The following is a 57,671-nucleotide window of genomic DNA, read 5'->3' on the forward strand; positions in this document are numbered from 1 at the left end:
ATGTACCCGCTGTGACGCTCTGGCTGCCGGGATTGATGTCATGAGGGGCAAGCGCAGATCGGCCACAACCTATCCCGGTGCGAGTGGCAAGACGGAACTTCGCCATGCGGGCACGCCCTTGCCCAACGAACTCGCCACCCTGATAGAAAAAGACATCCTCGGCGGCAGCCTGGAGCCGGGAAGCAAGTTGCCGACGGAAGGCAGCCTGGCCAAACAGTTCGGAATCAGCCGCAATGCTGTTCGGGAGGCAATCGCGCAACTGCGTTCGGCGGAGCTGGTAGAAACGCGCCACGGGCTTGGCACCTTCGTCGTCGACAACCCGCTGGGGCGGCAACTGTTCTCGGTGCCGCGGTCAGGTATCGATCAGAGCGAGCTCTGCCAGCTCTTCGAGCTGCGTGCCGAGGTTGAGAGCGGGGCTGCTGCACTAGCGGCAAGATTCAGAACAAACGATGACATCAAGGCCATGCGCGACGCCCTGGATCGCCTGTCGGAATCCATCGCCGACGGTGCATTGGGCAAAGAGCATGACGTCGACTTCCACAATCGCATCGCGATGGCCTCCGGAAACCGGTTCTTCGGGGAGTTTCTGGACTTCTATGCCCGCCGTGTCAGCGATGCGGTTGCCATCGCCCGGTCCAATTCCGCCCGCGTTGAGGGTTGGTCGCGCATGGTGCAGTTCGAACATGAGGCCATCCACGCTGCAATCGCGGCCGGCTCCCCCGAGGAGGCCCGAGCGGCCATGTGGATGCACTTGCACAACGCGCGCCGCAGGCTCGGCCTGCGCCGACCTTCCGAGCAACAAGAGGACCAGCATGGCGACCAAGCCTGAACCCACGATTCCGGGCCCTGATCCGGACCCACGCCCTGCCAGGAAGCAGCTACCGCCTGGAAGTTGCGATGCCCACGCGCACCTCTTCGGCCCGGCGGAGCGCTATCCCTATCAGCCGGATCGCAGCTACACACCGCCGGATGCAGCCAGGGCTTCCTATGTTGCGCTGTTGAAGACCTTCGGTTTCGACAGGGCCGTGTTCGTGCAGCCCAGTGTCTATGGCACGGACAATCGGCTGATGCTCTACACCCTCGAGCGGGCAAGAGACACGGGGTGTGCCATCAGTTGGCGGGGTATCGCAGTGGTGGACCACACAGTGTCTGACGAGACACTGGAGACCATGGACGCACTTGGTGTGCGCGGCGTCCGCATCAACCTCCTGTTTCGCGGTGGTGTCGACTTCACCTTGGCCGAGGAACTCGCCCGACGGGTTGCATCGCTGGGATGGCACATGCAGTTCCTGGTGGATATCACTGAAACAGAGAGCTTTTCCCGAAACATTTCTGAGCTAGCCGTGCCAAGTGTGATCGATCACATGGGCCATTTCCCGGCGGTCCGGGGCCCGGGCGAACCCGCATTCCAGGACCTTTTGTCGGTCATGGAAGAAGGCCGGACCTGGGTCAAGCTCAGCGGGCCAAATCGTATCGATGACAGTCCGCGCCCGCCTTTTCCCAGGGCGGCAGCCCTGGCGCAGGCATTGCTCGAAAAGCACCCCGAACAACTCGTGTTCGGCACCGACTGGCCGCATGTCCAGCTACCCACCCCCATGCCTAACGATGGCGATCTCGTGAACGCGCTGTTTGACTGGACAGAGAACGACGAAGCGCTGCTGGCCCGGGTACTTGTGCATAACCCAGCGCGACTTTACGGATTTTGAGCATTCCGGAGTCGAGTCGGCGCACCGCGGGCCGCGCCGAGCTGGGAGGCGTCGATACGCCATTCCCGCCGCTGCGGCTGGCCTGGCTGATCTGGGGGCTGGCCGCAGCCCTCTACCTTGCCGGGTTTTTCCACCGGGTCGCGCCTGGCGTGATTACCTCGGAGTTAATGCGCGACTTTGGCATCGGCGCGACGGCACTGGGCAATCTGTCAGCCTTCTATTTCTACACCTACGTGGCCATGCAGGTGCCAACCGGCATTCTGGCCGATAGGCTCGGGGCACGTCCCCTCTTGCTGTGGGGAGCGGTTTTCGCCTCGCTGGGCGGGCTGCTTTTCGCATTCGCGCCAAGCTTCATGGTCGCCGCCGCAGGGCGGGCGCTCATTGGAGCCTCGGTCGCCGTTGCCTTCATCTGCATGCTCAAACTCGCCACATACTGGCTGGATGCCAGGCACTTCGCGATGGCCAGCGGCCTGGCGCTGTGTGTCGGCATGGTTGGCGCCATCGCGGCAGGTGCCCCTTTGCGCCTCGCGGTGGATGCTTTCGGCTGGCAGCCGGTCATGACGGTCATCGCCCTGTCCACTTTGGTGCTTGCGGTAGCCGTTGCCTGGGCTGTCTACGACAACCCGGCCGCCTACGGCTATCGCAGTCACGCCAGGCCACCATCACGACCGAAACGGGAGAGCGTATTCAGTTCGATTCGGCGTGTGCTCTCCTACCGGAACGGCTGGACGCTGGTGCTGATCCCCGGCGGCGTCGTCGGGCCGCTGATCACCTTCGCTGGTCTGTGGGGTGTGCCTTTCCTCACCACCCATCATGGAATGTCCACCCATGAGGCAGCCACCTACATGTCGGCCCTGCTGTTGTCCTGGGCCATCAGTGGACCCCTGGTCGGTGCCATGTCGGATCGAATCATGCAGCGCAAGAGCCTTTATCTGGGTGGCACCATCATTGCGCTGCTGGGCTGGGCGGTACTCATTGTCGTCGGCCCCATGCCAAAGGGCATTCTATTGCTCCTGCTCGTGGTTATCGGCCTTGCCTCCGGTGGCATGATTCTGTCATTCGCCATGGGCAAGGAAACTGTACCGACGCACCTGGCGGCTACGAATGCAGGGCTTATCAACATGGGCGTGATGTCCGGCCCGATGTTGTTGCAGCCGGCAGTCGGCTGGTTGTTGGATCGTCTTTGGGATGGCACAAGCCAGGACGGTAGCCCGCTCTACAGCCTTCAGGCTTTTCAGCTCGCCTTCGGGGCCATGCTGGTCTGGACAATCGTGTCCATCGGGTTGCTCCTGATTACCCGGGAGACACAACCGGAAGGCAGCGCTCGTGCCTAGTCCCCCAAGGAAGTGCTGCACGTTTCGGCGCCCCGAAGGCGCGGCCGGGAAAGTATCGACCGTGCTACTGTACCCCTTCCCAGTTCATGCCGAATTGCTATTGATTCCATGGCCTACCGACTAATTGTCGTCACATCGCTACTCCTGCTGCTGGCACCCATGCAACTCGCAGCGGACACCGCTGAGCTGCTTCGCGAAGTTCTGCCAGCGCTGTGCGAAGCCCGCGCCGACTCCCTGGATGCCATGGCCGACCGTATTCTGGTGGAATTATCAGCAACCGAAGAGGATCAAGTCAGCGGTCGTGGCATGGAGATTGGCTGGCAGCGCCGCTTTGCCATGGATACCGGTGACCAGTTACGGGCCGAGCACATTGCGCCCGGCGGCCGCACACAAAGATTCAGCGTGGAATACTGGGAACAGGTCCATGGCGAACTGAGGCCGGCGATGGTGGCGTTGGCAGATGGCTCATGCGCTGTCCGTGCAGCCCGTCGACTGAACTACGATGAAAACCTCGGGTTCGCCGTCAGCCTTGAACACCTGACACCGACACTTGAACCCACTGGTGAACAGGAACCTTTGAAGCCTCCTGTTCCCCCTGGCACTGATCCGGGTGGTGTCCGTGTCGCCATGGTGGATTCTGGGGTCAACTATTTGCTACCCGACATTGCCGAGCGGCTGGCGAGAGACGAGCACGGCAATGCACTCGGGTTCGACTTCTGGACCATGGATGCCCGACCGTTCGATGCGCATCCGGTCCCCTCGCCACTCTTCGTTCAACGGCATGGAACCCGGACGGCCTCTTTGCTGTTGCAGGAAGCACCCGAGGCAGTCCTGGTCCCCTACCGCTACCCGCGCACGGACATGACTCGTATGACACAGCTTGTCGCCCATGCAGCGGAAATCGGCGTGCAGGTCATGAGCCTGTCACTGGGCGGCGATGAACTTGCAGACTGGGAGGCCTTTGCGGAGGCGGCTGCGGCCCATCCGGACATCCTGTTCGTGATATCCGCCGGCAATAACGGGCGTGATATTGACCAGCAACCCGTCTACCCTGCAGCCCTGAAGCTCGACAACGCGCTGGTGGTAACCTCCGCCCTGCCCAATGGCAGCCTTGCCCGCGGCTCCAACTGGGGCGTTGAAACGGTGGATCTGCTGGTTCCCGCTGAGCGGCTGCGGGTGACGGATTTCACCGGCGATGCCGTTGCAGGCTCGGGATCCAGTTACGCCGCGCCGCGGGTGGCCGCCCTGGCAGCACGACTACTCAAAGCCCAACCGGACTGGCACGCGCCTGACCTGAAAGCTTCCATTCTCGATCGCGTGCTTCCCGCCTTCGCTGGTGACGCCGACCGTGTTCGATATGGCTTGCTCCCTCGCCCCGACATTGCCGAGGCTCTTCCAGCGATGGGTGCCAGTGAGGCTCCGCAAGAACGAGACCGGCGCAGGCTGGAAGGGGCGGATCTGCATGTCACTCCGGAAAGCGACGATGCCGGCTATCTGCTTGAACCTGCAATGGTGTACTTCAGCGGGACACCATGGACAGAAGATGCCATGAAAGAAAACTTGCAAGAGGCCGCCCATATCCTTGGCCAGTGTGGCATCCGGGTGTCCGCGGCAAACATTCACGAAATCGAAGCGCCACCGGTTTTCCACTACTTCCACGACGCTGTCGGAACCGAGTTGGCCGAGCATCTGACCTTCGACAAGCCCACCGCTTTCTTTGTGACTGACACCTTGCAGATGGAGCCCTATGAGGCCGAGGCCATTGGCCGGGGCAACAGCGGCCACCGGCCCGCCCTGCAGGATACCGTGTGGCTCACCCATACCGTGCGTGATCCGGGGATTGCGCTCGCCCACGAGTTGGTTCACGTACTCATGGATAGCGGTGAACATGTGCACCTGCCCAACAACCTGATGCGCGACGAGACAGCCCCGGAGAACACCAGACTCACGGACGAGCAGTGTGATGCCATCACCAGAACCGGCGAGCAACATGGTCTGTTGCAGGCCGTCCCCCACTGAGTAGCCCGCAATGCAGCAGACACAGACCAACCAGCGCGCTGGGGTGGCACGGCTTGCGTAACCTCCCCCTGGCAATCATTGTCATTGCCCAGCTTTTGGGGGCCTCCATCTGGTTCAGCGTGAACGGCGTTGCCCTGCCGTTGGCGGATGCCATTGACCTGGACGGAACCGGGCTGGGGTTACTCACCATCTCCGTGCAGTTGGGCTTTATTGTCGGCACCATCACCATAGCGACGACAGGCCTGGCAGACCGCTTTCTGGCAAGTCATGTGTTCTTTGTATCTGCCGTTCTGGGCGCTCTGATCAATGCAGCCTTCGTGCTGGTCGCAGACGTATTCTGGCTGGCGATGATGACCCGCTTTCTCACCGGGTTCTGCCTGGCGGGCATCTATCCGCTGGGCATGAAACTGGTGGTGAGCTGGACGCCGAAGTATGCCGGCGCGGCGCTGGCATGGCTGGTAGGCATGCTGACCCTCGGCACCGCACTGCCACATCTGCTGCGCGGTGTTACCTTTGCGCTGCCCTGGCAGTGGCCGGTGCTGATGGCGTCTGCGCTGGCCCTGATCGCCGGACTGATGATCCTGTGGCTTGGCACCGGGCCGCATTTGCCAGGGCCTGCGCGGGGCGGCCGTCCATGGGATGGGCTACTTGCATTTCGGTTCCGTAACTTTCGGGCGGCATCGCTAGCCTATTTCGGACATTGCTGGGAGCTTTATGCGCTCTGGACGCTAGTGCCCTTTCTTGTCGCGCGGGAACTCACCCGACTGGGTATGGACGGCCTCTGGCTGCCGTGGCTGGCATTCGCCATCATCGCACTGGGGATGCCGGGTTGCGTGATCGGTGGACGTCTCAGCCGACGCTGGACCAGCTTCAACGTGGCCCGTTGGTCCCTGATCATTTCCGGTAGCCTGTGCCTGGTGTATCCGTTACTCGGCGGCCTGTCTCCAGCTTTGCTCATGCTTCTGCTGATCATCTGGGGCCTGACCGTAGTCACTGACTCACCGCAGTTCTCGGCACTGGCCTCGGCAACAGCACCCCGTGAGCGTCTCGGCGGATCGCTGGCGATCATGAACGCCATCGGCTTTGCGATGACGCTACCCGCCATTGCCATCACCATGCATTTCTGGGAAGCACAGGGGCTCTATGTCCTCTGGTGGCTATTGCCGGGGCCGGTTCTGGGACTGATCGCCTTTCACCGGATGAATCGCGGGGAACTCAGGGAAATCTGACGCGAGCAGACGATTCGCAACACGAAACGATTGACTGGGGGGATAGTGGATGGAGTTGTTGCTGACTATCGGTTTGCTGATGGCCGTGGGCGGGATCGGCGGTGCCATAGCCGTTCGGCTTCGGCTGCCACGCATCACTGGCTACATCTTCGCCGGCATCCTGCTCAGCCCTTCCGTGCTGCCGTTGCTGACCTGGTCGCTGGTAGACGACCTGAACTGGATCGCCCTCGCCGCCCTGGGGGTCATCGGCTACGCCATCGGCACCAGCATTCGTCTGGACATGCTGCGCGGTCTGGGCCGCAGCATCGCCTGGATCACGCTGTCCCAGGGTTTCGCAGCCTGGTTGCTGACCATGATGCTGCTGGCGCCATTAGGCCCCTACCTCTACCCAGGTGTCGAGAATGCCACGCTGTTTGGCTTCTACCTGCCCATCGCCTTCCTTCTGGGCGCAATCGCGTGGCCAACCGCGCCCGCCGTGACCATCGCACTGATTCGGGAAGTCGGGGCCAAGGGCGTCATGACCACCGCCACGCTGACCATCGTTGCCCTGAGCGATGCCGCTGCCGTGATTGCCTTTGGATTGTCGCTGGAACTCACGCGCGCATTCATCGAGACCGGCGCATTCTCCTGGACCCAGGGAGTCGCCATTCCAGCGGCAAAACTGGCGGGTTCCATCGTGCTCGGCATCACCGCCGGCGCCGGAATCAATGGCCTCGCCCGGCTGCTGCCGGAAAAGAGCATCACTCTGATGACCGTGGTGCTGGGCGGGATTCTGCTCGCCATGTGGGCGGCCAGCGAACTCGGCCTGTCCACGATTCTGGCAACCCTGGTCATGGGCTTTACGGCCGTTAACCTGCCTCGCGGTGATCGGCTCGGAACCATCCTCCATCCCGTGGAAGGCCTGGTGTTCGTGGTGTTTTTCGTGATCTCCGGGGTCTACTTCGACCTGGCGGCACTGGAGACCGCCTGGCTACTTGCCATCATGATTACCGTGGCGCGATGCGTTGGGAAATATGCGGGTGCAAGCATCGGTGCAATCGTATCCGACTCGCCCCGAAACATGCGCAGGTACCTGGGGCTGATTCTGCTGCCCAAGGCCGGCCTGACCCTGGGGCTCGCATTCCTCGCCCGGGACGCGCTCGGTGACCCCATCGGCAACCTGCTATTCAACGGTCTGCTCGCCTCCACCATCCTCAACATGATCTTTACACCGCCATTGGCGAAGTGGGCACTCCTGCGCTCCGGGGAAGCCCGGCTAAACTAGACGTTGGCGCAACTGCGCCTAATAGAACGATAAAGAGGAGTAGCCCGCCATGAGTCGTTCACCACTCAGAACTGCAGCAATTTCGGTATCAACCGCCGCCCTGCTTGGCGGCGGTGTGTCCACGCAGGCGCTTGCCGATGATCCCCCCTGGGCGCAGGGACGCGCAGCAGAGTTGGCGGATTCCCCGCTGGCGCCACACGCAACCCCCTTGACCGTGACGCCGGTTGAAGACATCCCGATCGATCATCTTCAACTGCCGGATGGCTTCAGCGCGGAGATCTGGGCCCACGGCATGCCCGGTGCACGCATGATGGCTCGTGGTGACGAGGGAACCCTGTTCCTTGGCACCCGGGGCATCGGTCGCGTCTATGCAGTCATGGACAATGGTGATTCCCGAGACCACATGATCATTGCCGAGGGGCTGACGCAGCCCAATGGAATCGCCTACCGTGACGGCAGCCTTTATGTGGCGGCGATCAATCGCATCTTCCGCTACGACGATATCGAGGCAAGTCTCGCCAATGGAGAGGTTCCCGAACCCGAAGAACTCACCGATGCATTCGGTCTGCCGGATGACGTCCATCACGGCTGGAAATTCCTCGCCTTCGGCCCCGACGGCAGGCTCTACGTCCCGGTCGGAGCGCCCTGCAACGGCTGCGAGGTCGATCCCGATGTGCACGCCAACATTCGTAGTTTCGAACCCGACGGCTCGGACATGCAGGTTGTCGCCCGAGGCGTGCGCAACAGTGTTGGTTTCGACTTCCACCCGGATACCGGCGAGCTCTGGTTTACCGACAACGGTCAGGACTGGCTGGGCGAACATGGTCCGCACGATGAACTCAACCGGCTCAGCGAAGCTGGTGAGCACTTCGGCTTCCCGTACTGCCACGCCCACGGCCTGATCGACCCGGATCTGGGATCGGCTGATTCCTGCGACGGCATCACCATGCCGGCGGCTCTGCTGGGTGGGCACTCTGCGGCCCTGGGGATGCGCTTCTACACTGGCGACATGTTCCCGTCGGAATATCAGAACGCCATCTTCATTGCCCGTCGCGGCTCCTGGAACCGCACCTTGAGCGTGGGGTACGACATCCAGGTTGCGCACATCTCCGATGACGGCACCACGGCAGCCATCTCCCCGTTCATGGTGGGGTTGCTGGATCCACGGGCCAACGAATTCTCGGGCAGGCCAGTGGATGTGCTGCAGATGCCGGACGGCTCCCTGTTGGTAGCCGACGAGCAGAACGGTGCGGTCTACCGCATTACCTATGAAACCCCGGACTACGTGAGCGACTGAGCATGGGTCTATTCGAGAGCGTGTCCCGGCTGTGGTGGATGACCCCTGCGGCTGCCCTGTCGGTTGCCCTGCCCTTCGCCGTCATGGCGGAAGACGCCCCGGCGGTCGGCAAGTCACTGGAGGAACAGTTGCAGCTTTGTGGCGCATGTCACGGAGTCGACGGCAATTCCACCCAGCCCGGCACGCCTTCGTTGGCGGGGCAACCCGAACTCACCATCGTCAATCAGATGATCTATTTTCGTGAACGATTGCGTCGCAACGACGTGATGACCCCGCAGGCGCGGGGCCTCAGCGACAGCGACATCCAGGCACTGGCGGCATACTATGCCGAGCAACCGATCGCCGGGCCGGAGGGTGAACCGGACGATGATCTGATGCGCCGCGGTCAGGCATTATCCGATGCCCAACGCTGCGCCAGCTGCCATGGTTCGGGGTACGCGGGCCGGGCACAGATGCCACGATTGGCCGGACAGCGGGAGGACTATCTCGTGGATTCCATGCAGGCCTATCGTGACCGAACCCGCGGCGGCCCGGACTCCACCATGATCGACATCATGCGTGGCGCGTCCGATGAGGACATCGCGGCCATGGCTCACTATTTCGCCTACTACCAGTAACACATCCGGCCCAGGGGGTGTTCAGTCATCCGGCTCGAACAGCCCCTTGAGCCGCTCCACGTCTTGTTCGCTCCACCCTTCCGGTTCGGTCAGTGCCAGCCAGGCATCGATGTAATCCCGGGCGGCGATCTCATGGCCGTATCCCGGCGGTGCACCGCCAATGGCGATATCGGCAAGCAACTGCAGCGTGGTCACGATGGGATACCAACGCAGTTCGGGAGAGACATCCGGCCCACGGGGTTGCCGCATCCAGGCAGGTTCGCGATAAAGCGTCTGCGGGCTGAAGAACGTCACCGGATCGCTGGCGTACTGAACGAATGCGATGCGGAACGGACCCCAGTAGTCGCCCTGCTCTTCAAGGCCCTGCTCCTGGTTCATGAAGCGAACCACCGATCCGTTGCGGAACTGCGGCAACCAGGCCGGGGAACCGGCGTCACGACTCGCGGTAACCTGCCGCCAGGTGCGGCTACGGAACGGTGGGCCACTCCAGAGGGCGCCGTCGAACGGGTCATCGATAATGTCATACAGATCAAATGAGAGATCGGAATTCAGTGCGCCAAGACTCAGCCCGTGAAGATAGAGCCGGGGCCGCTCATCCTCGGGCAGACCAGTCCAGTAGCCGTAAATGGCCTCGAACAGTGCCCTTGCCGTGTCTGCCCCGTAATCCCCTTCCAGCATCAGGGAAAGCGGGCTCGGCAGGTAGGAATACTGCGCGGTTACGGTGACGATATCCCCCCGGTGCAGATACTCCACCGGATTCTGCGCTGCGCCATCCACCCAGCCTCGGCCCGTGGGCGTGGCAACCAGCAGCGTCGACCGTTCGAACCCGCCGACACGGATCAACTCCCGCAGAGCCAGTTCGGCGCGTTCTTCCGGCGTGTCTGCCGCGGTCAGGCCGACATAGACGCGAATCGGATTCGGCACATCTTCGCCGACAAAGTCGCCGATGTCCTCGCCGGTGGGGCCGGAGGTTACAAAGCGTCTGCCACGTCCGCCCAGACCCTCCCAGGTAATCAGGGAATCTGCGCTGCCGGTGCGCATCGGGTCCGTGGGTGGCTCGATATCATCCTGCATCAGCACATCCAGTTGCTGATAGGAGTTGTCGGCGGCCCGCAAGCCCCAGGTGAAGATCACACCGTCGATGACCGACCAGAACAGGGCCAACGCGGCAGCAACTCCGATCACGTTCGCCACCCGATGGGGAATATGGCGTTCCAAGCGCCTTTGCAGCAGGAAGAAGGTGATCCGGAAGAGCCGCGCCAGCAGCAGGATCACAGCGAAAACCGCGACGGCGATCAGGCCGATGGTGTAAGCACGGATGCCATCGAGTTCTTCAAGGCCCATCAGGCCACGGACTGAATTCTGCCAGCCTGCCGCCTGCCAGAGAAACACGGCCGCAAACACAACACAGAGCACGGTGGCAACGAGCTTCACCGCCAGATCGATACGCCCCCTGGGCAGTGGGAACCCCATGTAGGCCCACAGCCAGCGCCCACCATGGCCAAGGCCGTAGCCGGCGGCAAAGGACAACCCGGAAATCACGCCCTGAACGTAGAATGGACGCGGCAGCAGACTCGGCGTCAGGGAGAAGGCGAAAAAGAGCGTGCCTAACAGCAAGCCGACGGTGGAGAACTGGCGGAAGAAACGCAAGGCCGTAGTGTTGTAAAGCACGAAACTAGAAACCCCAGGTGGCAATGATCGCCAGCAGCGTCCAGAGGACCATGGCGAACGCCGCGGCGAAGGCCGATGGGATCCACTGGGTCCGGACGTGATCCATCACGTCGCAACCCGAGGCGGCGCTGCTGAGAATGGTTGTGTCGGACAGGGGCGAACACTGGTCGCCAAACACGCTTCCGTTCACCGACGCCGCAAGACAAAGCATAAGCAGAAACTGCGGGTGCGCCACCTCCGTGACAATGGCCACCGCCCATGCAAGAGGCATGGAGAACGGCAGAACCAGGGCGAATGTGCCCCAGCTGCTGCCAGTGCCGAAGGCCAGTACCCCGCTCAGCAGGAACAGGGTCGCGGGCAGGAACAGGGGGTGGATGGCGCCACTCAACTGACGACTCACGAAATGCCCGGCACCCAGCTCGCCGCTCAGGCTGCCCAGCATCACCGCCGCCACCAGCAGCAGGCAGATCGGCAACACGGAGGCCGTGCCATAGGCGAGGCCCCGGCCGAGGACATTCCACGCCAGGCCACGCTTCACAGACACCAGCATGGCGGGAACCAGACCGAGCCCCATGGTCAGGAATGCCCAGGCCGGGCCGAGGAAGCGGAACGCCACCACGAACATGACGATGATGCCCGCGATTCCCAGGTAGAACTCCGAGGGACGCGGCTCATAGCCCCTGGCAATAGCCGAATGGGAGAGTATCGGCGTGGACAGGGGCTGTGCGTGGGCGGAATCCAGCTTGCCGGTGTCACGGGCGCGGGTTACGGCCCGGCGGAAACGCTGCCCCATGAATGGGAGCCGGTCAATCGCCAGCAGGAACGTGAAGGTCACCGACAACATGGCGAAAAAGAACAGCGGTACCGACTGCACGTAGAAAAGAATGCGGTCATAGGCGGTGGTCAGGAAGGCAACACCCGACACTGCCAGAAGCCCCTGGACGTAGAATGGCCAGGCGTTCAGGGGAATCAACAGGGAAATAGGCGACGATGTGGCGTCGATCACGTACGAAAGTTCTTCGTGACTCACCCGGTGTCGATCGGCCAGGGGCTTGATGACACCGCCCACCAGGACGGCGCTGAACGCTCCGCCCTGGAAAAACAGGACGCCAAGACCCCATGCCGCAAGCTTGGCGGAGCGCGGCCCACGTACGAAACGGCGACTGATCGCCTCGGCAAAGGCAAGCGCAGCACCATTAGTGCGCCATAAGCCGAGCATGAGGCCGAAGGTGGCAATCAGGCCCAACAGGCCGATCATGGTGTCGTAGGGAAACCACTGGTAGAGCATGGACAGGTTGGTGGAAGGCTGCACGATCCACAGAACAAAGCCTACGACAGCACCCACCCAGATCGCCGGCAGCGGTCTGCGATAGCGAAAGCACAGCAGCAGTGCCAGGATTGCGGGAAACAGCGATAATATACCGAGGCGCAGCCCCTCCGGGGTCTCCGTGTCCTCAAGGCCAATCGCCGTTGCCAGCAGCGGTATGCGCCCGATGAATTCGAGAATTTCCCCGTTCACACCTGCATTCCGTGGTCTCCGTAAGTTGACCCGATCGACGGCGCGTCAATGTGCCAAGAATCGAACGGAACTGCAAAAAAGTGACACCTCCTGTCTACCAGGTCTTCAGTCTTCGTCGAGGTGTGTGAATGCCACCAGGAAGCGGTCCCGAAACGCGTCCATCCGCCAGACAGGGGCGTCTTCATCCGGCACCATACCCTCGGTCCAGCCCCAGTCGGCGATCCGCTCCACGAGATGCTGTGGCCCGATGATGTGGATGGGCACGTCGAACCCGTCGACCTGGCTCACGAACCGGGCTGGTTCATGGTCCCCAAGCACGATCATCAGCGGCGGATCCGCAGCGTGTCGCTCAGCGTAGGAACCCACCACTTCCAGACTGTAGTCCACCGCCAACCGGAATTTTTCGCGGACGCGGTCGTTGTCTCTCCAAACCACCTCTGGCGGGTCGCCGTCGTTGGCCCATTCATTGAAGACAGTGCCGTCGCCGATGACATTCCAATCGATCACGGGCGGCACCGGCAACCACGGCGCATGGGATGAGATCAGGGCAATCTGAGCAAACAACGGCGCGCGACCCTCCCCTGCCGGCAGGGCCCGCTCCAGTCGATCCATGGACTTCATGGTGAACTGATCCGGCATGGTCACCCAGTTGTAGCGTTCCCCGGCGTACTCCAGGTCCCGCGCCGCATGAATGACTTCGAAGCCGAAGAAATCGGCCTCAGGCCAGGACATGGTGATTGCCGGCATGATCGCCGCGGTGCGGAAGCCGGCCGCGCTGGCATAATGAAACAGTGTCCGCCGGGGGCTCGCCAGCAAAGCCCGATAGCGCCCCTGGTTATCGATCCACAAGCCAGAGGCAATGGTCGAGTGGGCAAGCCAGCTCTGACCGCCCACCATGGGCGCCGTCAGGTAGGCCGAGCGCATGGCAAGGCCTTGTTCATCCAGGCGGCGCTCGATATCCCACAAACGACCAACATGGGTATCGATGTAAAGCGGATTCTGGAAGCTGGACCGGCCGTAGCTCTCCACGTAGGTCAGCAACACGTCGTGATCGCCGATGGCGTTCAGCAACGCCCGACGATCGCTGCGGGTAAAGGGGTCTTCCCGGGCCGCGCGCCTGAAATCGGCGAGATCCTCAAGGGTTTGCCGGTAGGTCACCACCCGCTCCAGGGCCACTCTCGCCGTGAAGGCGGCGCCACGCGGTTCTACAGGCATGTTCCAGGCGCCTCTCGCCTGGCCGATCTCACCGATCATAAGGGCAAGGGCGGGCATCGCCATGGCACCAGCAGCTACTCGTGGTAGCGGCGGTGGTTGCAAGGCAGACCAGACCCCGGTTGCCCACCACAGCAACCAGGCCAGCACGGCCGATAACACGACCAGCACACCGACAACGCCCATCGCCAAAGGCACGCCGATGCTGCCGGACCCCAGCATCCATGCCGCATGGATCAGGCCCATATCCACCAGGGGATTGAACGCCCGGTTATAGGCCACAAAGGTTGCGTAATCGGCAGCCTTGCTGATCACAAGCAGCAACAGGATGCCGACCAGCAGCCCACGCAAGCCGCGCACCCACCAGACCCTTGCCGGCATTGCGATCAGCGCCAACAGGATAACGGGCAACTCGAGGGGAAAGAGCAACAGCGCTTGCGGTGTCATGGCCGCCGGGTGATTCGGCTGAATGAGCACCAGATGCAGCAGCCCGGCGGCCACAATCAGCCGCCATGCCATGGAGATGAGTGCTCTGCTATCGACCATTTCCCGCCGCCCGACGTCTGTTATCCATAAAGTTGACGCCGAGTTGAGACTCTATGGGCGCGCTCCGGTTCCCGGGCTGAAGGGCGGCGCCAGGACGACGGATGAGACCGTCAGCCCGTATAGTCGTAGAAGCCGCGTCCCGATTTGCGCCCAAGGTAACCCGCGTCGACCATTTGCCTGAGCAGTGGGCTGGGTCGGTATTTGGGGTCGCCGAAACCTTCGTGAAGCACATTCATGATGGACAGGCAGGTGTCCAGCCCGATCAGATCGGCCAGAGCCAGCGGTCCCATCGGGTGATTCATTCCAAGCTTCATGGCCTGGTCGATGTCCTCGGCGCTGGCCACGTTCTCGGATAGCACGAAGATCGCCTCGTTGATCATCGGCATGAGTATGCGGTTGCTCACGAAACCGAAGCTGTCATTGACGGCTACAGGCGTCTTTCCGATCTGGCGGGCGACATCGGTGACTTCTGCCGCAACCGCTGGGTCAGTCTGTCGCGCCGCGATCACCTCCACCAGGGCCATCATCGGCACGGGATTGAAGAAATGCATACCGACGACACGCTCCGGGCGTTTGGTTGCCGCAGCGATACGGGTCAGGGAAATCGACGAAGTGTTGCTGGCCAGAATGGCTTCCGGCGCGCAGGCCGCATCAAGGGCCTGGAAGATGCCGAGCTTGATATCGGTATTCTCCGTCGCTGCCTCGACGATGAGTTGCCGATTTGCAAGCCCCGCAATGTCCGTCTCGAGGCTTATGCGCTCAAGTGCTGCGGACTTTTCGCCGTCTTCGATCCTGCCCTTGCGAGCAAGCCGTTCAAGGCTCTGCTCGATGCTCTGCAGGCTGCGGTCCAACGCCGATTGATTGACATCCTGCATGCACACATCGAAGCCGGCTACCGCGAAGGTCTGGGCGATCCCACTGCCCATGATGCCTGCTCCCACCACCCCGATTTTCTCTGTCTTCATTACTGCTGCTCCTCGGTTCTGTCAGGGATACCCTGACTTATTCGATGGGCGAGTCTATCAGTTCCGTCCTCCCCGAATTCGATCCGTGCAACGGTGATATTGGCGAGGCCGCGGGCCTGGGTCAGTGGTAGCCATGGCACCACAGCCGAGCCCCCGGCCAGACCGAGCCGCACCGTGGCGAGTCCACGGCGACGCTGCCACCAGCTCTGCCGGATCTGGACCCCTTGGACTCTGTCCAGCGGGAAAACGAGGCTCCGACGACCGAGCAAACCGTTTCGAACCTCCGAAACGCCGCCCTCGATACGCCAACCAACCGCCAGCCAGCGCAGCCGACCGTAAAGGAGCGCTGGCAACGGCAATAGAACAAGACCGATAAGCCATCGCCAATCCAGAGTCAGCAGAGTCGCAAGGCCAAGCAACAGGGCACCGCCCAAGGCGAATCTAAACGCGCAGGCCCTGGCGAAACGCCGATCCACCTGTTGCAATGCCCCCACCAGCGGCGCGCACTCCCACAGAGTCGCAACCAGTTCGTCGGCGCGCCGGCGGGTCAATCCCGGTACCAGGAATGCTCTGGCGGAATGCTCCCCTCCCCTCGCCGGACTGCCGATCTGTCGGCAGATCAGATAGCGTCTGCGCAGCAACCGGCCCGGGAGGGTTTCCACCGACTCCACCACCTGCAGTCGGTCTGCCGACAGGATCTGCTCGTGCCGGTTCAGCAGGCCACTTCGCTGCACGTAGCGCCCCTTCTCGAATGTCAGGCGAAAACCGTGAAATCGAAGCCAGGCACCCACCACCGAGAGGGTAACGATGAGTGCCGGGAAAGCGACGACTAGCAAAATTGCCACAAGCCATGGCGAAACCAGCAGACCGGTCAGCCAGGTCGCCGATTCGCCGTCGGCGAGCGTGTGACGGGAGACCCGTTCCACGGCGGGAACCAGGGGAGCGAGCATGGCCAGGAAAACGTAGGCGGCATTACTGGTGAGGCCGTGCAGGGTGACCCCCTTCGCAGTGGCCATGTGGATAAGCTCGGGAGCCGCTTCAGCCGCCCCGCTCGCTGGGTCGAATGCCGGTTGCCCCTGCTCCTCGTCGCCGGACAGGCTCCGCCGCAGCGATTCGGCGAGATCGCGGCGGATACCAGGCAACTCCACCTCCGCCGAAACGCCCCCTGGCGTCTCTGCCACAAAGCGCACGATGCCCAGTGGTCGAAAATAGAAGGGTTGCTGCAGGCCGATCTGTTGTACGCGGCCAGCTGCCACCTTGAGTTCTGTACGCTGCAGCAGTCCACGCTGCACCAGCAGCACGTCCTCCTCCATTCGAAAACGAAAGCGGCGGTAATAGGCAAAGGCGAACAGCACTGAGGCGAGGACGAGCACAACGGCAAAGAGAGCGACTTCTCTGACTCCAACCCGCTCGAACAGGGCAACACCCGCCCCTGCGCCCAGCAGTATGGGTATGTTTTCCCGGGCGAACCTGCTGCCGCCGCGTATCAGCAGGAAGGCAACCGCCCATGGTGACAGGTAGTGCCAATGGGTGAGGTCGCTTTGCATCAGCGACCAAAGTCCGGGGCTTGCCCGTTCATTCGCTGGACAAGATGCTGGCGCAGACGATCGGCCGACTCTGTATCCAATCCGGCAATGACAAGATCGGCACTTGCACCACCTGCGGTAAAGCAGGTGAGGCGAACCAGCCCAAACAGCCGCTCAAGAGGGCCGGTCGCCGTCTCCACGTGCTGTATCCGGCACAGCGGAATGATTGTCGTGCGCTCGACGAGCAGGCCCTGGCGATGGATCAGGTCTTCCTCACGCAGTGCATAGGCTCGCCGACGTGCCTCGGCACGGGACAGAACCATCAACCCAAGCGCCAACATGACCGCAAAGACCAAGAGAGCCGCATGCCAGACCGTCTCAAGCCCCCACCCCACGGGCAGTGCGACGACCAGAAGCAGCGGAGGAATGGCCATGATCACTGCTGACCATGTCCTGTAACTTGCATAGCGGCTGGATACCGGCAGCAAAGCCACCTTCTCCACTGCCGGCAGCGCGTCCACCGGCACCTGGTCATTACGCATATCCACGACTCAAGCCGCTTTCCGCACAACAAGTGTACCGGCGATGAGGTCATGCAGGCCCTGCTTGCGGCGGGTAAAGGCCACCATGATGTAACCGATCAGGAACAGCACCGCAGAGAGGAATTCGGCAAGGTGGCGGCCGGTCGCCCGCAGGAAGCTGATCCTTTGCCCCTGAAGGTCAGTCACGCGCAGTCCCATGACAAGCTTTCCGGGGGTCGCCTGGTAGGCGGAACTGTGAAAACCGGCCCAGTACAGCCAACTCGCCAAAAGCGTCAGGGTATCCCAGGTTGTCCACCTGGTAGCCGTAGCAGGGTCGGCATTGCCGGCCAGTAGTGTGCTCTCGATCAGCATCAGCGGCACAAACAGCACGACGGAATCCATGAGCGCTGCTGCGACCCGCCTCCAGAAGCCGCCGTAGCCGGCGGCGCCCGTGGGCAATCCCGTGAAATGTCCCAGCTCTTCGGCAACCAGGCGACGGTCTTCGGCAGCCATCGGGGCACCACACTGCCGACAGAACCTGGCGGTGACGCCGTTAGCGGCACCGCACTGCGAGCAATCCATCCAATATCTCCATGCGAGCGTGCATCAGCGAAGGTCGGTGTTGGCGTACAGCTTACTGGGCTTGGACGATCACTGCATGGGGTGGTTCATTGCGCGGCAGGCAGCCCTGCGGTGTCAACGCCGGAGATGGAGTCGCGACCTGTTTTCGGGCGGGTGTAGCAGGCGGTCGGTTTCACGTTTGACTACGCCATAACATTCGCATGCAAGTCGCTCCAGACGCTGACGATCGAGGACACGGATCAGACCACGGGTGTAATGAATCACCCCTTCGCTCTGCAGGCGATGTGCGGCCTCCGTGACGCCCTCTCGCCGCACACCCAGAACGCTCGCGATCAGTTCGTGAGTCAGCGCGATACGGTTGTCAGGCAGGCAGTCATTGGCTAGCAGCAGAAGCCAGCAGAACTGTTGCCGAAGGGAGTGGTGGCGGTAACATGCGGCCAGTTGTGCCGTCTGGACGAAGCGAATCTGCACGTAACGAAGCATCAGGGCAAGTAGCTCGGGGCTCGCGTCCATTTCGCGGTGAAATGCCTTGATCGGCAAGCGGTAAGCCTTGCCCGGGGTCAGCACCACGGCCCGGCTGGGGCTGGCATCAACCCGCATGACCAGATTGATACCGACAAGACCGTCGTTACCCACCAGCGCCACCTCGGCAGAGGCGCCATCCTCCATGACGTACAGCGACGAAACAATGGTGTCCTCGGGGAAATAGACATTGCGCTGAGGCACACCCGCTTCGAAAAGTACTGCGCCACGCGGAAATTTCATCAACTCAAGTTCTGGCTGCAAACGCATCCACAACGCAGAGGGCATCGCGGCAAGCACTTGATTTCTGGGAGTAGGCGGCAATGCACCGCATGCTGCCTGTTCCAAGGCGGGTGGCACCGAGCTTAAGGAAACCATGGCGTCTCTTCCTTGTTGACCCGAACGCTTTCACCATTGTCTGCCCGCAGACCGACGGTTGGTCTGTGCGCTTGCGCACACACCGATGTCGATCTCCGGATACTTCGAGAATAGTCCTATTTTTATTCCCCGCCAGTATTATTTTTTGCCCTGCAACATAATACTAACTTTTTTGTAAATATTAACTTTTTTTGAAATCACACGGGGCATTGACACCTGTAGGCGACGGACCACGATTCACCAGTCGGCGGAGAATTGGCTTGGCCTTGATGTAGTATCCGGCCAGCACCCGACCGATGGCTCCCTTGTTGAATGCGATCAGCCGCATGGTCTCAATGGATTCATCAGCCCAACGCCGCTTGTTGTTCATGGCTCCACCAAAGAAATCGTATTTTTCGTAACTGCGCTCACCCATTAACAACTCCAACTCGAGTGCTTCCAGCAGGGTTCCCGGCGAGCAGTGATCGAAACGCTGATCGTGGGCGATCTGTGCCCCGTAGTAGGTATTCCCATCCATGACGGCGATTGCTCCGGCAACGGGCTCGCCACCGCACTCGAGCAAGAGCACGCGGGCGCGGCCTTGCCGCGCCAACAGGCCGATGAAACGGCGATAGTAGGCCCCGTAATTATTGGTCTGGGCGAAGGCGATGCCAGCACTCTGTTTCCAGCTCTTTGTAAAAAGATTGATGTAACATACTAGACTTTCTTCGATTTCTTCGGGTGTATTCGCTATTTGCAGTCGAACGGCACCATGCTTGGAAAGCTTTCGATGCCCTGCCTTCAAGTTCTTCGCAAGCCGCCTTCCACGGGAGGCAAGATAGGCCGTCCATTCCTGATTCAGATCCAGGTAGGGACAGGCATGCAGGGGAAACTGACGCCACTGCAAGCCCTGGACTTCAACCTGATACAAAAGGGCATTGAGCTGCGAGTCGTCGGGAACGACTTCATCGATCTGGAGTATGTCCCAGGCGGGGACGGCCCCTTCCTTGCCCACGCCACTGCCGGCGAGAACAGCGACTGCGTGTGCAAGGTGATGTACCTTGCATTCACCCAGGGCGAACTGTGGACGATTGATCTCATCCGGCATCCCGACGGGCTCGAGCACGCGGGCCGGCAGCCCGAGTTTGCGGCACCGCCTGATCTGCAAGGGCATGATGAGGACCGCCACACCCTGCTCTATCACGACAACCACGCATAACTGATGCGGAGCGCCCATCGCCGGCCACCAGGACGAGAACCACTCCCAACTCTGCCAGGGTGTGGCATTCGCCGTCAGGGCGTGTAATCGCTTCCAGTCGCCTGCCAGATCCTTCATGGCGGAATAGTCGCGAATGCATCGCACTTCAAGGGGTGCCGCGTCCACCGGCAGCACGCGACTCATGCGAACCTCCCCTGCTGTCCGAGCAGGCGTTTGATGCGGATTGCCGTATCCAGCAGGTCCAGTTGCACCAGGCAGCGACGGAGCCAGGGTCGACAGCGGAAATGATAGGCATGATAGGCAAGGCCGGCGACATCAGGGGGGTGCGCGAACAAAGCCCGGGTTTCCCGATAATGGGTTGCCCATCCGCGCTTGTTGCTGAGAAAGCCACCGAGATAATCGACACGCTCACACAGCCCCCGTGCGTGGATCTCCTCCAACTCCATGCCTGTCAAAACAAAGCCGGGAGAGTAATCTTCCCAGGCCCTGGAATGGGCGATATGCATGGAATACAGACAGCGTTGCCAGTAGAGACCCAGCGTCGCAGCGATGTCTTCTCCGTCAAGCACCAGCACACGGACCTGGAGCTGTGGGCGCGGATCTTCCATGCCCATCAAGGCATGCAGAAACCCGAGATGGGCAGAGCTCCGCGCGACGCCAACGGAAGAGCCAGCCTTCCAGCTCGCCTGTTCCACGGCAAGATAACGTGACAAACCTGCCGCCTCACCTGCATCGCTGTCGATCGTGTCCATGGTCAACGCTCCCCCCTGGCGCAATCGGTCACGATGACGGCGGTAACTCTTGCGTTGTGCCTTGCTCCGGGATGCGAGATAGGCATCGAATGTGCCCTGCACCTCCACCATGGGACAGACCGGCCCTTCCGGCGATTCCACCAGCATTCCCAGGCCGCTGAGCCGTGTGCGCATGGCCTGATAAAAGACACTGTCCGGGTTCTGTTCATAGAGGATGCTGGAGCGCCAACCGACGCCGTGATGGCCAACGAGATAGTCCGCGATCAGACTCGGGCTCAGCACGTCGCCCTCTGCAGCCAACACTGTGGGCCGATCGACTTCCGACGGCATGCCCATGAAGCCAAGACAGCGGGTATTCGCACCTGGACCAGGCCGGTGCATGATCTGCATTGGCGCGATTGCACGCACCGAGCCATCGGCATCCAGGGCGACCACCAGGTACGGCTCCGCAGCAAGGCCCAGTTGTTCCCACCAGGCTCTCAAGTAGGCATAGCTGCAGAATACCGTGGCGCCCGGCGTGCGGCTGCAGAGGCGCTCCCAATCGTCGCGCAGGCTGCTCCAGCCAGCGGCGGACCGGACCACGCCGACAGTGCATTCCCCGCTGGCCAGTTCATGAGTCACCGTGTCCCCCAGCAGCGATCTCACTCCCGGGGTGGCCAGCCGCCCTTCTCTTGTCGGCCTGCCACTGTCGAATCGCAGCCAGTAGACAGTCGCGCCGGTATCCGGATCACAGACCGGCGTTGCCTTGACCAGGCTGAAGCCGATGCGCCGCAGGGTGCGCCGCCGCGCCTGCCAGAACGGCAACAACGCCTGGGTGCACAACCCCTCCCGAGGGAGGTGCCTGAGGTCAGCGCGGCTTTCGATGACTGCCGCCGCCCGACGCAGTAGCTGCCAACTTTGGTCTCGGTGATCGGGATGCACCGCCACGTCCACCACATAGATGCCCGGGCCATGGAAATCGTTGTCGACAGGTGGGGGCAGACCTGTATACGCGCAAATCCGCCGGCGATCCTGCTCCACGAACATCATGCAGTAGCCGAGCAGGCGTCGACCACGGTACAGGCCAATGCTGAGGTTTTCTCCCGCGCGCTCGGCAACGGCCAGTTGCTCACGCAGATCGCGTGCGCCTGTGCGCTGTTCACGATCAAACAGGGCTGCCTCGAGCCGTGCCACAGCACGGGCGTCCCTGGGGCCCAGCCATTGCAGACGATATGCCGGCGTCATGGCGCCCTCACCTCGGTAGCGGCCAGTGCGGGTTGTGGACTTCGGCCCCGAAGGACTCCAAGAATCAGGCTGCGCTCCCAGGCATCCAGTCCGCCGAAATAAAGCGCAGGCAGATAGGCAGTCGCAATACAGGCTGCAATGAGCATGAAGTCAAAGAGTCCAAATGGCGCACGCATGATGCCGAGGGTCCCGCCAAGGACTGCCGCCGGCCCAACGGCCAGGATGACCCGGGCCACCCCACTGGCAAGCAGATCGACCAGGCCCAGGTTTGCGGCTCGGCAGGCCGCCGGCAGCAGAAAGAGTGAGCCGACCAGCAGCCCCGCAATCAGTACGGCCCAGGCCACGCCAAGCAACCCCAACCGCGGCACCAGGATCAGCATCAATGCCACGCTGAGGCCGATTTCGGCCAGTGTCAGGCATGCGACAAGGCGGATGCGATTGACCGCCATCAGCACCAGCGTTGGTGTCCAGCAGATTGCAGCCACGAAAAAGCTCACAACCACCAGAGGGAGCAGCCCGGCAACCAGCACCGGTTCAAGTTCTGCCACCCAGAAAACCAGTAGAGATTCGCCGACCAGCAACAGGAACACCGCAACTGGTGCGGCAACGGCGACTGTCGCCTTGGTGCCCGTCCGAAGAACCCGGGCAAGTTCTGACTGTCGCCCCGAGGCATGCAGCGACGAGGCCATGGGGAAGAAAGTCTCCGCGATGGGTTGAGCCAGCAGCAGCAACAGCCCAGCGACAGCGATGCAAAGCGCATAGGGGGTGACCAGGGCCATGGGTAGCAAGAGCGCCACCAGCAACTTGTCGATGTGCGCGCTCCCCTCTACGAGGAGGTCATCGACAAAGGCCCACAGCGCGAAGGGACGAATACGCCGCCAGACCCTTCGATCCATGCTGAGCCTGGTACGCAGCAGACCGGGCAGCAGCCGACTCACCAGCAACAGATCGATGCAGGCCCGTAGGGCCGAGACGCACAACTCAACCAGCGCCAGGGCGACGATGCCGTAGCCCTGCAGCAAGAGCCAGACCTGGACCGAGACCGCCACAATACGAAGCACGATGGAGCGCAGATTCCTGATGTCGAATCGTTGCTCTCCCTCGTAGATGTTCTCCAACGCTGAGGCCGGAAGCGCAATCAGCAAGTTGAGGCCGAGGATGATCACCACCAGCCTAAAGTCGAAGGCCAGTCCACCTTCGACGGAGAACACCCGCTCAAGCGGCATCAGTCCGATAACCGCTGCCGCGACCGCCGCGACCACGCCGGCCACGATCAGCGCCGGGACCACGTTACCGGCTAGCCGGAGGGCGGCTCGTGGCCGACCCTGAGCCACGTGGCGTGCGTGAAACCGCACATGTGCCTGACCGATACCCAGATCCAGCATGCCCAGGTAGAAGGTCAGCGTGTGGCTGATCAGCCAGACAGCGTAGGCCTCGAGGCCAAGGTGATGGATGATGAACGGCGTGATCAGGACATAGATGGTCCCACCCAGCAGTAGGTCGCCATAACTCGTGGCCACATTGCGCAGCCAGCGCCGATCGTCCCTGGCCGGCATGGCGCTCATGCCGGCACGATGAGTCGGTGATGTGCCAGGATTGCCGTAACCCCGGCGTGTGATTGTGGAAGCCCGATCCCCAGGCGAGCCTGGGGAAACCGGGTCGCTACCGGCACGGCGCCAAAGCGGGCCTTGTAGCGGAACACACCATTGGTGACTACGGGGCGGGAGTTTCCGAAATGCACCGTCTTCACACCATCAAGCCAGGCCTGCCGCAGCACCAGCGCATCCAGCGCCTCACTGGCCCCGGACGGTGGCGGGCATGTCGCTGCACCGAACCAGCCGAAGCGCATGGCGGATCCCCTGCGCTTGACCAGCATACCGGCAACCGCTGCGTTGCTCCGACGGAGCAAGGCCAGATGCTGTCCATGCGCAGATGCCAGGAAGCGATTGCGCTCCACAACGACGGCGCTGCTACCGAAACGTGCCCGGATATACGGTAGGTACAGATCGTCGTAAAAGGCTTCGAACTCGGCAGGCTGATCGGTGATGACCAGTGAATAATCGCTGCGCCGGATATGGCGTTCCACTTCCCGGGCCAGGCTCCGCGGCAGTGGCCACAGCCGCTCACTGTGCTGCAGAGGTGGCAAGACCAGCTTTTGAGCCACCCAGGCCGGCACCACCAGATCACAGTCGGTCCTCTGGAAACATCGCCACAGCGGCGGCAGATCGGTCAGTTGCAGATGCGAATCCCGCCACCAGCGACGGATACTGCCGCCAGTAATGATCGGCAGCCCACGACTTGCGACCTCTTCCCATTGGGAGCTACGGAAGAAATGCGAGCGCAGAAATTCCAGATTGTCACCGCTACCCAGGTACACCGCAGACAAGGTGGAGCCCGTCTCGCGATCCTGGCCCTCGATACGCACCAGACGAAAGGAGGCCTTGCCGATCAAAGGTGCCAATCGCGCAGGAATCGCCTGTATTCCGAGAGCTGACAGCTTCATCGCCCTATTTCACCTGGTCATAGAGCGCAGCAGTGGCGTTCATGGCGTCTCCAAACGCCTCCGAATAGGCGGTGGCAATACGCGGCCACGTGAAAAGCGCAGCACGCGCCTGGGACCGTGTACCTAACTCGGCGCAGGCGACGGGATGGTCGATCAGCCAACGCAAGGAGCGCGACAGTTCTGCCGTATCTCCGGCGGGAAAGACGATACCGGCGTCCCCGACTACCTCGGCGCAGCCGTCGGCGTCGGTGGTCAACACCGCGCATCCGGCCTCCATGGCCTCCAGCAGGACCATTGGAAAGTTCTCCTTGATCGAAGGGAAAACGAACACGCGGGCGCGCTGGTAGAGGCCCTGCAGTTCATCGCGAGGGATAAACCCGGTAAAGCGCACCCGGGGACGAACGGTACGCGCCATCTCCCTCAGTGCCGCCATGTGAGGCCCGTCCCCGGCAATCACGTACTCCCAGCCCTCATCATGATCACGTATCGCTTCAAGAAAATGCTGTACCCCCTTGCGTGGAAAAAGCCTTGCCACCACAAGAACGAGATTCTCCTTGGCAGGGCGTTGCCCTGTGGTGTGGACGACATGACCGTTGGGTATGACCTGTACGGGTCGGTCGATCTGGGTCGCGATCAGTCCCGCCAGGTAGTGGGACGGAGACGTCACGACCGCTGCATCCCGCATCACCCGACGCCAGGCCCGGTTGATGAATCGATGGGGCAAGTGAAAACGATCCGGGTTGTATCCCGGTACGTCGGAGCCGTGCACCGTAACCACATAGGGCAGCTCGAATCGCTTGGACAGTGCCCAGGCCACCAGGCCACCCGGCAAGGCGAAATGGGTATGGATGAGGCTCGGCGCCGTCGCCTTGATGATTCGGGAAGCAACGTTGTAGGCAGGCAGCAGCGTGGTCATCAACTCGGCAGCGCTGGTGTAATGACGATGCCGCCGTTTACAGGCATGTCGATGGATTGCGACGCCGTCCAGGGTTTCCCGCCAGGGCTGATGATCGAAGCGGGAGGTCACCACATCCACGTCCACTCCCGTGCGGACAAGTTGTGCAGCGAGAGCGGCGGCAACCACACCGCCACCACCGCCGATGGGTGGGTATTCATAGCAGACCGTCAGGACGCGCATTTGCCCTGCTCCACTTCAGATCGAACCGGGCGGAATTTCCGCTGACCGATGCCCGGCACACCGTCGCCGCCGCCGATCCTGATCGGCACTGCTCTCCCGGTAAGCGCTGACAGTTCGCGTTGGACGTTGCGACACAGTTCGGGCATGACCTGTGGCTCTGCCCAGATGGTCACATCCAGACTGAGATCCACCCGCTGGGTGATCTGGTAGCGGCGAATATCAGGCTGCGATTCAAGCAGAAGTGTGATGCGATAGGGCGAGATCAGTCGACCACCCGGCAGGTGCAGGCAGTCCACGGTTCGACCGCGAAAACCAAGCACACGACGATTACCCGGATTGCCGGTGCGCTCGACGAGATCCCCGGTCTCATACCGTATCAGCGGATGACAGCCGCCGGCATGCAGATCCGTGATGATCAGACGCTCAGCGACCTCACCCGATCCGATCGGCAAGAACTCGGCGTGCAGATCACGCTCCGCAAAGCGGTAACTCTCGGCACCCGGAATCCGCCAGGCAACCAGGCCACATTCGCTCATGCCGTAGAAGTCCGCCGGGTCACAGTCGAAGGTGCTGTTCAGAAAGTCGCGATCCGTCCCGCTCAGACTCTCCGCTGTACTCACCACAAGCCGCGGCCGGTGGGTTGCCGCCGCCGCCCGACCCAACTCACGGGCCAATAGCAACAGGGCGTTCAGCGGGCCGTAAAGCACCCCTGGTCGCATTTGCCGGTAGATGCGGGCCATGGTCTCCTGGTCGGCGGCAAGGTCGACACAGAAGCCGCCGGGCAAGGTCGGATGTCGACCCGTGGGCCGTGCGCTCAGCATAAGCAGTCGATCACCGGGTCGATAACCGCAGTTCATGAGCGCCCGAAGGAAGCGCAATTGGCGCCGGGCATGGGTCATGGGGTCGATGGGAATTTCAATCGGGGTACCGGTGGAACCGCCCGAACGCTCAGTGTGAATGAGCTTGCGCGGCCAACGTGAGTCCATGCGTTGCTCAAGGCGGACTTCACCGAGCCGGGCCCGATTGAGCAGCGGGTAGCGGTCCAGGTCCTCCAGCCGCTGCAGGCCGGGCTCTCCCGATCGCAGGCCTGCCAGGTTCCAGAGACTGTTGTATGCTGGCACCCGTTTCCATGCCTGGCGAATCACGGCGTTCAGCAGTCGCACCCTGCCGCTGTCCGGGTGCCGCTTGCCCAAGAGGAATTGCGCAATCATCGCGCCGGCTCCACAAGACCGAGGCTCGGCAGCAGTGCGCTGATTCCCGCATCCGCGCGCTCCGCCAGGGCGTGCGCCCGACGGCCGATATCGGCATGCTCAACCAGTGCGCCGCGGGCCCGGTGAACCAACTCATCGACGCAATCCTCAACGCCCAGCCGACCCAGGGAGAGGGGTGCGTCGGGCAGATCGAGCATTCGAAACAGTCCATCAAACTTCTGGTTGTAACCGAGCCCGACGATCGGCGTCCCCATACTGGCCGCGAGAATCAGGGGGTGCATTCGCGCGGAGATCATCAGCGACAGTCGCCCACAGACAGCCTTGTAGAGGCCAGCGTCCCGGATGACGCTGATCCGTGGCTGCAGTTTCGGCAAGCGCTGAGCCAGGGCATGGCACGCAGCGAGGTCACCCTCGTGAGGCAACGGATAACTGGGAAGCAACAGGAGTCTGGCCCCATCCATGCCGTTTGCGAGGATCTGCAATGCGCTCGCGAACTGATCCAGACATCGTTGCATGGCTGCCGCGCCCTGCCCCCGGTCCAGCCCGAGTCTGCCCCGGAGACGATGCGGGATGACGCCACCGCGTACGTGAAACCAGCGTCGAAAGGTCACACCGATCAGTGGTGTGCCGGATGGAATGCCCAGGCGTGCGAGCAAAACCTCGGCCGCTTCGCTCTCCGCAACGGGCAACAGGAAGGCGGGGTCGGGCACGACGGCCACCTGCCGGCCAATGGCCGTTTGCAGGCACTGCGCCGCTGCCTGGTCACGCACCGACAGTGATCGGGTGGCATCGGCGACACGGCGAGCAAACCAGCGGCTCTCGGCATGGATCAGTGGGCCGGCCCCTACGCTGACAGCGACCAATGCCGGATTGGCCAGCCGCAGGGATTGAAGACGGGCTGCCCAGTACGGCATCTTGATGCGGCTGTCGTCATCCTGAAGGAGCCCACCTCCTGCCAGCAGAACCCCGGATTGGCGGGCGGCGCAGGCAAGCACGGCTGGCCAGTGCCGCAGCCCTCTGGGCAACACGGCGCAGACGCCGGGAATACGCCGCTCGGCTATTCTGTCCCATGGCAAAGCGGAAACCAGGGTAATGCGGACGTCGGGCACCTGCGCCTTCAACGCATGGCACACACCACGGAGAATGGCCTGATCTCCCAGGTTGTTATCCGCATCTCCACCCAGTACCAGCAGACTGGCTTCCGACGGACCCGCCAGTGCACCGGCCGGTTTTTGCACCGACTCCATCCCACCCTCCTTCGAGCTACCGCACCCGCCGGGGGTCCGGCTTTGGGTGCTGCCCACATCCCCACCCCCGGTTGCCACTAACCGGGGGGCGCGGAACGTTTGAGTCTGGCCATTGCCGTCATCACCGTATCCGACGCAGGATCACTGCTGGCCTCAATCGGCTCCCCTCCCTCGATCACCACGTCGATGGCGTAGTCCGGCAATTCCCTGGCCCTGGCATAGATAATCAGTTCCCCCAGCAGACCCATGAAGAAAATCTGCGCGCCCAGCACCACCAATAGCGCTGCCAGCAACAACGCCGGTCGGTCTGCAAGTGGCATGTCCAGGACCAACTTCTGAAAAACCAGGAATGCCATGTAGGCCCCACCCAGGCCCGCCGTGGCAGTCCCGGTAAGCCCGTAAAAACGCATGGGGCGGCGAATGAACTTGGTGATGAAGAACACCGTCAGCAGGTCGATCACGCGGCGAAAGCAAGTGCCCGGCGCAGAGACCCGTACTGCTTGCTCAGAGCGGGATTGCCGCAGGTCTCGTTCAACAACCCGAAAGCCCTGGTTGAGTGCAAGTATCGGCAGAAAGCGATGCTGATCACCGTAGAGCACGACCTCATCGGCGACACGGCGGCGTAACGCACGAACATTGCAACCGAGGTCCCGAAATCCAGTACGAGTGAAGAATCGCACCAGTCCTGCAAACAGATTGGTCTGCAGGCGATTGAACGCCGAGTCGGTTCTCGGCCAACGCCGCGCAGTGACCACGTCGCAGTCGCGCAAGGCGTCGACGATCTCTGGCAGATCGTCTGTCTCCACCTGCTGAAAAGCGGGGAGGATGAGGATAGTGTCTTCGCTCACATGGCGGAATGCTGCGGACAGCGCCGCAGCCTCGCCGAACACCCGGTTCAACTGAATGATGCGAATGGGTTCACCGTGCTGCTGGAGCTTGCGAAGGCACTGCTTCACGGCATCGAACGGGCCGTCGAGCACGTAGATGAACTCGAGGCGTCGCCCCAGTCGCTGCAGGCTGTCGCGATAGGCACCATAGACCGTCTCGGTGTCGTCGTATCGGCTGGTCACCACGATCACCACGGACAGACCGCGCCCCTCTGCAGACCTGCTCATCATCATGCCGACTCTCCCGAAGTCATGGCCTTGTCCTTGTCAACGACACCGGACTTGTCGATCTCCGCAGTGATCAGGGCACGCTCAACGCCCCCGGGGCGTCCTGTCCGCACAAGAAGTTCCGCAACAGCCCCACTGCCGAATAGAAAAACGGCCAGCGCCATCAGGGTCATGCCGGTTGCCGCAAAGGGCATCGACATGGGCTCCCCCAGCGGACGCACCAGGATCGCAGCCATCACGGTGCTGACGCCGACAATCGCGATAGGCAGGCCGAGCAGACTGAACCAGGCCAATGGCCGGTTCGCGAAGGCGATGAGTGTCTTGACCACCAGCATATCCAGCAGCACCTTGTAGACCCGCGACAGGCCGTATTTGGACTCACCGAATCGCCGGGCATGATGGCGGACACGGATTTCGGCGATTCGGCACCCCACGGTGGAAGCCATCGCCGGAATGAAGCGATGCATCTCCGAGTACAGCGGCACCTGACGGATGACCTCGGCGCGATAGGCCTTGAGGGAGCAGCCGTTATCCCGAATCGGCACGCCGGTCACCCGGCCGATAAGCCAGTTGGCAATCACTGAAGGGAGCTTGCGGCTCAGGAGTTTGTCCTGCCGCCGATGGCGCCAGCCGACCACCAGGTCGTAGCCCTCTGCGATCTTGTCAAGAAAAAGCGGGATGTCCGCCGGGTCATTCTGCAGATCGCCATCCATCGTGATCAGAATCCGGCCACGGGCGATGGCCATACCCGCGGTCATGGCCGAGGTCTGCCCGTAGTTGCGCCGCAGTCGGACCAGACGCAGACGGGTGTCGTGCCTGGTGAGTTCAGTGGCCCGCGCGACTGTCTCGTCCCGGCTACCGTCATCGACGAGCAGAATCTCGTAGTCCAGTCCAAGCGGGCTCAGGGCCTGATCAAGCGCCTGATGCAGGGGCAGGACATTGTCCTGTTCGTTATGCAGCGGGACGATCACCGAGAGATCCATATCAGACCACCTGGCCCATTTCGGGGCCGATCGAGAGCGAAGGCACAAGCCGGCGGAGGCGTTCCAGTTCCTGGCGCTTTCGTGTCGGGCTCCAGTTGAGGCTGGTCGCTGCTGTATCGGCGGCCCAGTGCAGCAATAACGGTGACAACTGACCGCGAACAGCGAGATCGGTCCGGCGCAGCAGCAAATCATCCAGGCGCATCACCATCTCGTGCTTGATGGCCTGGCGGCAGCGCTCCCTGAACCAGGCGGCGCTCTCCTCGACGCACTCGGGCGCGACGGACAAACCGGCACCGGGCAGCCGCGTCTGCAATACGCGGCAGGGGCGGCGCCCGAGGTCAAGTCGTGCAAGAGCCAGATCCACGACCCGCTCTGCCATGCTGCGCGCCGTGGTGTACTTCTCGCCGATAACAGAGATCAGGCCGCGGACATGATCCCGCCGCCAGTGATCGATCAACCGTCCGCGGCGCGCCAGTCGCACATCGACGCCCGTGCCACCCTCTGCCGGTAACAGGCCGGTGTAGTGATACCGGACCTGGTCCTCGCGCAGTTGTGCCGACGGCCATGCCGCGTTGACCTCGCCAATGAGGCGCACCACCTCGGACTGGTCCGTTACCAGGGAGTCGGGGTCCTCTTGATAGGCATGGTTGATGGTTCCGATGAGCGTGCAGTCTTTCCAGGGGGCGACGAAATAGAGTCGCTTACCGTCGCCGGCGGGCAAACCGAACCCCCTGGACAGACCGAGATCCCCGACCACCACGTTGGTGCAGCGGGCAAGCGCAGGGGTCAGGGGGTTCGAACCCGCCAGGAGCTGATCGGCGTAGGGACCGCAGGCATTGATCGTGAGGCTGGCGCGGACCGAGAAGGTATCCCCCTCAAGCTGATCTCGACACAGCACACCCCGGATCACGCCTTGATCCTGTTGAAGCGACTGCGCTGCAATGTAGTTGCAGGCAGTCGCACCGAACGCTACCGCCTGCTGCACACACTCCAGTAACAGCCGGTCGGCCTCCAGCATCTGCAGGTCATGCCACAGCATGCCGCCGCTGATGGTTTGATCGTTAAGTCCGGGCAAGGCTGCCAGGCAAGCGTCTCTGGACAGCACCCGTCCAGCGGGCATGGCCACCCCGTTCACGGAACACCGCGACGAGAGCAGGCCGTAAGCGGCCAGGGCCAAGCCCACCGCATAGCGACTTCGAGCACCCCAGCCCCGAGTCGGCAAGATGAAGGGCAGAGGACGAACAAGATGAGGTGCCGCCCAGAGCCAGTAGCATTGCTCGCTGGCGGATTCCAGAAGGCGCGACAGATCCAGTGTTTGCAGATAGCGAATGCCACCATGAATCAGTTTCAGCGAATGGTGTGAGGTAGCCCCGCCAAAGTCACCACGATCGATCAGGGCGACCCTGAGTCCACGCATGGCCGCATCCCTGGCGATGCAGGCGCCATAGATCCCGGCACCGATCACCGCAAGATCGAATTGGGAGTCGGCAAGCCGATGGGGTTCACGCTTCATACGGGCATCCCGCCTCGGGCATTGTTGATTGCCATGTACTGCCACCCTCAGCGCAGGTTAATGAGGTGGGTCCGGCCTAATCTGTACGCTGGCGAACATACCCCCCGCGCGCGAGGCGATAACGTCGTAGGCCATGGGCAGGAAGGGGGGTTGACCTATGCCGACACCGTATTCCAGGCGACGCCGCCGGATTCTCCTCGGCCTCGGGGTGACCGCGGTCGCAATGACTGCCGGTGGGCAGGCATTGCTATCGCGACGAAACGTGCTGATCGAGCGCTATGCAAGACCAGCCTACGATCAGTACCTCGGCTTTGCTCCCGAGCAGCGCAGTGGCCCACTCGCCGGGGAGGCTGTCTCAGAGGTGCAGGCGCTGGCGGAGGTTATCTACCCGCCGGCCGGGGCGGAAGAGCAACAGGAACTGCAACGCGTGGTCAGCCAATGGATGCGGGCCAGAACAGAGCTGGACGGACAATTACCGCTCTATCAGCAGGGGGCCCGCCTGCTCACGGGCATGGCCCGGCAGTCTGCAAATTCAGACACCTTTGCTGCCCTCGATCAATCCACAAGAATCGCACTGCTGGCCAGCCTCGAGCCGCCGGAGACCGATAGCCCGAACTCCCTGCGCAGCCACTGGTTCCGCTTCCGTCGCCGGGAGTCACGCTTCTACATCTATGGTCTACGAGATGAGTTGATCGACGCCATATTCACATCTCGACTTGGCTGGCAGATCGTCGGCAATACCCACACCTGGCCCGGCGCCCCGGGTGATCCGGCGGCTGTGGCACTGCCACCGGGAGCCTGAAATGGGGTCGACAAGCGAGGTAGATATCTGCATCGTTGGGGCCGGCGTGGCGGGCGCCCTCATAGCCTACCACCTCGGGCAGGCGGGTTACACGGTGGCGGTTCTGGAATCCGGACCACGCTACAGCTACCCGGACATGGAGCGGTATGGAGTCCTGCTACGGGGCGGAGACCCCTGGCCCTGGTTTCGTCAGGACCTTGACGACTACGAAGACCTGGCGGAACCGGCCCTGCTACTGAACAGCAACCGAATCAAGGCCGTCGGCGGCACCACGCTGCACTGGAACGGCAATGCGCAGCGCTTGCAACCAGGCGACTTCAAGATGCGCAGCCTGTTCGGTGTGGCCGAGGACTGGCCATTCGAGTATGCGGACCTCGAACCCTGGTATCAACGCGCCGAAGAAGAGATTGGTGTGTGCGGTGACGATGCGCCGGGACAGCCTCCGAGAAGCGCGCCGTTCCCCCTTCCCGCCTTCGACTACAGTCACGTGGAACGCAATTTCGTCATGCCCGCATTCGAGCGCATGGGTCTACCCATGGGAGCCAACAGCGCCGCCATCAATTCCCGCGCCAGGGACGGACGCCCGGGCTGCGCCGTGTTTTCGACCTGTATCCCCATGTGCCCGATTCATGCGCGGTACACCGGCCTGCATCATGTGCAGAAGGCGGAAGCGACCGGCCGGGTGGAAATCCGCTCCGACTGCCACGTGCGCCGCCTGCGGATCGATCAGGGCCGCCGGGTAGGCGCGGTGCAGTTCGTTGGCGCAGACGGTCGGGAGCATGAGGTGACAGCGCGACAATTCGTGCTTGCCGGCGGCGGTGTGGAGAACCCGCGAATCCTGCAGCTATCAGCGTCACTGAATGCTGGAACAGACGGTCTCGCAAACAGTTCCGGTCTGCTCGGACGAACGTTCATGTCCCATTCCCGGATCATCGTCAGAGGACGGCTACCAGAGAAATTCGGCCCGCACCGCAATGGCTATGCAACCTCCAACTGCTGGGGACTCTATCAGCACGATCGGCTGCCGGAGATTGGCAACATCATGCTGTCCCCCGACCCCAATAACGGGCCAACGCCGGCCACGATCGCGAGGCGCAGCCGCGCCTGGGGACATGATTTACTGGAGGCGGTCAAGCGCGAGCACGGGCAGGAACTCGACATACACGTCAAGGGAGACATGCTACCGCTGCCGGAGAATCGGGTGCGCTTGAGCACCCGGCATAAGGACCGATTCGGAGATCCCGTTCCGGCTGTCGAGATACGACTGGCAGAGTTCGATCGACGCACTCTGGATTACGGTGCGGAAGTCGCCAAGCAGCTATTTTCTGAAATGGGCGCAACGGAGATCACGGGATTCGGCTACGGCATCATGCGCAACCACTTGATGGGCACAACCCGCATGGGCCAGTCTCCCGATAGCAGTGTCTGCGATGAATGGGGGCGCTGCCATGATCTGGACAATCTCTACATCGCCGGCGGCAGCCTGTTTGCCACCGCCGGATGCTCAAGTCCGACGCTGACAATCGCCGCCTTGGCACTGCGCACTGCGGACTACCTGGACCGCGCCGTGCTTTAGGCAGCCCTGGCCGTGGGCTTGCCCCCCGCTGCGGGAGGCAGATACCCCTCGGCACGATACCACTCGGCTGTGCGGCGCAAGCCCTCTTCCAGGCCGATCCGCGGCTGATAGCCAAGCTCTACCCTGGCCCGGGAGATGTCGAAAGCCCGATTCTGCCGGTACCAGTCGACCCGCCTCGGAAAAATTGGCGGGGTCACGCCGAATGGCTTGCAGACACGCTCGCACACGTGACCGGCAACGACCACGGGCCAGACCGGAAAGTGCGGGATACGCACCTCTACCGACAACGCCTTCGCGACGGCCCGGACCAACTCCTCGACGCTGACATAGTGCTCATCGGCGATCAGGTAGGCGCGTCCGTCGCCCTTGCCGTCTTCCATGCAGAGCATGAACGCGTCCACCAGGTTATCGATGTACAAGGGATGGTAAAGGGTGCGCCCCGAGCCGAACATGGGGAAGCTGCCGGAGGCAACACGGCGGTAGATCAGATAGAAGCGCTCGGGGTCACCGGGGCCATAAATGGCCGCCGGTCGCAGTATCACCGTTGCCATGCCCTTGCCGTTGTAAGCCATCACAATGGGTTCGGCTTCATACTTGGTCTTCTGGTAGTAGTCGGCAGGCTGGATGGGGGCATCCTCGTTGGCCGGCGGATGATCCACGTTACCGTGGACACCGCAGGTGCTGCAGTAGATCAGCCGCCTCACGCCGGCGGCCTGCGCCGCTTCAACCACGTTGCGCGTACCCTCGATATTCACCTCGTCGTAGAACGACTCGGGCACATTGAGTTCCCGGAAGGCCGCTGCCAGATGGAAGACAACCTCCACGCCAGCCACACTGCGGGAGACGATCTCCTTGTCCGTCACCGAACCGATGATCACCTCGGCGCCAAGCTGACGCAGCTCCTCCGTTTTCAGCCCTTCCTTGTAGTCCAGCGCTGTGACCTGATGTCCCTCGGTCAGCAAGCGGGTCACCAACGCCTTGCCACTGAATCCCGTACCACCCGTGACCAGCACTTTCATGTCTATTCTTCCTCGGAAGCCGAACGTTGTCCGGCAGTGCGCCTGTCGGCACGAATCATGACCGGTGAACCGAAGCGATCACGAAGCCCCACGCGCGCAGCCAGTGACTCCAGGCCTCGCGATACCGGCCCCGCACCAGTGAACCTATGCACCACCATGGGCAACACGAACTGCCCGACCCTCGCCGCCACGTGATGACCATTGCGGTCGAACGCCTCTGCGATCTGTTCATCACTGAAACTGCGATAGTTTCGTGTATTGCCCTCGAAGCGCTGCTTGACACCAAACAGCACCGGCGTCAGCGCGTTCACCCCGACGGTACGTGGATAGTCGATGATCACTGCACCACGTGCGACCCGACACATTTCGGCAATGAGCCTCTGCCAGTCTTCCATGTGGGATATCAGTCTCACCGAAACCACGACATCAAAGCTTGCGTCGGCGAAGGGGGTCGACAGCAGATCACCCGTGGCGAGCCGACAACGATGCTGCAGCCCCAGTGCGCGCAGGCGGTGGAAGGCCTCCGGGGTGCTGCCGAGTACGGTGACGGCATGACCCTCCCGGGCGAGCACCGAGGCTGTCTGACCATGCCCGCCACCCACGTCGAGAACCGTCAAGGGGCTGCCGTGGGGCAACAGGGAAAGCAACGCCCGCTCCTGGGCGCGTAACAGATACTGCCCCGCGGACCCCTGAAAGCGGCTGGCGTAGCCTTCCGACGCCGTTTCAACGTCCGGGGGCTGAAGAACCATATTGTCCAAGACGTCCGCCTCCTGCGACCGGTTCGGCCCACCGATATTCTCAAGCTCAAGTTAGTCGCAGGTATGGGGCTTATCTGTTCGCTGGCGAACATACAGCCACGCGCCTCCGTCCTAAGGTGAATCCCTGCGTGGCGCCAATGCGCAAGGGAGATCGACCGTGATGGATGCCTATCCGCACAGCCTGGTGGACGGACATGTCCACTTTCATCCGCAGTACCGTCGGGGAAGCTTTCTGAACGCTGCGGCTGACAACTTCGCCTTGCAGGCAGGTGCCCTTAACTGGGGCACGGACTGGGTCGGGATACTCATGCTGAGCGAGGTGCGCGGCCGCCACTGGTTTCAGGACCTCCTCAGCGAAGCAGAACAGCAGCGCAGTGCAGATTCCCCCGCAGGCTGGCGCTTTGCCGTCATGGCGGGCCTGACCCCATCGATACTGGCCCGGCACCCGGGGCGACCGGATCTACTGATTATCCCGGGGCGACAGATCATTACCTCCGAGGGGCTGGAAGTCCTGGCGCTGGCGACAGCCTCGACCCTGAAAGACGGGCTCCCCCTGCTGCAGGTGCTGGAATGGACCGAGGTCGACGAGGCGATAGCCGTGATTCCCTGGGGCGCGGGCAAGTGGCTGGGCCGCCGTGGCGATCTGGTGGATCAACTCATTCGCAGCGACGCGTGGCGACAACGCATCCTGCTGGGCGACAGCGGCGGACGTCCCGTCGCCTGGTGCCATCCCCGACACCTTGAGACAGCACATCGCCTCAATATCCGCGTGCTCCCGGGCACGGATCCCCTGCCCCTCGCAGGAGAGGAGCTTCGGGTGGGCTCATATGGCGCGATGATCGCCGCTCGCCTGGACATGACATATCCCACCGCGGCGCTCAAGCGCCTGATACGCGATCCGAATGTGCCTCTGAACCCGTATGGCAACCTGCAGACCAACACCCGCTTCGTGCGCAACCAACTAAGGTTGAGGCTGAGAAAGGTGAGTTAAAGGCATGAAAATACTTGTTCTGGCACCACATCCTTTCTATCAGGAGCGGGGAACACCCATTGCCGTGGACTTGCTGATCCGCGCGCTTAGCGAACGTGGCGATCAGATCGACGTACTGACCTTCCACGAGGGGGCCGACCGAACCTACCCCGGGGTCTCCATCCATCGCATCCGCCAGCCTCTCGGCCGACTGCAGGGCGTGCGCCCCGGACCGTCCTTCAAGAAGCTCATCTGCGACGTTTACCTGTTTACGGCATTGATCGCTCACTTGCGCCGGCAACGCTACGACCTGATTCACGCTGTCGAGGAAAGTGCGTTCATGGCCATGTTGATGCGCCCCTTTTTCGCGACGCCGTACCTGTATGACATGGATTCGTCGATGGCCACGCAGATCGTCAACCGGTATCCCGTGCTGCGCCCCTTGCAGGGCCTGTTCCGCACCGTGGAGAAACTACCGGTTCGCTATGCCGAGGCGGTGGTTCCGGTGTGCGATGCGCTTGCCGAAGAACTACCCCGCAATCGCGTCCGGTATCTGACCGTCCTCAAGGATATTTCGCTACTGGGTCTTGAGCCGGTGGACCTACCACCGGAGAACCTCAGGGAGCAACTTGGTATCGCGGGCAGCATCAGCCTGTACATCGGAAACCTGGAGCCCTATCAGGGCATCGACCTTTTGCTTGCGAGTTTCGGGGTGGTCCATCCCGAGGACACGGGAGCGCATCTGGTCATCATCGGTGGAGAGAGAGATGAGATCGAGCGTTACGAATCATTGGCGCGCAGACTCTGCATCGACGACCGCACCCACTTTCTCGGCAAGCGGCCACTGGGCAGCATGGGTGCCTATCTGTCCCAGGCGGACATTTTGCTGTCGCCCCGCATCGAGGGCGTTAACACGCCCATGAAGATCTACAGCTATCTGCACACGGGCGTTGCGGTGCTCGCTACCCGACTGCCAACCCATACCCAGGTCATGACTTCTGCGCTGGCCATGCTCGCCGAGGCGACTCCCAGCGGATTCGCCGAGAGCTGGTTGCATTTGCTCAAGGACAGGGCCCTGCGACAGAAGCTAGGACACGAGGCCAGCCTGTTTATCGAGCGGGAACACAGTTACAAGCAGTTTCGCAAAACGCTGTTCGAGCTTTACGCGCACCTGGATCACACCTTGCCCGCCACTCCGACCGCCAGTGAGGAAACGCGATGAAGAAGCCGCTCGTGCGCACGATCAAGCTGCTCCTGACCCTGGCCTTTATCTACCTGTTGTGGCGCATGGCGGACAAGGAAAGCCTGCTGGAGAGGTTCACCCAGATCGATTTGCGTTATCTGGCCCTGTTCGGCCTGGTCGGAATCGCCATGCTCCTGGTCAGCAATGCAAAGTGGTTTGTGCTAATGGGCATACACGGCGAGCGCCCAGGCTTCTGGGCGACGTTGCGGATCTATTTCATCGGTTATTATTTCTCCGCCCTGTTGCCCTCGAACTTCGGTGGCGACGCAGCACGTATCGTGCTTGCCTCCAAGCACACCGGCAGCACCACTGCAGCCGCTACAAGCGTGTTCATGGAGCGCGTCACAGGGCTGGTCATGCTCATGGCCCTGGTAGCCATCATGCCGCTACTGGCGCCCGCATTGCTCTGGCACCCTGCATTTCTCATCCCTGCGGTACTCTGCGCCGGCGCATTGGTCCTCTTGCTGGCCATGGCTATCGTGCGTCAGCGGGTCAGTCGGGGCGCTCGGGTGCTATCACGCTGGCTGGTGGCACACCCCCGGACTCGGCGACTGGCGCCCGTCGTCGACTGGCTGACCCGTTTCTTCGCTGACGCCGGCAAGGCGTTGCGCGCGCTATCCGGGAATAGACGCATCGCTCTACAGGTCTGGCTGCTGACTGCGGCCTTTTACGGGCTGGTCTGGCTCAATGTGCTGGTTGCCTACAGAACCTTCTCCTTCGACCCGCCACTGGCCTTCGTCTTCATGACGCCCATCGCACAGTTCATGACGTCACTTCCTGTCTCGGCGGGCGGCAATCTGGGTTACTCCGAGGGCGTATTCGCGTACTACTTCTCGCTGGTGGGCATCGCCGTGGAAGCAACGGTTGCCATGGCCGTGCTGCTACGCCTCAAGGTCTGGTTCCTCGGCCTGATCGGCTTGGGATTTTTCCTCGGTGCTGGCGGTCGGAGCAAGCTTGGCGTGGAGCGAAAACCCACCGCTCGCCCCATGGCCACGCCGGATCAGGGCGCGACACCCTGATCCTTGCTGTGGCAACAGTCAGCGACGTTCGAAGATGGCTCGCGCCGGACTTCCAGTGGCAATTCGTCGCGCCGGCAGTTTGCCTGTCACCACCGATCCCGCATTGACGATACACCCCTCCTCGATGTGGCTGCCGTCGAGCACCGAACAGTTCGCACCCAGCCAGACATCATCCTCGATGGTGATGCCAAGTGAGCGCAGGCCCTGTTGATTGATGGGTATGTCCACCCGATCGTAACGGTGGTTGTTGGCAATGAGTACCGTATTGGCAGCAAGCAATACATCACGGCCAATACTGATCCCGGCGGTGCCGGAGCTCAGCACGCAGCCGGCACCGATTGACGTTCGCTCACCAATCACCATGGGCCCGTCCGTCGCCTTGATCTTGACGAAGGCGCTGATGACAACGCCCTTGCCAAGAACAAGGTTGGGTGTGTAGTCGACTTCGGCCCTGGGGCTGACCCACGCACGAAACCGCAGCCCGTAGAGCAGCGTGCGCAACGGCGATGGGACAAGGAAGCGCCGGAATAGCTTCGTCAGGCGCATTCGGCGACGGCCAACCGGCCGCTCGATGGACTCAGCGGTTTTCGTAGTCATGGATCAAACGCCTCTTCAGATGGAATCCCCCCTGTTGCTGTCAAAGCACGGCACTTGCAGCCGCATGACGGTCGACGACCTCCCGGACGCGGGCGACGCTACCCATCATGTATTCGATATCAGACATGCTGAGACGGAAGCCGAATGCCTCTTCCAACGCGGTTATCAGGCGAAGGTGATTAAGAGAATCCCAGAGCTCGACGGTTTCCGGTGTCATATCGTCGGTGATCGAGGCCTCGTCCAGACCGAAGATATCGGCGAATGTGGAGGTGATGATGTCGTGCATGGTCATGTCCTCAGAGTAATGATTCGACAGTGATTCCCGAGCAGGAAAGACTCTCGGCATACCCCGCGTTGAGGCGGTAGCGGCGCGCCCCGTCAGGAGTTTCATCAACAAGCTGGAAACCCTGGTTGTCGAGATAGTCCCGAACCGGGGGATTCTTGCGCGTGGGCAGAAACTGGCCGCGTAGCTCCTGCACGGAATGCTCGCCGAAAACGATGGACTTGAGAGTATTCATGAATGCCGTCTCGATACCGCGCCCCATGGCGCGGCAACTCATCAGCAGGCTGTCGATATCCGCCATGGAGCCGTCAAGGCGAACAATACAGACCAGGACCAGCCCGAGATCGCCGTATCGATCACTGACACTGCCGACCAGTACCAGGCAGGCATCGTCCACCAGCAGGTCCTCGACTTCTGCAGCCGTGTATCGGCGGGTGGTCAGGTTGAACTGATTGGTCTTGCCGATCAGCTGCGCAATGCGCGCACAATGCTGCGCGCCGGCGACTTCGATCCGCAGCCGGGTCTCCAGACCTTGCAGAAAGTCCTCGAGGTTGCCGCTGGCATGGACGAGGCGTTGCCGCACCGCCTGCTGCCTGTATTGCTCGCCTCGCGCCCGGTCCTCATCGGTCAGGGCGTGTCGCTCGAAAAGTGGCATGTGGCCAAGCAGGCTCGGCCCGCAAGTCACATCGTCGGGCAGCAATATGGTCTGGACCTCAGGCAAAGCGCTGCACATCAGGCCACATTCCACCGGGTTGTCATCCATGAAAACCAGGCTGTCCGTCCCGATGTTCAGTTCCTCGGCAAGGCTGCGCACGTTGTCCGGCTTGGGTTGCCAGTTGATTCTCGTCGCCACGAAGTCATCCAGCGCGAGCGGCATATCGGGGCGCTGGGCAAACAGTTCCAGAACGTCGTCATGGTTGTTCTTGCTGCAGATCGCCAGCAGGACGCCACGGTGCTTCAGCGAGCGGACGACGCGCTGCATGTCGGCGTAGGCACGGGATTCGGGATCACCATCACCAACCTTCACGCCCCAGACCCCGGCCTCCCCCAGTACTCCACCCCACAGGGTGTTGTCGAGATCAACGACCAGGCATTTCCGGGCAGTCCCCCTGATGGCTTGAAGATGCCGCTGAATCTCTGCAGCCATGTCCCGCATCGCGCCCTCGCTCCACGGTATGCGTGCCAGGTAGTGCAAACGCTGGTTGTCCGCCGCCACATGGCCACCACGGCCAAGCGACATTTCCAGATCCACGATGGCGACCCGGGGATCACTCCGAAAAGCGCTCAGCAGGGCGAGGTTCAACGTCTGGTAGAACTCGGCCTGACCGAAATCCAGGCTCCAGTCAGCCACGCCGGCAACGGGAAACGCCGGACGTGGGAAGTTGGTGAGCAGGAGCATGGCGGACGTTCTGGCCCGGGCCTCGCTCACCCAGGCCTGCAGCTGCTGAACGATTTCGTTGACCGCCTCCCGTCTTCGCTCCGCGGACGTAGCGAGAAAGTCCTCGTGCAACTCCGGCGCTAACGCCGCAAGACTGAGATGAAGAAAGATCGCGTCAGGCTGGAAATCGTGCAAGCTGCTGGACGCATCCAGAACCTGCTGGAAATGCTGATCGTAGGGGCCGAGGTGGGCCTGCACCCTGATCCCGTTTGTCGCTGCCAGAGCACTGACATGCCGGGCCAGCGGTGCCAGTGTGCAATCCGAGAGAAATGCCATGCGCACATCCGGGGGGCCTGGCAGCGTTTCCGTCGCACGGGCGATGGACTCGACCAGACCACTGTCCATCCTGCTGGCGTCGACTCCGTCGACGATTGCCCGGACTTCGTCCCACGAGCCTGCCTTTCGAAGGGCGAGCCGGCGCGCTCTTGCGGCATGGTCCGCACTCTGGGCCGGGCCTTTCATGACCTGCATTGGGCTCTCCTCAATCAACGATCTGTCGAGAACCACCGCTCAGAGTGAGCGTCTGACCCGTGATCGCATCCGACCAGTGGGACGCGAGGAACGCCACCGCCTGGGCCACGTCCCCGGGTGTCACGGGCCGACCTGCGCCTGCCTCCTCTCGCAAGCGGATCCGATACGCTTCGGGAATGGCCCTCACAAGATCGGTTTCAGTCATTGCGGGGGCGACCAGGTTGACCTGCACGTTGTCGGCGGCCGCTTCAAGCGCAAGCGTGCGCGTATAGCCTTCAACCGCCGCCTTGGCCGCAATGTATACGGCCTGGCCGGACACGGGGCTGCGCACGGCCAGCGAGGAAAAACTGATGATCTTGCCGCCGCCACCGCGCCGCATGATGGGCAGCGCCCGGGAGCAGACCGTGTGCAATCCCAGGACTGAAACCGCCAGTTCAGCGCTAAAGTCCGGAAGCCGTGTGGACGTGATGGAATGCGGGGTGAATGCGTGGACAGCGCAGTTGACGAGTATGTCGAGCCGGTCATGGTGGGCAAGCACCGAGCCGAACAGAGCGTCCACGGATGCCTCGTCGCGCACATCACAGACCTGGGTTCTGGCGACACCACCGGCATCGGTAATCTCGTCCAGCACGCGCTCCGCATCCAGTGGCCCCTGGAAGTAGGTGAAGGTCACGTGGGCGCCCAGCAGCGCAAGAAATTTTGCTGTAGTTTCACCCAGGCCTCGGCTGCCACCAACCACCACGGCCACTTTCCCGTCCAGCCCCAGGGGCAGCCACTCGCTGCGCAGCGCCATCACTGATGGCATGACCGACGCGGGCTCGTTGACCAGCGCCTCGAACGTCCCCGAGCCGACAGCTTCCCCGTCGCACTTGAGTGAAACATCGGCCTTGAGCAACGTCGCTGCCGGCAACAGGCGGGTGACCTGGCCACGCAGATCACAGACTCCCTCCAACCCCTCCGTCTGGCTGAAGTCCAGAGCGAATCCAAGAAACGTTGCCCGCCGCCCTGGCAGACGCATCCCGACCAGGGTCGAGAGCATGACCATCAGAAGCAATTGCGGGCTCGGCAGCGATTCGGCGCCCACCCCCATGGGTTGCAGTACACGTTCTGCCAATGCGCGAGACATGGCCAGATCGGCTCTGAATCGTATGCGCTCGGAGCGGCCTTCAAGCTCTTCGACTGACAGATCGAGTTCTTCGATGAGCGGTGGCGTGTGGCCATCCGTCCGGGCCGGACGCTTCTCGCCCCCTACGCCGGAGAGCAGCGCCAACGTGCCACTGATGCGCGTCGTCCGATCCTGATCGTCGATCCGGTACCAATCGGCCGAGAATTCAGCAGCACCGGGCGTAGTCGGCTTGACCCGCAACTCAAGGCGCAGGGTGTCCCCAGGCATGACTGCTCGAAGGAATCGGCCCTTCACTGTGGTAAGCCGTACCCTGCTGGCCGGAAAGAGATCGTCCAGCAAGACAAGCGCCAGTGCTGGCAGCATGCCGTGGGCGACCCGCCCACGAAAACGGCTGCGCCGGGCGAACTCCGGATCCGTGTGCAGCGCACTGCGATCGCCGGTGATGTCGGCGAAGGCGTCGATCACCGCATCGGTGACAGACAGGTGAACTGTGCGCGATAACTCGTCCATTTCCCCTTCATACTCTGAGAGCGCGGCGCCCTGTCACCTATGATGCAAGGGTTTGGCAGTACGCGGATTTTAAAGGGGGAATGGGGATTTCACTGTTCGCAGGCGTACTGACAGTGCATGCACGTTTTTTGTTGTCGGTGCGATTCGCAACAAATCGAGAAAATCGCATGCCCATGTAAAGACATTAAAATAATGTAATCTAATACATGAAAATGCTATAAATAAATGAATTGAATATTCTATTTTTCATGATCAAACCTGTCCCCGAAGAACGACACTCAGAGCGGGTTCGTTGTCGTTTTTTTGCCAATCTCTTTTTCTGTGAAACCTTTCACACTTCCGACCATGGACACTGCCTAGATTTCACCCTGTATCATCCGCGACTGAGACGCTGTTCTTGCCCTGCGATACAGCGGCATACCGCGCTTGCGCTCTCATTGGCGCCCTGCCGTTGCTTGTCAGGAACAGAAAGAAAAGAGGTCATGGGGCGAGGTGCAAGACGGCCTCCTGGAACATTAACCACTGCACAGGTTGAAAAATATTGCATGCGGACAATCATTCACAATTGCGTTAATCGACTCGTTGCTCTGCTAGCCATATTGCTACTTGCTGCGCCGTTATCGGCACAATCCAATAACATCATCTGGTCCGGTTCTTTCGAGACCGGAGATATTCTGCAATGGCACCACCACGAAAGACATGACTTGCCATGGATCTGGGGGATTCCGGAATACTGTCGCCCGGAGGGCTATCCCGACGTATTCGGTGGCGACGGGTCCTGCCTGTCACTTGACAGTAATCGGGTACGGCACGGCCAGTATTCGGCACGATTCACGATCAAGAATTCGCTTAACGGGGCTGAGCCGAGAGACTGTGACAATGGTAACTGTGAGCGGCGCCGCTCACAGCTATCCGCGTTTCGGACGTTGCCCGAGGTCTACAACGTGCTGCCCTACATGTCCGAGCGCTGGATTTCCTTCAGTGTTTACCTGCCGGATAACTGGCAGCCCACCGGCGGTGGCTGGGGCCCGGTACTGTTCGGTATCAAGCCACTGACCAACGGTGATCAGCTCTCGGGCATTGCCAATGTCCATCTCGAAAAGGACAGCTGGGAAATTCATCACCGCTGGTCCCCTGTGGTCAACCCCTCCTCCTCGGATGTGCCCTGGCAGTACCAGATGTTCTATCGCAAGGACTACCCGGTTATTGGTGGCAATCCTCGCTGGGACGATGGCGTCGCCGATTTTCCGAATCCGGATGTCTCCCGGCAGGCGCTTGCCAGCGTCAACCGTGGCGGCTGGACCGACTGGGTCCTGCACATCAAGTTTGACGCCCGTGGTTCGAGCCAGGGGGGCTCCGGGTTCATGCGCTACTACAAGCGCGAGGACGATGGTCCGTGGATCAAGGTGGTCGATATAGCGCCTCGACGCATCGAACGCGGCGGCCTGACGTTTGATCGCGGCATTGGCTACAACTCCCCGCCAACGAACAACAATGGCGGCTTCGGGATCGGAATTGGTACCTACATGGCGAAGAGTCAGGTATGGAATGCGCCCAATAACCTGTCCCTCAATTTCGATAACATCCGCATTGGCAACCAGAGCGCATCGCTCTCGGAGATGGAGCCGAATGGCGCCCCGGGCAGTGCTGGCGGCAGTGACGGAACCGAATCGCGTCCCACACCGCCTTCCGAGATCCGTGTAACGCAACAATAGCCGAGATCAGTTCGCCAGGGATGGCGTTTCCTGACGCACCTCTCGAATCACGCCCCGCAACTTTCCGTTGCTCGTTCGAGGCAGGCGAGTAGCCGTCTCTACACGGATGGGAGTTCCGGGCCCGAGTCGCTCGACGGCGTTGTCCATCAAACGGGCGCGCACCCCCTCGTTGAAGCTTTTCAATGGAACAACCGCAATAACGATCTCCCCTGATGCCGACTGCCTGATCTGGGCTTCAGCAACCCCCTCGATTCCCTTGTAGATATGATCCAGCCGACCAACGTGCCTGCCGTCATCCGTCACCACGTAGTCGTCTTCCCGGCCCACAACCGTCTTGACCACCGGGAATGCACGGCCACAAGGGCAACGCGATGCACCCGTTGTGGCGACTTCGATAGTGTCACCCGTGCGGTAGCGGAATAGCGGCATCGCCCGCTCATGAAAAGCCGTGCCGATGATTTCCTGCAGGTCCCCATCGACTTCTGCCAATTCGACATAACTGTAATCCCCCAGCAGATGCAGGCGGCCATGCTCGCATGTGCCGATGGCAGCCACTCTTTCATAGCCGCCATACCAGTTGAAGACACGGCAGCCCATCACCGCCTCGATGACGTTGCGTTGCTCTGTGCTGAGGGTCTCCGAGGAGGTCAATACGGCCCGTAGGCTTTTGCCACCATACTGTTGTCCCGTGGCCTTGAGATACTGCGCAAGGTAGGCCACCGAGGACGGATAAGCCTCGATGATCACCGGATCGAATCGCTCCAGGGCCTCCCTATAGAGTTGCAAAGTGCGCTCGGACAAGTGGTAGGAAGACAGCATGAGCATGTTCTCTCCCTTGTTGAGCCGCCAATACGGTGGGTCGGTTCGCGCCACTGGTGCAATCAAATCGCCCCGCCACCAGGCTCGCCGCTCACCGGCCCGATAGCTCGCCCAGGCCCGCTGCCTGTCCACAAAGGCCTGTTCCCGAATGACGGACGCAAGGTCGTGGCGCACCATTAGCGGCGAGCCGGTGCTGCCGCTGGTACCCCCTGACACGCTGAGGGTGGGCAATCTCGACCTCAGGCTGCCCTCATGTTGCCTGACCCAGGCCTTGTCGATGACCGGCAGTGTCTCGAGCCAGGAGAATACTTGCCGGGTTTGGCGATCGCTCAGGCTCTTGCGATAGTGAGGCACGTAGCGTCGCGCATAGCTTAGGGCTGCAGCCACTGCGTCTTCCTGATAGGCCGCCAGAGCCGCCTCGTCCAGCCACTGGGTTTGGTCCAACTGCCGCTGATACTTGCGGTACAGCACACCCTCGCGAATCAGGCGCCGAAACCGCGTCCATGCGGTAATCAGTCGTTCCTGTCCGGCTATCCCGAGGGATGCGTAGAGTCTTGTCGTATACATGCGCCCTGTTCCTTCGAAGGACTCCGCGTTACGCCGATCTCTCCATAGAGACGCTCCAGGGCATCAAGCGTGTTACGAATGTCGAAGTGTCTTCGAACACGGTCTCGCGCCGAACGCCCCATGCACTCACGCAGGGCCGGATCGCCCAAAAGCCTGCCCAGGGCCTGCTCAAGACCGTCGATGTCCCCGGATTCCACGGTCAGACCCTGTTCTCCGTCGATGATCACTTCCGGCATGGCCCCGACACGGGTGACGACCGCCGGCAAACCTGTAACCATCGCCTCAAGCAGGGCTATCGGAAGCCCTTCCGCCCTGGATGGCAGGCAGAAGAGCCAGGCACGACGAAGGCGCTCCAGCCTTGCAACCTCGTCAATCCATCCGAGCAGACGGACGTCATCGACAACGCCAAGGTCAGACGCCAATCGTCGGATACCCGCATCATCACCGACTCCGGCGAGCCAGAGTTCGGCATCCACTCCCCTGCTCCGCAGACGAGCGAAGGCCTGCAGCAGGTCGAAGACTCCCTTGGCGGCTTCCAGACGGCCCATGAACAGGACGGCAGGCGGCAGATGCGGCGATCCGGCTGATCCCATCGGAACGTTCACCCCATTCGGGAGGATCTGTATACGATCCGGAGGCAACAGTTCGCTGTAGAACCGACGCCAGTGCTCGGACAGGACAAGCACGCGATGGCATCCCCGGAGTATTGCGTGGATATAGGCGCGGCGCAGCGGTCCCGTCTCGTGCCAGAAAAATCGGTCGAACTCCCCCCCATGCATATGCAGGATGGCGGGCACACGAAACATTCTGGCGAGCAGGACGAACACGCTCTTGCGGTAGAAACTCCGGCGCGATGCTGCATGGGCGTGGACCAGCGCCACACGCCCGCGCAACAAACCCCATGTGAAGCGAATCAGGCTCCCGAGGAAGCGCTTGAGCTTTGACAACCACGAACCATCCACATGGGTGGCCAGGAACACCAGGGGCCAGCGTTGATCGAGGCCCTCTTGCCGATAAGCCCTGATGACCGTAGCAACGCCCCCGGCAGCGTCCGGATCCGTCGAGAGCATCCATATGGAACCGCGTCGTGGACGCTTAACGGAGCGCATGGTGAAGGCCACCATTGTCGATGACCCGCTCAAGCAACGCGGCGGTCTCTTCGCCCATCCGTTCCTTGCGGAAACGGGCTAGCATGTCGGCTCTGGCATTCGCGGCCATCACTTGCCGTCGGGGTTCGTCGGACAGGAGCTCCAGAATGGCCGTCGCCAGCTCCTCGGGCCTGCCGGGCTCAAGGATCAAGCCGGTCTGTTCATGCAATACCGCCTCAGGCATGCCGCCAATGGCCGTGGCAATCACCGGCACCCCCATGGCCAATGATTCAAGTGCCGCCAGGGACAGCGTCTCAACGGCAGTTGAGGGCAACACGGTGAGATGTGCCCCGGAGAGGATCGGTCGCACATCCTGGATGATACCCAGAACGACAACACTGCCAGCCAGGCCGTACTGGTGAATCAGGCCCTCGATGCGGCCACGCTCTGGCCCATCCCCGACCAGAAGTAATTGTGCATCGGGTCTTGCGGCGATGACGCCCTGCCAAGCTCTCAACAGGATACGGTGGCCTTTTTCCGGGCGCAGTGCAGCAATGCACACCACGGTCGGGCGCTTTCGCCCGAGCGCGTCACCTTCAGACGGAGCAAACCGCATCGTGTCCACCCCGTTATGAATGACCGAGGTCCTCTCTTGCTCAAGCGGGATCTGTTGCAACCAGTGCTCCCGTTGCCGATGACTGACAAAATTCACGGCATCACAACGGCGCAGGATGGGCGAGTACAACCAGGACCCGATCAGGGCATCCTTGCGGTTACGGCTGGTGGTGGTGTGGATGGCCGCGATAATCGGCGGCTTTCGCGAGGCCAGAGTTCTCGCACACCAGGCTGCGAGCACCGCGATATTGAGCGTCGCATGAATGATATCGATCTGCGCCTTGTCCACCAGTCGCCCAAGTCCACTGATAAACGAGGGATTCCATTTACCGCGCCGGGGAATATGGTGGTGTTGCACGCCAACAGCCTGCACCCTTGCCAATTGATCAGTAGCCGGCTCGAAGGTGGCCAGATGAAGACGCCATGGGCCGCCACTGAGGCTCTCGAGTAGATCCAGGACCTGACTTTCGGCGCCGGCCCGAGCAAGTGAGGGCAGAACGAAAAGGACATTGCGACGCTCTGCATCGCCTTGAGTCATTCTGCCCGCGACAGTCGCCATGGTCCATCCCAATGCCGGGTATAAAGATCGAGATACCGCTCCGCTGTTACACGGCTGGAAAAATCCCGAATTACCCGCTCACGCGCCGCCGCACCCAGGCGACGGCGCAGAGCCGGCGCCTCGGCCAGACGGCGTATGGCTGCTGCGAGGGCCTCCGGATTCTGCGCTTCCACCAGCAAGGCCTCCTCCCCTTCAGTGACGGTCATGGGGATACCACCGACCCGGGTCGCGACAATGGCCCGTCCGCAGGCCATTGCCTCCAGCAATGCCATCGGCTGGCCTTCGTGGATCGATCCAAGGACAAAGACATCGAATTTGTTCAGCCAGTGGGCAATGTTCGACTGGTAGCCGGGTAGCAGACACCATTGCTCGAGGCCATGATGGCGGATGGCTTCCATGATGTTTCCACGCTCCGGACCATCCCCCACCAGGTAACACTGAAATTGCAGTCCCTCATCGCGAAGCCGGGCAAGGGCGCTGATCAACCCCGGGAAGTCCTTTTCCGGCACGAAGCGCCCGACACTGCCGATGACCAGTGTCCTATCTCCCTTGAAAGGGTCATCTGTCACTTGCTCGTTCACCACTGTGCCATTCGGTATATGAAGCAACTTTGCACGGGGTACACCTTCGACATGCGCCCTGACTTGCAGAATGTGCTCCGAGACGCAGACCCGTCTGTGCGCCAACGGCGTGATGACGTTCCGCTCGATCCAGCGATGCAAAGCGCCTTTCCACCATCGATCATCACCGTGCTCGGTGGTGATGATGACAGGCGTGCCAGCCAGACGTGCCGCGATCACCCCAAAGACATTTGCCCAGAACATATGGGTTTGCAGAACATCAACCCGCAGTCGGCGCAAACGCCAGGCGAGGCGCAGCAAATCAATGGGGAAACGCCTTAGTCGGACATGCAACTGCAGCAGTTGGACCTGGGGATCGAGTTCCTGCTCCAATCCCTCATCAACCGGCGCACCGATCATCAGGACGGTTCGTTGCGCTTCAGGCATGGCGTTGAGCAGATTCACCAGTTGCCGCTCAGCGCCGCCATAGCGCAAGGCACCCACCATATGGCAGACATGAAGGTGTCCGGAGGCGTTGGATTCAGTCATTGTGGGATGGCCATCGTCGTCATCGGAGATACAACCGACCATGCTCTTTCGGGCGGAGGCCAACTCGCGCTCCCGCCTGCGCGTCAGGCACTTGAGAAAAGCTAACAGCCGGTGACCTGGCCCTCTGTACGGAAGCGAACACAGCCCGAGCTGGCACAGGATCAAGTCGTCTTGAGCACGCTGTCTATCGTAGCCAGATACTCCGTTGCGAGACTGTCCCAGCGAAACTGCTCCCGGCCCCCGAACCCATAAGACTTCTGTTCGAGCAGCAGTCGGCGCAGCGCCCTGGTCACGGACAAAGGGCTGTCGCCATAAGCGAGTTCGCCGCAGTCCACCTCCTGCATCAGATCGGCAACCGCCGACTCCCGGGATGTCACTGCGAGAATTGGCCGCGCAGCACCCAGGTAATCGAATACCTTGAAAGGCAGGGCATAGGAGACCTCGCCTCCGGAGGGCAGATAGAGTACGTCCGCCCCACGGAGCACCTTGGTGATGTCGGCATACTTCACCGGATCGTGTTGGCGCAGCAAGCCTCCCAGACCTGCAGCCTCGACACGGCGCCTGTCCTCGTCACGAACTGTTCCGAACACATGGACCAGCGGTTTAACACCGGCCGCTTCCAGCTCGGGCATGAGGGGTAAAAGACCATCCATCAGATCCGACACGCGCCGTCCGCCGTAGAGCTCTCCCGCGAAAACGATGTTTCGATGAGATGCATCGAGGCTTCTGATTTGTCGCGCAGATTGCTCTTCGTAACCGTTGGTAATCACGCGTAGCAGCGACTGGGATCGCAATGACGATCCGAGGTGGCGAATAAATTCCGCGCGCATCCGCTCCGTGGCGAAAACCAGCGCGTCCGCTGCTGCAACCAGCCGCTTCTCCAACCACCGGTGCACCCGTCTTGTGGGCCGACGGACACCGCTGGAGTTCCGCCAATCAAAGGCGGTCCAGGGGTCACGATAATCAAGGATCAGACGTGCGCCAGCCCGTTGCGCGAGCCGCTGGCCGATCACAAAACTGCTGTGTGGCGGGCCAGTTGCGATGATCACCTCCGGCGCGAACCGGTCGATCAGGCTACCGCCCATGCGCATGGCCGGAGGAATCCAGCCCACATACTGATCAGGCACGCCGACATGGCCAAGCAGTAGGCGATCATAGACGCGTTGGGTAAGCGATCTGCCCCGCCCTGTCCGCGGCAGCAGGTTCCGCGCGCGGTGCACGGGCATTGCACTGATCAGGGAGTCATCCTGCTGCTCGTCCGCATGGAGGCACAGAGAGAGCGCCTCGACGTGATGTCCCCTGGCAAGAAACTCCCTGCAAAGAAACGCAAAGCGCTTGCCACCCACGGCAGTGCTCGGCGGCAGAAATGGGGAAACAACCAGGATACGTCGCCGCTGGCTTGCCTGCGCTTGGGTGGCGACGCGGCCTACTGCGGACGCGGCGTCTACGGTGTTTGTCGCCCAAGTGGTCATCAGGGCATCCGCTGAACCGGTGGACCCGACGACTGCAGCTGTGCTCGCCTCGCCGCCTCAGGGTGAAGGCTCTGGACTGCAGGCTGTGTTACCTGTTCACGCACCGCTTCTGCGGCCAGTCGCATGGCCGTGCCGCAATAGGCCCAGATGAAGTACCAGGGTGCCCAGAGGTCGACAAACATCAGCCCGACCATCAGGGCAGTAAAACCGAATCCGAACCCGAGCAGGTTCGCTGTGTGGGCGGCGTTACCGGCGGCGCCGACCGTGGCCAGTCGTGTGTAACGGAGAACGGAACAGAGCAACAGAAAGAGGATCAGGACACCAGGTGGCCCAAGTTCGAAGAAATGCCAGAAATACGTGTTGTGTGGCGCAATATACATGGTGGCGTAGAAAGTGTCCCAGCCGTAACCCGTGACCAGGCTCGTCGGGTGCTGGAGCATGTAGCCTAACGCCGTCGCCCAGATCCAGTTTCTGCCTGAACTGATTTCGAAGGCATCGCCTGTGCTGGCCGCGTCCACCGTGCGGTCCATGACCAGATCCGCATATTCCTGACCGAGGAAAACCGCCACGCCAATTCCGCCGAGCACTCCCAAGCCAAGGATTCTCAACACATAGCGGCGGTTGAGGAATCGACGAAAATAGACGGCTGCCAACAGCGAACCAAGCAACAGCGCGACGTAGGCACCACGGGACACCGTCATCGCCAGAACCCAGAAAGAGAACGCGCTGCCCATCGCGAAGAAGGCGCGCTCCAGGCCCCGTGTACTCCAGACCCGGGCGAGCAGGATGGGCAGGAACATGGCGATGAACAGACCGTACTGATTGGCCTCACCCAGTGGTCCTTCCACGCGCCCATCACGCCGCACGGAGATCACGTTCAGATTCGGCAGATTGTAGGCATCAAGGACGGTGGCGATGCTGCCTGCAGCGATGACCACGAGAATCCAGCGTTGCAGCCAGAGCGCATCGGCGGCAGTTCGACTGCCCAGGAAGAAAACCAGGAAAAACAGGTAGTAATCAACAAGCCTTCCCTTGAGGGAGATCAGGGCGGGGATGGGCCGGTAGTCCGTGTAAAGGCCGATCATGGTATTCGCCGCCCAGGACAGGAAGGCGATGGCGATCAGTAGCCCGAACAGTAGATGAATCCCCGGTAACTCAAGGATATTACGGCGCTGGGTGACCGCGAACTCCATGGCGAGCAGGAGTACGATGAGGTAGAGCGCAGCATTCTTGATACTGAGTCCGGGAGCAATTCCGAGACCCCAGCCGAACATGCCATCCGCCATCAGGATCACGAACAGGGATAACAGCAGACGCTTCATGTTGGGCACTCCGATTGTTGCAGGCAGGCCACCATTTGCTCGCTCATCGCCGCAGCACCGACAGGATCTCGCGGCACTGCGGGCGGTTGAGCAGCCCTGCCGCCGCGAGATACCCCAGGAACCCGACCACCGCCAGAGCAGCCAGCAGCAACACCGGTTGTATCAGCCAATCATCCAGCAGGCGGCGGCTGACCTCGACGCAACCAACCATGACAGCGGCAGTCAGCGCAGAAGGCAAAATGGCACCCAGATAGCTGCGAGCGGAGACCTGCAGGACAGCGAGCGACCGCCACAGCATGATCGCGAAATAGACCGGATAGGCGATGACCCAGGCCAGGCAAACCCCAATGACGCCCCACTGCACGCCGATCAGGAAGGCCGGAACCATGATGACAAGCGCGATCAGCAGGTTCACCACATTGACGTCCGGCCGCCCGATACCCATGAGCGCGGGGGTATTGATCACATTCAGTTGACGCAGTGGCATCACCAGGGCCAGCAACTGGAACGGCAGGACTGCGGGAGACCACTTTTCACCCAACACAACAGGAATTGCCTCCGGGGCGATTGCAGCCATGCCGAAGAAAAGCGGAAAGGTAAAGAAACTCGCAAGGCGTGCCGCCTTGCAGTAGTACTCGGGCACGGACAGTCCATCACGATGGGCGCTTGAGTAAGCCGAAAAACCCACCTCGTTGACGATGCCACCGAGCCTGTCCAGAGGCATGGATGCAAGGCGCTTGGCCACGGAGTACACGCCGAGCAATTCCGGGCCGAGGAAACGGCCAAGGACGACCACATCTGCCTGGCTGTAGCTGTACCAGAGAATGCGATCGAGGGTAACGAAGCCCCCGAAACGGCACTGTTGCCCCATGCCTCGAATCGAGAATGCCGGCCACACCCGGACGGGCGAGGCGATATAGGTGCCGATGACCTCCACGACACCGCCAATCAGAATGCCGACAACGATGGACCACACGCCGTAACCCATGAGGGCAAGAACCAGGGTCGCGGCGCTGCCGCTCAGTATGCCGGCGAGGTCCACCATGGCCTTGCGGCGGAACAGCATGTCGCGCCGTAGCATGGAGCGTGGCACCACAAGCAGTGCCATCAGCGGCAGGCGCAGTGCCATCACCTGAATCAGCGGAGTGACACGAGGCTCGTCAAAAAAAACGGCGATGGCGGGGGCGGCACCGATCAAGGCAAGTGCCAGCCCCAGGTTCACGACAAGAAGCAGGCCGAAAACCCGTTCCAGTTCAACACGGCTGAGCGAGGCCTGCTGAATCAGGGCAGAGCCGAGACCCATCTCGTTCAGCAGCAGGATGAGACCGAGCACCACAGCGGCCATGGCCATGAGGCCATAGTCCGTGGGCTCCAGTATGCGAATGACAACCAGGGACGCGAGCACCGCCCCGCCCTGCCCAAGCATCTGGGCAAGGACCAGCCAGCGCATGGAGGATGTGACGCGCTTACCGATCATGGATGTTACGGCCTCCTCATGGAGAACTCCGGAACCAAACCGCATGCGTCAAGCTCCGAGCTGGCACACTCACAGCAGATAGCGCACGTGAACGCCCACCCCCAATGCAATCCAGGCCAGACCGGAAAGCGTCCGCAATGGCATGTAGGCCCCTGGCAGCAGGCGCTTGCAGAGCAACATCACGACCTCCTGTGCCAGCAGGAGGACGATGGTCATACCAGTGATCAGGCTGCGAAATTCGATGTAGTCGTTGAATCGCGGCCCATAGCGTTTTTCAGCCTCCCCAAAGGCTGTTCTGAGCATCTGACGCCCTTCTTCAGAAGCCTCGGCGGGGACCCATTCAAAGAGGTCCGTTGGCTCTGTTGTCAGGCCATTTTGCAGGCGCAGGCCACCAGGCGTCCGTTCAACGATCAATTCCCAGTCGGCATCATTGATGGCCAGACTCCACTCCTCGGGCCCATCCCAAGCAAGCATCTGTGTGGACAGGGTCTTGTCGGCAGGCGGTGCCGCACTGGAGACTGGCAGGTGAACGACCAGCGCTGTCCAGGCTTGCTCAGAAACCTGCTGCATCATGCGCAGGGCTTCTGCGGCTCGCGGCGTGCGATCCGTATCAACGACCCAGCCACCCCAGGGTGACTCGGAACCATGCAGACGTTCCACTTGCAAGCCGCTGGAGCCGGTCCAGGCGAGCCGAAGATGTCGGGAGGACGGCTGATGACGCAGAGTCGTCTCCATCGCGTCGACCACACCTGCGCGGTCGCGTTGCAGTTGCGGATCGAATGTCCATGTGGTCCGCACCGTGCCCGGTCGGTCGTCGCTGAATGCGTCAATAATGAGCCAGTATTCGCCATACACCTGCAGCACCTGTCGGCGTATGTTCGCCCCATTGCCTCGGGTACGCTGCAGATCTGCCGCCATGAGTTCCGGTGCCGACGCCATGGCGAGCAGCTGACTGTGGCGCTCGCCATCCGCCGGCTCATCGACCCAGTGCGGGGCATTGTGGCCGAGCCACGACACCGCCTCCCGACGACCCGCCAGCCCATAGGGCCAGTAGCCTGGACCGGTGATCCACTCCACACCGTCGCTCCAGAGGTTCACGCTCAGTTCGGCTGCGTGCTCATGGGCATGGCCCGGGAAATGCTGCCAGTTGAGCACCGTCTGCCGTCCAGGGTCACTGTCGCTCGCTGCGCGACCGCCCCACCATATGGCGTGTCCACCGACTGGCTGGACCTGCAGGTCTTCAAGGCGCTTGAGGTTTGCGACGTGATACGGGCGCAGCGCTCCCCCGTCCGGTCGCCGCTCCGTGACAAGCACGCCACGCGCCGCCGCCATGACCCCGGTGTCGCCGATCCGGGGCAGGCTGCCATCCGGTCTTTGCATCGCAGCCTGCAGGGACATCGCACGCGCGTAGAGTTCCCACCAGTCATCCGGGATGGGAATGTCTGCCAGGGTGAGGTAGCGAAATGCCGTCGCCATCCGCTCAAGCCCGGAGTAGTGGTACTCGGGGGAATGCTCAAGCACGGTGCCATCCGCTGCCACCAGGTAGGCCATCTGCTCCGTGAGCCGCTCAACGGCCAGTGCCGGATAACCGACGAACTGATCAAGCGTCGGGAAACTCAGTGCCAGGTGCATCAATGCAAGCGTCTGGAACGTCCCGTGATTCGTGGCGTAGGTGTAGTGGGACGGTTTCGCCAGGAACTGGCCGGTACGCACCACCAGTTCCAGCACCTGCCTCGCATGGTCGGGGCTGTAGGCGGCGTGCTGACGATAGAGCCGCCAGAAATCTGCAAGCGCTACGGTTCGGGCGGCGAGTGCATGATCGTTCCACATGAAGCCCCTGGGCAGCCGCCGATGACGCTCGAACCGGTTCCAGTCCAGCAGGAAATCACGGGTTGCCAGCAGATAGCTGTCGTCGCCGCTGCGCTCATGGGCCTCGAGCAACACGCCTGGCAGAAGAAAACTGGCATAGCGCAGTTGCCAGACACCATCGTCCGCTTCCACGTCTTCGGGTCGAAACGGGAACCCGGTCTCCCGGAAGGTCCAGCCGGGCAAGTTGAATCGTCTTTCCAGGAGGCCTGATGCCGCCTCCAGAATCTCGGCATCGTTATAGTGCGTGAGCCGTGGAACACCGAACGTCTGGCTTCGTAACTCGACAAAGGCGTCATCCGTCGGCGAGTCGCGGGCAGCGGCAACCGCCTGGGGATCGATATCCGCCCCGGGTACGTAGTAATGCGCCAACACCGGCGCCCATAGCCACACCACCAACAGCAGCGGCGGCGCGATGGAAACCAGAACCCCCAGGGAGCGGCTAGTGTCGTGAATCATCAGTTCGTCACCTTTCTGAGCCAGTGCGCGCCTTGCTGGTTAGGCGCGGCGACGAGTCATAGCCGTCGCTATGGCGAGGAGCTGCAACACCGCCAGCAAGGCGCGCACTGGCTCCCGAAGGGCAGGTGGGCAAAACGCTGTCGCGGTGTTGGCATCGCTCGACGTGGAACCACCACGCCTTCGCGATACCGCCTTGCGACAGCGCCTTGCCCACCCGCAGAAAGGTGATGAACTGATGATTCACGGCACTAGTGTCGCTCATTCACCAGAGCCTCCGTCGCCGGAGAAGCTGCGTTGTCAGCCGTTACGGTCACGCCCGGAGGAATGCGATACACGGCAAAATGTCCATCGACACTGCGATAAGCGCGATGCTCGGCGAATGCCTGCTCCGCAATGATTTCGCCGTCGGTGCGGAATGCCGAGACTTCCGTGCGGGCGATCAGCCAGACCGTGCGTCGGGAAGACGTAATCACATCAAGCAGGTCATCCGCGGATGACAGCAGCGGCGCGCCCTCCCAGATGTCCCGCGTCCCGCTCTGCCCTGAAATCCCGTGAAAACGCCCGCCCAGTCGATCCATGTACAGGTAATCCATGCGTTCGAGATAGTACGGGAGAGCGTATTCAGCCGAGATCACGATGTCGTCTGCAGACTTCTGTTCATTAACAAATGCTGCCAGTGAACGGAAATCATGCCGTGCGTAGAAATGGTCAGTCCGATAAGGACCGTACTCCATTCGGTAGGTCACCCGATCGGAGTCGATGGCGAGCAGGTGATCAAGGCTGAAATCCTCGGAAACCACGATCAAGGTTGCCAGTACGGCACCCAGAGCAGCCAGGCGCCGGGGCTCGCTGCCAATCACCGAGGTGAGCCGCACGATGGCCACGGCAGCGAGAATCAGGACAGCCGAGTAGATGGCGTAGGTATACCGCGTGCTGGTGTATAAGGAATCAATAACCGCAACGATGATGCAGATCGCGATCACCGCTCCTGTCAGCAGA

Annotated in this window: 48 protein-coding genes (2 of these 48 running past the window's edge); 15 read left to right on the forward strand and 33 right to left on the reverse strand. The window is 61.7% G+C overall.

Annotated features, from left to right (window positions below; all coding sequences use genetic code 11):
- The 9 genes from J2T57_RS14350 to J2T57_RS14390 form a co-directional block, all read left to right on the forward strand.
- On the forward strand, positions 1-44 hold the 3' portion of the coding sequence (locus J2T57_RS14350; protein WP_253479524.1) for a TRAP transporter large permease. Its footprint begins 1,237 nt before the window's first position; the window shows 44 of its 1,281 coding nt (coding positions 1,238-1,281); its start codon lies off the left edge, out of view; the stop codon is at positions 42-44.
- A complete protein-coding gene (locus tag J2T57_RS14355; RefSeq protein WP_253479526.1) occupies positions 41-829 on the forward strand; it encodes a FadR/GntR family transcriptional regulator in 789 nt (262 codons plus the stop codon). Before J2T57_RS14350 ends, J2T57_RS14355 begins: the two co-directional genes overlap by 4 nt.
- Entirely contained in the window at positions 813-1,706 is an 894-nt protein-coding gene (locus J2T57_RS14360) for an amidohydrolase family protein (RefSeq protein WP_253479528.1), read from the forward strand. The genes J2T57_RS14355 and J2T57_RS14360 overlap by 17 nt, the downstream gene beginning before the upstream one ends.
- A complete protein-coding gene (locus J2T57_RS14365) occupies positions 1,703-3,040 on the forward strand; it encodes an MFS transporter (protein ID WP_253479530.1) in 1,338 nt (445 codons plus the stop codon). The genes J2T57_RS14360 and J2T57_RS14365 overlap by 4 nt, the downstream gene beginning before the upstream one ends.
- Before the next feature lie 108 nt (positions 3,041-3,148).
- On the forward strand, positions 3,149-5,059 hold the full coding sequence (locus tag J2T57_RS14370) for a S8 family serine peptidase (protein WP_253479532.1): 1,911 nt from the start codon (positions 3,149-3,151) through the stop codon (positions 5,057-5,059).
- A 53-nt stretch (positions 5,060-5,112) separates the two neighbouring features.
- Positions 5,113-6,288, forward strand: a complete 1,176-nt coding sequence (locus tag J2T57_RS14375; RefSeq protein WP_253479534.1) for an MFS transporter — start codon at positions 5,113-5,115, stop codon at positions 6,286-6,288.
- Between the two features lie 49 nt (positions 6,289-6,337).
- The gene (locus J2T57_RS14380) at positions 6,338-7,552 is read left to right on the forward strand and encodes a cation:proton antiporter (protein ID WP_253479536.1); all 1,215 of its coding nucleotides are present in this window, start codon (positions 6,338-6,340) and stop codon (positions 7,550-7,552) included.
- Between the two features lie 49 nt (positions 7,553-7,601).
- Positions 7,602-8,849, forward strand: coding sequence for a PQQ-dependent sugar dehydrogenase (locus J2T57_RS14385; protein WP_253479538.1), 1,248 nt, complete (start codon positions 7,602-7,604; stop codon positions 8,847-8,849).
- Positions 8,850-8,851: 2 nt separating this feature from the next.
- Positions 8,852-9,466: a c-type cytochrome gene (locus J2T57_RS14390; RefSeq protein WP_253479540.1), complete on the forward strand. Its 615-nt coding sequence runs from the start codon at positions 8,852-8,854 to the stop codon at positions 9,464-9,466.
- A 21-nt stretch (positions 9,467-9,487) separates the two neighbouring features.
- Here the strand turns inward: J2T57_RS14390 and J2T57_RS14395 are convergent, their stop codons facing one another.
- The 18 genes from J2T57_RS14395 to J2T57_RS14480 form a co-directional block, all read right to left on the reverse strand.
- Entirely contained in the window at positions 9,488-11,137 is a 1,650-nt protein-coding gene (locus J2T57_RS14395) for an alpha/beta hydrolase (protein ID WP_253479543.1), read from the reverse strand.
- 4 nt (positions 11,138-11,141) lie between these two features.
- Positions 11,142-12,656 (reverse strand): Na+/H+ antiporter NhaC family protein, encoded by a 1,515-nt coding sequence (locus J2T57_RS14400; RefSeq protein WP_253479546.1) that lies wholly within the window; start codon positions 12,654-12,656, stop codon positions 11,142-11,144.
- A gap of 105 nt (positions 12,657-12,761) precedes the next feature.
- A complete protein-coding gene (locus J2T57_RS14405; RefSeq protein ID WP_253479548.1) occupies positions 12,762-14,414 on the reverse strand; it encodes a hypothetical protein in 1,653 nt (550 codons plus the stop codon).
- Positions 14,415-14,524: 110 nt separating this feature from the next.
- Complete coding sequence (locus J2T57_RS14410) at positions 14,525-15,379, reverse strand: 3-hydroxybutyryl-CoA dehydrogenase (RefSeq protein WP_253479551.1); 855 nt, start codon at positions 15,377-15,379, stop codon at positions 14,525-14,527.
- Positions 15,379-16,926 carry a PH domain-containing protein gene (locus tag J2T57_RS14415; protein WP_253479561.1) on the reverse strand — a complete coding sequence of 516 codons (1,548 nt, stop codon included), beginning with the start codon at positions 16,924-16,926 and terminating at the stop codon, positions 15,379-15,381. Before J2T57_RS14415 ends, J2T57_RS14410 begins: the two co-directional genes overlap by 1 nt.
- Complete coding sequence (locus J2T57_RS14420) at positions 16,926-17,447, reverse strand: PH domain-containing protein (protein WP_253479571.1); 522 nt, start codon at positions 17,445-17,447, stop codon at positions 16,926-16,928. The genes J2T57_RS14415 and J2T57_RS14420 overlap by 1 nt, the downstream gene beginning before the upstream one ends.
- A gap of 9 nt (positions 17,448-17,456) precedes the next feature.
- Positions 17,457-18,008, reverse strand: coding sequence for an RDD family protein (locus J2T57_RS14425; RefSeq protein WP_253479574.1), 552 nt, complete (start codon positions 18,006-18,008; stop codon positions 17,457-17,459).
- 114 nt (positions 18,009-18,122) lie between these two features.
- Positions 18,123-18,773 carry a Crp/Fnr family transcriptional regulator gene (locus tag J2T57_RS14430; protein WP_253479576.1) on the reverse strand — a complete coding sequence of 217 codons (651 nt, stop codon included), beginning with the start codon at positions 18,771-18,773 and terminating at the stop codon, positions 18,123-18,125.
- A 316-nt stretch (positions 18,774-19,089) separates the two neighbouring features.
- A complete protein-coding gene (locus J2T57_RS14435; RefSeq protein ID WP_253479587.1) occupies positions 19,090-20,289 on the reverse strand; it encodes a GNAT family N-acetyltransferase in 1,200 nt (399 codons plus the stop codon).
- Positions 20,286-22,082, reverse strand: a complete 1,797-nt coding sequence (locus tag J2T57_RS14440) for a GNAT family N-acetyltransferase (RefSeq protein WP_253479589.1) — start codon at positions 22,080-22,082, stop codon at positions 20,286-20,288. The genes J2T57_RS14435 and J2T57_RS14440 overlap by 4 nt, the downstream gene beginning before the upstream one ends.
- Complete coding sequence (locus tag J2T57_RS14445) at positions 22,079-23,647, reverse strand: lipopolysaccharide biosynthesis protein (protein ID WP_253479591.1); 1,569 nt, start codon at positions 23,645-23,647, stop codon at positions 22,079-22,081. The genes J2T57_RS14440 and J2T57_RS14445 overlap by 4 nt, the downstream gene beginning before the upstream one ends.
- Positions 23,644-24,585, reverse strand: coding sequence for a hypothetical protein (locus J2T57_RS14450; RefSeq protein ID WP_253479594.1), 942 nt, complete (start codon positions 24,583-24,585; stop codon positions 23,644-23,646). Before J2T57_RS14450 ends, J2T57_RS14445 begins: the two co-directional genes overlap by 4 nt.
- A gap of 4 nt (positions 24,586-24,589) precedes the next feature.
- A complete protein-coding gene (locus J2T57_RS14455) occupies positions 24,590-25,723 on the reverse strand; it encodes a glycosyltransferase family 4 protein (RefSeq protein WP_253479596.1) in 1,134 nt (377 codons plus the stop codon).
- Positions 25,711-26,934, reverse strand: coding sequence for a phenylacetate--CoA ligase family protein (locus J2T57_RS14460; RefSeq protein ID WP_253479598.1), 1,224 nt, complete (start codon positions 26,932-26,934; stop codon positions 25,711-25,713). Before J2T57_RS14460 ends, J2T57_RS14455 begins: the two co-directional genes overlap by 13 nt.
- Positions 26,931-28,181 (reverse strand): polysaccharide pyruvyl transferase family protein, encoded by a 1,251-nt coding sequence (locus J2T57_RS14465; RefSeq protein WP_253479600.1) that lies wholly within the window; start codon positions 28,179-28,181, stop codon positions 26,931-26,933. The genes J2T57_RS14460 and J2T57_RS14465 overlap by 4 nt, the downstream gene beginning before the upstream one ends.
- A gap of 77 nt (positions 28,182-28,258) precedes the next feature.
- Positions 28,259-29,302, reverse strand: coding sequence for a glycosyltransferase (locus J2T57_RS14470; RefSeq protein WP_253479602.1), 1,044 nt, complete (start codon positions 29,300-29,302; stop codon positions 28,259-28,261).
- Positions 29,299-30,279, reverse strand: coding sequence for a glycosyltransferase family 2 protein (locus J2T57_RS14475; protein ID WP_253479604.1), 981 nt, complete (start codon positions 30,277-30,279; stop codon positions 29,299-29,301). Before J2T57_RS14475 ends, J2T57_RS14470 begins: the two co-directional genes overlap by 4 nt.
- A gap of 1 nt (position 30,280) precedes the next feature.
- Entirely contained in the window at positions 30,281-31,792 is a 1,512-nt protein-coding gene (locus J2T57_RS14480; RefSeq protein WP_253479614.1) for a glycerol-3-phosphate dehydrogenase/oxidase, read from the reverse strand.
- Between the two features lie 157 nt (positions 31,793-31,949).
- On the opposite strand from J2T57_RS14480, the gene J2T57_RS14485 reads away from it, so the two are divergent.
- Together J2T57_RS14485 and J2T57_RS14490 are read left to right on the forward strand one after the other, a co-directional pair.
- Positions 31,950-32,594, forward strand: a complete 645-nt coding sequence (locus J2T57_RS14485; RefSeq protein WP_253479616.1) for a hypothetical protein — start codon at positions 31,950-31,952, stop codon at positions 32,592-32,594.
- A gap of 1 nt (position 32,595) precedes the next feature.
- Positions 32,596-34,170, forward strand: a complete 1,575-nt coding sequence (locus J2T57_RS14490) for a GMC family oxidoreductase (protein WP_253479618.1) — start codon at positions 32,596-32,598, stop codon at positions 34,168-34,170.
- Here J2T57_RS14490 and J2T57_RS14495 read toward each other — a convergent pair.
- Together J2T57_RS14495 and J2T57_RS14500 are read right to left on the reverse strand one after the other, a co-directional pair.
- Entirely contained in the window at positions 34,167-35,189 is a 1,023-nt protein-coding gene (locus J2T57_RS14495) for an NAD-dependent epimerase/dehydratase family protein (RefSeq protein WP_253479620.1), read from the reverse strand. The two genes, J2T57_RS14490 and J2T57_RS14495, sit on opposite strands and share 4 nt — an antisense overlap.
- A gap of 2 nt (positions 35,190-35,191) precedes the next feature.
- Positions 35,192-35,938, reverse strand: coding sequence for a class I SAM-dependent methyltransferase (locus J2T57_RS14500; RefSeq protein WP_253480567.1), 747 nt, complete (start codon positions 35,936-35,938; stop codon positions 35,192-35,194).
- Positions 35,939-36,104: 166 nt separating this feature from the next.
- Between J2T57_RS14500 and J2T57_RS14505 the strand changes: the two genes are divergently transcribed.
- From J2T57_RS14505 to J2T57_RS14515, 3 genes are read left to right on the forward strand one after another with little or no spacing between them, the layout of a single operon-like run.
- Positions 36,105-36,938 (forward strand): hypothetical protein, encoded by an 834-nt coding sequence (locus J2T57_RS14505; protein ID WP_253479622.1) that lies wholly within the window; start codon positions 36,105-36,107, stop codon positions 36,936-36,938.
- A 4-nt stretch (positions 36,939-36,942) separates the two neighbouring features.
- Complete coding sequence (locus tag J2T57_RS14510) at positions 36,943-38,139, forward strand: glycosyltransferase (RefSeq protein ID WP_253479624.1); 1,197 nt, start codon at positions 36,943-36,945, stop codon at positions 38,137-38,139.
- Positions 38,136-39,179: a lysylphosphatidylglycerol synthase transmembrane domain-containing protein gene (locus J2T57_RS14515; RefSeq protein ID WP_253479626.1), complete on the forward strand. Its 1,044-nt coding sequence runs from the start codon at positions 38,136-38,138 to the stop codon at positions 39,177-39,179. The genes J2T57_RS14510 and J2T57_RS14515 overlap by 4 nt, the downstream gene beginning before the upstream one ends.
- Positions 39,180-39,197: 18 nt before the next feature.
- On the opposite strand, the gene J2T57_RS14520 is transcribed toward J2T57_RS14515, so the two are convergent.
- Genes J2T57_RS14520 through J2T57_RS14535 form a run of 4 tightly spaced genes read right to left on the reverse strand, consistent with a single transcriptional unit; the run spans position 39,198 to position 43,604 of the window.
- Complete coding sequence (locus tag J2T57_RS14520; protein WP_253479628.1) at positions 39,198-39,776, reverse strand: acyltransferase; 579 nt, start codon at positions 39,774-39,776, stop codon at positions 39,198-39,200.
- Positions 39,777-39,816: 40 nt separating this feature from the next.
- Positions 39,817-40,062: an acyl carrier protein gene (locus J2T57_RS14525; protein WP_253479630.1), complete on the reverse strand. Its 246-nt coding sequence runs from the start codon at positions 40,060-40,062 to the stop codon at positions 39,817-39,819.
- Positions 40,063-40,072: 10 nt separating this feature from the next.
- A complete protein-coding gene (locus J2T57_RS14530) occupies positions 40,073-41,968 on the reverse strand; it encodes an HAD-IIIC family phosphatase (protein WP_253479632.1) in 1,896 nt (631 codons plus the stop codon).
- Between the two features lie 10 nt (positions 41,969-41,978).
- Entirely contained in the window at positions 41,979-43,604 is a 1,626-nt protein-coding gene (locus J2T57_RS14535) for an SDR family NAD(P)-dependent oxidoreductase (RefSeq protein WP_253479634.1), read from the reverse strand.
- Between the two features lie 545 nt (positions 43,605-44,149).
- Between J2T57_RS14535 and J2T57_RS14540 the strand changes: the two genes are divergently transcribed.
- Positions 44,150-45,319: a heparin lyase I family protein gene (locus J2T57_RS14540; RefSeq protein WP_253479636.1), complete on the forward strand. Its 1,170-nt coding sequence runs from the start codon at positions 44,150-44,152 to the stop codon at positions 45,317-45,319.
- Between the two features lie 6 nt (positions 45,320-45,325).
- Here J2T57_RS14540 and J2T57_RS14545 read toward each other — a convergent pair whose 3' ends face one another.
- From J2T57_RS14545 to J2T57_RS14585, 9 genes are all read right to left on the reverse strand, one after another.
- The gene (locus J2T57_RS14545) at positions 45,326-46,705 is read right to left on the reverse strand and encodes a phenylacetate--CoA ligase family protein (RefSeq protein ID WP_253479638.1); all 1,380 of its coding nucleotides are present in this window, start codon (positions 46,703-46,705) and stop codon (positions 45,326-45,328) included.
- Positions 46,669-47,775, reverse strand: a complete 1,107-nt coding sequence (locus J2T57_RS14550; RefSeq protein WP_253479640.1) for a glycosyltransferase family 4 protein — start codon at positions 47,773-47,775, stop codon at positions 46,669-46,671. The genes J2T57_RS14545 and J2T57_RS14550 overlap by 37 nt, the downstream gene beginning before the upstream one ends.
- Before the next feature lie 25 nt (positions 47,776-47,800).
- Positions 47,801-48,946, reverse strand: a complete 1,146-nt coding sequence (locus J2T57_RS14555; RefSeq protein WP_253479642.1) for a glycosyltransferase family 4 protein — start codon at positions 48,944-48,946, stop codon at positions 47,801-47,803.
- A complete protein-coding gene (locus J2T57_RS14560; protein ID WP_253479644.1) occupies positions 48,943-50,076 on the reverse strand; it encodes a glycosyltransferase in 1,134 nt (377 codons plus the stop codon). Before J2T57_RS14560 ends, J2T57_RS14555 begins: the two co-directional genes overlap by 4 nt.
- Positions 50,077-50,237: 161 nt before the next feature.
- The gene (locus J2T57_RS14565; protein WP_253479646.1) at positions 50,238-51,548 is read right to left on the reverse strand and encodes a glycosyltransferase; all 1,311 of its coding nucleotides are present in this window, start codon (positions 51,546-51,548) and stop codon (positions 50,238-50,240) included.
- A complete protein-coding gene (locus J2T57_RS14570; protein WP_253479648.1) occupies positions 51,548-52,870 on the reverse strand; it encodes an O-antigen ligase family protein in 1,323 nt (440 codons plus the stop codon). Before J2T57_RS14570 ends, J2T57_RS14565 begins: the two co-directional genes overlap by 1 nt.
- Before the next feature lie 43 nt (positions 52,871-52,913).
- Positions 52,914-54,347 carry a lipopolysaccharide biosynthesis protein gene (locus J2T57_RS14575; RefSeq protein WP_253479650.1) on the reverse strand — a complete coding sequence of 478 codons (1,434 nt, stop codon included), beginning with the start codon at positions 54,345-54,347 and terminating at the stop codon, positions 52,914-52,916.
- Positions 54,348-54,416: 69 nt separating this feature from the next.
- A complete protein-coding gene (locus J2T57_RS14580) occupies positions 54,417-56,672 on the reverse strand; it encodes a heparinase II/III family protein (RefSeq protein WP_253479652.1) in 2,256 nt (751 codons plus the stop codon).
- Positions 56,673-56,920: 248 nt separating this feature from the next.
- Positions 56,921-57,671 carry the end of a glycosyltransferase family 39 protein gene (locus J2T57_RS14585; RefSeq protein WP_253479654.1) on the reverse strand. 1,334 nt of this gene lie beyond the right edge of the window, so the window shows 751 of its 2,085 coding nt (coding positions 1,335-2,085); the start codon falls outside the window, past its right edge; it ends in the stop codon at positions 56,921-56,923.

It is taken from the genome of Natronocella acetinitrilica, assembly GCF_024170285.1.
GTDB lineage: Bacteria > Pseudomonadota > Gammaproteobacteria > Nitrococcales > Aquisalimonadaceae > Natronocella > Natronocella acetinitrilica.

What these genes read in the sequence shown, in the direction of transcription:
- J2T57_RS14495 (WP_253479620.1), bottom strand. Translation starts at nt 35,189, where the DNA reads ATGAAAGTGCTGGTCACGGGTGGTACGGGATTCAGTGGCAAGGCGTTG.
- J2T57_RS14425 (WP_253479574.1), bottom strand. Translation starts at nt 18,008, where the DNA reads ATGGATTGCTCGCAGTGCGGTGCCGCTAACGGCGTCACCGCCAGGTTC.
- J2T57_RS14555 (WP_253479642.1), bottom strand. Translation starts at nt 48,946, where the DNA reads ATGACTCAAGGCGATGCAGAGCGTCGCAATGTCCTTTTCGTTCTGCCC.
- J2T57_RS14380 (WP_253479536.1), top strand. Translation starts at nt 6,338, where the DNA reads ATGGAGTTGTTGCTGACTATCGGTTTGCTGATGGCCGTGGGCGGGATC.
- J2T57_RS14535 (WP_253479634.1), bottom strand. Translation starts at nt 43,604, where the DNA reads ATGGACGAGTTATCGCGCACAGTTCACCTGTCTGTCACCGATGCGGTG.
- J2T57_RS14355 (WP_253479526.1), top strand. Translation starts at nt 41, where the DNA reads ATGAGGGGCAAGCGCAGATCGGCCACAACCTATCCCGGTGCGAGTGGC.
- J2T57_RS14435 (WP_253479587.1), bottom strand. Translation starts at nt 20,289, where the DNA reads ATGAGTCGCGTGCTGCCGGTGGACGCGGCACCCCTTGAAGTGCGATGC.
- J2T57_RS14440 (WP_253479589.1), bottom strand. Translation starts at nt 22,082, where the DNA reads ATGACGCCGGCATATCGTCTGCAATGGCTGGGCCCCAGGGACGCCCGT.
- J2T57_RS14460 (WP_253479598.1), bottom strand. Translation starts at nt 26,934, where the DNA reads ATGATTGCGCAATTCCTCTTGGGCAAGCGGCACCCGGACAGCGGCAGG.
- J2T57_RS14410 (WP_253479551.1), bottom strand. Translation starts at nt 15,379, where the DNA reads ATGAAGACAGAGAAAATCGGGGTGGTGGGAGCAGGCATCATGGGCAGT.
- J2T57_RS14540 (WP_253479636.1), top strand. Translation starts at nt 44,150, where the DNA reads ATGCGGACAATCATTCACAATTGCGTTAATCGACTCGTTGCTCTGCTA.
- J2T57_RS14415 (WP_253479561.1), bottom strand. Translation starts at nt 16,926, where the DNA reads ATGCAAAGCGACCTCACCCATTGGCACTACCTGTCACCATGGGCGGTT.
- J2T57_RS14500 (WP_253480567.1), bottom strand. Translation starts at nt 35,938, where the DNA reads ATGGTTCTTCAGCCCCCGGACGTTGAAACGGCGTCGGAAGGCTACGCC.
- J2T57_RS14580 (WP_253479652.1), bottom strand. Translation starts at nt 56,672, where the DNA reads ATGATTCACGACACTAGCCGCTCCCTGGGGGTTCTGGTTTCCATCGCG.
- J2T57_RS14515 (WP_253479626.1), top strand. Translation starts at nt 38,136, where the DNA reads ATGAAGAAGCCGCTCGTGCGCACGATCAAGCTGCTCCTGACCCTGGCC.
- J2T57_RS14525 (WP_253479630.1), bottom strand. Translation starts at nt 40,062, where the DNA reads ATGCACGACATCATCACCTCCACATTCGCCGATATCTTCGGTCTGGAC.
- J2T57_RS14430 (WP_253479576.1), bottom strand. Translation starts at nt 18,773, where the DNA reads ATGAAATTTCCGCGTGGCGCAGTACTTTTCGAAGCGGGTGTGCCTCAG.
- J2T57_RS14420 (WP_253479571.1), bottom strand. Translation starts at nt 17,447, where the DNA reads ATGCGTAATGACCAGGTGCCGGTGGACGCGCTGCCGGCAGTGGAGAAG.
- J2T57_RS14475 (WP_253479604.1), bottom strand. Translation starts at nt 30,279, where the DNA reads ATGGATCTCTCGGTGATCGTCCCGCTGCATAACGAACAGGACAATGTC.
- J2T57_RS14560 (WP_253479644.1), bottom strand. Translation starts at nt 50,076, where the DNA reads ATGACTGAATCCAACGCCTCCGGACACCTTCATGTCTGCCATATGGTG.
- J2T57_RS14520 (WP_253479628.1), bottom strand. Translation starts at nt 39,776, where the DNA reads ATGACTACGAAAACCGCTGAGTCCATCGAGCGGCCGGTTGGCCGTCGC.
- J2T57_RS14570 (WP_253479648.1), bottom strand. Translation starts at nt 52,870, where the DNA reads ATGAAGCGTCTGCTGTTATCCCTGTTCGTGATCCTGATGGCGGATGGC.
- J2T57_RS14545 (WP_253479638.1), bottom strand. Translation starts at nt 46,705, where the DNA reads ATGTATACGACAAGACTCTACGCATCCCTCGGGATAGCCGGACAGGAA.
- J2T57_RS14405 (WP_253479548.1), bottom strand. Translation starts at nt 14,414, where the DNA reads ATGGTCGATAGCAGAGCACTCATCTCCATGGCATGGCGGCTGATTGTG.
- J2T57_RS14565 (WP_253479646.1), bottom strand. Translation starts at nt 51,548, where the DNA reads ATGACCACTTGGGCGACAAACACCGTAGACGCCGCGTCCGCAGTAGGC.
- J2T57_RS14360 (WP_253479528.1), top strand. Translation starts at nt 813, where the DNA reads ATGGCGACCAAGCCTGAACCCACGATTCCGGGCCCTGATCCGGACCCA.
- J2T57_RS14550 (WP_253479640.1), bottom strand. Translation starts at nt 47,775, where the DNA reads ATGCTCTCGACGGATCCGGACGCTGCCGGGGGCGTTGCTACGGTCATC.
- J2T57_RS14370 (WP_253479532.1), top strand. Translation starts at nt 3,149, where the DNA reads ATGGCCTACCGACTAATTGTCGTCACATCGCTACTCCTGCTGCTGGCA.
- J2T57_RS14510 (WP_253479624.1), top strand. Translation starts at nt 36,943, where the DNA reads ATGAAAATACTTGTTCTGGCACCACATCCTTTCTATCAGGAGCGGGGA.
- J2T57_RS14445 (WP_253479591.1), bottom strand. Translation starts at nt 23,647, where the DNA reads ATGAGCGCCATGCCGGCCAGGGACGATCGGCGCTGGCTGCGCAATGTG.
- J2T57_RS14530 (WP_253479632.1), bottom strand. Translation starts at nt 41,968, where the DNA reads ATGCAGGTCATGAAAGGCCCGGCCCAGAGTGCGGACCATGCCGCAAGA.
- J2T57_RS14575 (WP_253479650.1), bottom strand. Translation starts at nt 54,347, where the DNA reads ATGATCGGTAAGCGCGTCACATCCTCCATGCGCTGGCTGGTCCTTGCC.
- J2T57_RS14450 (WP_253479594.1), bottom strand. Translation starts at nt 24,585, where the DNA reads ATGAAGCTGTCAGCTCTCGGAATACAGGCGATTCCTGCGCGATTGGCA.
- J2T57_RS14485 (WP_253479616.1), top strand. Translation starts at nt 31,950, where the DNA reads ATGCCGACACCGTATTCCAGGCGACGCCGCCGGATTCTCCTCGGCCTC.
- J2T57_RS14455 (WP_253479596.1), bottom strand. Translation starts at nt 25,723, where the DNA reads ATGCGCGTCCTGACGGTCTGCTATGAATACCCACCCATCGGCGGTGGT.
- J2T57_RS14465 (WP_253479600.1), bottom strand. Translation starts at nt 28,181, where the DNA reads ATGGAGTCGGTGCAAAAACCGGCCGGTGCACTGGCGGGTCCGTCGGAA.
- J2T57_RS14385 (WP_253479538.1), top strand. Translation starts at nt 7,602, where the DNA reads ATGAGTCGTTCACCACTCAGAACTGCAGCAATTTCGGTATCAACCGCC.
- J2T57_RS14470 (WP_253479602.1), bottom strand. Translation starts at nt 29,302, where the DNA reads ATGATGATGAGCAGGTCTGCAGAGGGGCGCGGTCTGTCCGTGGTGATC.
- J2T57_RS14390 (WP_253479540.1), top strand. Translation starts at nt 8,852, where the DNA reads ATGGGTCTATTCGAGAGCGTGTCCCGGCTGTGGTGGATGACCCCTGCG.
- J2T57_RS14490 (WP_253479618.1), top strand. Translation starts at nt 32,596, where the DNA reads ATGGGGTCGACAAGCGAGGTAGATATCTGCATCGTTGGGGCCGGCGTG.
- J2T57_RS14480 (WP_253479614.1), bottom strand. Translation starts at nt 31,792, where the DNA reads ATGAAGCGTGAACCCCATCGGCTTGCCGACTCCCAATTCGATCTTGCG.